The organism is Halomonas halocynthiae DSM 14573, assembly GCF_000425725.1.
Taxonomy (GTDB): Bacteria; Pseudomonadota; Gammaproteobacteria; order Pseudomonadales; family Halomonadaceae; genus Halomonas; species Halomonas halocynthiae.
Genome location: NZ_AUDZ01000014.1, coordinates 1 through 57,671, shown reverse-complemented (window position 1 = coordinate 57,671; position 57,671 = coordinate 1). Strand labels below are relative to the sequence as shown.

The following is a 57,671-nucleotide window of genomic DNA, read 5'->3' as shown; positions in this document are numbered from 1 at the left end:
TAGTTGATGGTGAGTGGCTATTGGTGGCGCAGGGTTGGTATCAGCCATCTAGCGTGTCTGGTCGCTAACGTCGCACGGGTGAGCATGAATTCTGGTGTTGCTTTGTCGATCTGGCTTGCGTTTGTTCGTGTCCTTGTCTACTATCGAGTCGTTCGCATGTTCCGAATGCTTTCCGATTGCAGCATCAACGTGTGTTGCAGTCACTCCAAGTCGTCAGTATGCCCAATACATAAGCTCTTGACCCCAATCTTCGGCTTTTGCCATAGATTACTGAAAAGCACCTGTCTTCCCCATTGCTTTGTTGACATGCCATCGCATGTTGACCTTATAGCAGCATATCGTCAGGTGGCGAGGGGGCGGCATCCGATTCGGGCACTGAACGCATTCTCCTCGCGGCGATACCGCCTCATTATTTGTCTCTCGTGGCGTAGTACTGCCCGGTTTTCATGAGCAACTTCCGAACAAATCGATGAATCTTACCGAACTCAAGAAAAACTCCGTACCCGAGCTTCTCGACATTGCCCGTGAAATGGGTATCGAAAACCTGGCGCGGTCCCGTAAGCAGGACATCATTTTTGCCATTCTTAAAAAGCACGCCCGTAGCGGTGAGGCCATCTATGGCGATGGTGTTTTAGAGATACTTCAGGATGGTTTTGGCTTTCTGCGTAGTGCAGACAGTTCATACCTGGCTGGGCCTGACGATATTTATGTTTCACCCTCTCAGATCCGGCGCTTTAACCTGCGCAAGGGTGACTCGATTTCCGGAAAGATTCGTCCGCCCAAGGACGGAGAGCGCTACTTTGCGCTGCTCAAAGTTAGCCAGATCAACTTTGAAAAACCGGATAATGCCAAGCACAAAATCCTGTTTGAAAATCTCACGCCACTGTTTCCTCAAGAACGTATGCGTATGGAGATTGGTAGTGGCTCCACGGAAGATTTGACCACGCGTATTATTGATCTTGCTGCGCCGATTGGTAAGGGGCAGCGTGGCTTGATTGTTTCACCGCCCAAGGCGGGTAAAACGCTGATGCTGCAAAGTATTGCGACCTCAATTACGCGTAACAATCCCGAGTGCCATTTGATTGTACTGCTAATCGATGAGCGGCCTGAGGAAGTGACAGAGATGTCGCGTACCGTGCGTGGTGAAGTGGTGGCATCGACCTTCGATGAGCCGCCAGCTCGTCATGTGCAAGTGGCTGAAATGGTGATCGAAAAGGCCAAGCGACTGGTTGAGCACAAAAAGGACGTGGTGATCCTGCTTGACTCCATCACGCGTCTGGCGCGCGCTTACAATACCGTGGTGCCGTCGTCTGGTAAGGTGCTGACCGGCGGTGTTGATGCTCATGCACTGGAAAAGCCCAAGCGCTTTTTTGGTGCGGCGCGTAACATTGAAGAAGGCGGCAGCCTGACCATTATCGCCACTGCGCTGGTCGACACGGGTTCGAAGATGGATGAGGTGATCTTTGAAGAGTTTAAGGGCACGGGCAACATGGAAGCGCACCTGGACCGCAAACTGGCCGAGCGCCGAGTGTATCCGGCGATGAATATTCGCCGTTCCGGTACGCGCCGTGAAGACTTGATTGCGTCTGAAGAAGAAATGCAGCGCATGTGGATTCTGCGTAAATTGCTTAATCCTATGGAAGACACGGCGGCCACGGAATTCCTGATTGATCGCTTGAAAGATACCAAGACGAATCTGGAGTTTTTCGAGGCCATGAAGCGGCGCTAAAAAGCAGTGGGTAACCTACTGCGCAGCCACCATGAGGGGCAGCATGCTATGCTGCCCTTTTTGCCTTTCGGGAAATGGGAAATCCAGTGAAATACAAGGATCTGCGTGACTTTATCGCGGCACTTGAAGCGCGGGGAGAACTCGTACGCGTGACGGCTGAGGTCGATCCCTACCTTGAGATTACCGAAATCTGCGATCGCACCTTGCGTGCCGGTGGTCCAGCGCTGTTGTTTGAAAACGTCAAAGGGCATGATATGCCACTGCTGGCTAACCTGTTCGGTACGCCTAAGCGGGTAGCGCTGGGCATGGGGCAGGAGTCGGTTGAATCGCTGCGCGACGTGGGCGAGTTACTGGCGTTTCTCAAAGAGCCAGAACCGCCTAAAGGGTTTCGTGATGCCATGGATAAACTACCAATCTATCGGCAAGTGATGAGCATGAGCCCTAAAGTATTGCGCCGAGCACCGGTGCAGGACGTGGTACTGGAAGGCGATGACGTTGATCTGGATAAGCTGCCGATTCAACACTGCTGGCCGGGTGATGCTGCGCCGCTGGTGACGTGGCCATTAGTGATTACCCGTGGCCCGCATAAGAAGCGTCAAAATCTGGGTATCTACCGTCAGCAAAAGTTGGCTAAGAACCGGCTGATCATGCGCTGGTTGTCGCACCGTGGTGGGGCACTGGACTATCAGGAGTTCCGGCGCTTGAATCCTGGTGAGCCTTACCCCGTTGCGGTGGCTTTAGGCGCAGACCCAGCAACTATTCTTGGAGCCGTGACTCCCGTGCCGGACAGCCTTTCGGAATATGCTTTCGCAGGGCTGTTACGCGGCTCGCGCACTGAATTGGTACGCTGTGGGCATGTAGATCTGGATGTTCCAGCTTCCGCCGAAATTATTCTTGAAGGGTTCATTTACCCCGACGACAGTGCGCCCGAAGGCCCCTATGGGGATCACACGGGTTACTATAACGAAGTTGAAGAGTTTCCGGTGTTTACGGTGACCCGCATGACCATGCGTCGCGATGCGATTTACCACTCGACGTATACCGGCCGCCCCCCCGATGAGCCTGCGGTGCTGGGGCTTGCGCTCAACGAAGTGTTTGTGCCGATTCTGCGCCGCCAGTTTCCTGAAATTGTCGACTTTTATTTGCCGCCGGAGGGATGCTCCTATCGCATGGCGGTGGTAACCATGAAAAAGCAGTATCCTGGTCATGCCAAGCGGGTAATGATGGGGATATGGAGTTTTCTGCGCCAGTTCATGTACACCAAGTTTGTGGTGGTGTGTGACGACGACATCAACGCGCGAGACTGGAAGGATGTTATTTGGGCGATCACGACCCGCATGGATCCTGCTCGGGATACCTTGCTGGTAGAGCATACGCCTATTGATTACTTGGATTTTGCCTCGCCCACCGCGGGACTGGGTTCCAAGATGGGGATGGACGCGACAAACAAGTGGCCCGGTGAAACCGACCGAGAATGGGGTGAGCCCATTGAGATGGATGAAACCGTCAGAACCCAAGTTACCCAGCGCTGGAGTGAGCTGGGTATTGATCTGGGTTCTATTGACCTAGGTTCGGCTGAAGAGGCCGCCGCTGGATCAGCGTTGGTCGAGAATAACAGGAGCAACACATGAGTTCACGCACCCTGACTTGCCGGGTGGCTGAAGTAGAGGACCTGACGCCTGACGTCATGGGCGTGCGCCTGGAAGGGCGCTCAGAGGCTATGGATCATGAAGCAGGCCAGTACCTGCAGCTTAAACTCGATGATGACACCTGGGTGCCTTTCTCGATTGCCAGTGCACCAAATGAGGATGGCGTGCTGGAGCTGCACATCCAACATTGGCCAGAGCGCAGAAATACGGCACGCTTGCGCGAGCACCTGGTAGAAGCACAGCAAGTGACGGTTCACTTGTGCAATGGTGACTGCATGCTTGATCCAGACAGTCATCGGCCCTTATTGCTGGTGGGTGCTGGTACGGGGTTTGCGCAAATGAAAGCACTGGCGGAAGCAGCGCTGCTTGATGATGCCCAGCGACATGTGGAGCTATGGTGGGCTGCGCGCGAGCGGCGTGACCTCTATTTGGAGTCTCTGCCCCGTAAATGGGCGGCGGAGTATCCGAGTGTGCATTTTCACGGTGTCAGCGAGCTTGGGATGCATGACGGCTTTGATGATGACGCCGTTACTGGCCACCATGGACGTATTGACCAGGTTTTGGCCAGCCAGCTTGATGATGTCTCGGGGTACGATGTGTACCTGTGTGGCTCGCCTGGGATGGTATATGCCTGTGTTGATGTGCTGGCGTCTTTAGGCTTGTCTGAAAACCGAGTGTTCTCTGATGTATTTTCTTATGCGCCGCGTGATCCTCTGGTGCCAGTGGTGGGAAGCTTGGTTAAAAACGATAGTGAGACAAAAGGCGAGGGCTGTTGAGGAGGCTGTGGGCTTCCATTAGTCGCAAACAAGGGGCATTATGTGCGCCTGATGTCTGTTTTTTGCTTCCGCTTGAATGATCATTAGGAGAAAGACGATGGCAGAGCACGATGGCTCTCAAGACAGTACTGGAATCATGATGTTCGTACTGTTTCTGCTGGCGCTGGTTTTCTTGGCATGCGCCCCAGCTGTTGCCAAGCTTTATGTGCTGTTCGGCGCCTGATCGCTAGCGAAGAACGTAAGACGAGCGTAAGAAAAGGATAACGTACCGTGAAATTAGAGCGCTGTGTGATGTATCGCATGACTTGCTCTGGCGCAAATAGCCAGGGTGATGCGTCGTACGCCACATGGTTTGGTTACTGGTATCGCACCGGCTTTAGCGCCGGTGTGCCGGTGGCCCTGTCCTAATGTCATACTAGGAACACTGAGGTCAAAAGGCACACCCGCCAGGGTTGCCTCTCCTAGAACCCCCGGACGGCAACCCCGCCCGGGGGTTCTTGTTTTGAATATCACGCTAAGTTTTGAATACCACACTAGGGAGAGTCACCATGGCCGCATCATACTTTGTGTCTGGCAACGATTATGTATCAATGGGCAGCTATTATTGTGGCTGGCGATTTAGCGAAACACGGTCGGTTCACGTTGCCACCTCCGACCGTCATACCCGTGGTGGCATGACACCCCGCCGATGTAATCGCTCACGGAGATAAACCGATGACAGCCTCGCTTGCTATGCCCCACCAAACTCGTGACATAACACACAAAGTACGTCCTGAAAGTACGCCCAGCTCGCCAGAGCGTTTACTTAGTCCTGCCCAATTGCGTCGATGCTTACCGGTGTCCAAGGTGCTTGCTGATCAGCTGACATCTCAGCGTCAGGCAATACGCAACATCCTTTCCGGTCATGATGAGCGATTGTTAGTCGTCGTCGGACCCTGCTCAATCCATGATCCTAACGCCGCGCTTGAATACGCCCAGCGTTTGGCAACGTTGAGCGAGCAGGTTGCTGATTGCATTCTTCCGGTAATGCGGGTGTATGTGGAAAAACCGCGCACTACCGTTGGCTGGAAGGGGCTGGCTTATGATCCAGGGCTAGATGGTAGTGGTGATTTGGCGCGGGGAATTGCGCTCTCACGCGAGTTGATGCGTGATGTTGCCATGCTGGGCTTGCCGGTAGCTACTGAGCTGTTACAGCCAATGCTTGCCCCTTACCTCGATGACTTGCTGGCCTGGGTTGCTATTGGTGCGCGAACGACAGAGTCTCAGCCTCATCGTGAAATGGCCAGTGACTTGTCCGCTGTGGTGGGTTTCAAAAATGCGACTAGCGGTGATATTCAGGTGGCGGTGGATGCGATGCAGGCCGCGGCACATCCTCATCACCACATTGCGCTTGGTGACGAAGGGTTGCCGGAAGTGAAACAAACGACGGGTAATGCGCATACGCATGTGGTGCTGCGTGGTGGGCATGGTGAGCCAAACTATCAGCCATCGCATGTTCAGGCAGCGCGTCAGGTACTTCTGGCCGCAGGGCAGAATACACGGTTGATGGTTGATTGTAGTCATGCTAATGCCCGCAAGGATCACCGACGTCAAAGTGACGTCATGCAGGCTGTTCTGGCTCAGCGCGAAGCAGGTAATACCGACCTCGTTGGGCTGATGCTGGAAAGCCACTTGAATGAGGGCAAGCAGCCATTGGTGTCACCGTCCTTGGTATCACAGCCATTGCGTTATGGCATGTCGGTAACAGATGCCTGCATAGGCTGGGAAACCACAGAGCAGCTGTTGCTAAGCGCGGCGGAGCGTTTGCGCTAATGCGTTACGAGGAGTGTTGATGGATTTTTATTTTGAAGACCATGCACCAGAGCGTTATCGTCGGCTGACGCGGCGAGTGGGCTGGGCCATGGCGGCAATGTTGATTGTTTTCAGCTTAGCTTTTACCCAGCTGCTTAATACGTGGTATAGCGGCGGTGCATGGTTGAATGTGCTGGCTGTTGTGCTGGGAGTGATCGTCACAAGCCTTGTTTTCACCTTATTGCGCCATAAAGCGTGGATGGAGCCAATCCGTTACGGCTGGCGCTTGAAGCAGCGGTTGTCGCGGGTTAGCGGTTATTTACCTGCGTTGCGGCGAGGGCTTGAAGCGCGAGATCCTGGCGCCTTGGCTGTGCTGGGTTTCTATCACCAGGGCATGGCGCAGTTGTCTCGTCTAGACGGTCGCGCTCTGGATGACGATGCGGAACTGCTCGCTGAGCGCCAGCGTGTCAGGCTGGCGCGTCTTGAGCTGGGATTTAGTGAGCGTGTTGATGGCTTGAGTGATTCGGACCTGTCCGACATCAAGCGTGGCTGAGCATTATTTGGCCAGCAGCCGAGCTGCGCGTTTGGCGAAGTAGGTCAGCACACCGTCGGCGCCGGCACGCTTGAAGCATATTAGTGACTCAAGCATCACGCTATCGGCATCAAGCCAGCCATTTTCGAAGGCGGCCATGTGCATGGCGTATTCGCCGCTGACCTGATAAGCGTAGGTCGGTACGTGAAACTCATCTTTCACGCGGCGCACGACATCAAGGTAGGGCATGCCGGGCTTTACCATGACCATATCGGCACCTTCGGCCAGGTCCATGGCGACTTCGTGCAACGCTTCGTCGCCGTTGGCTGGGTCCATCTGGTAGGTGGCTTTATCAGCTTTGCCGAGATTTCCCGCAGAGCCCAGGGCGTCGCGGAAGGGGCCGTAATAGCGAGAGGAGTACTTGGCGCTATAAGCCATGATGCGAGTATTGTGCAGCCCTTCACCTTCAAGTATTCGACGAATGGCGCCGATGCGCCCGTCCATCATGTCGGAGGGGGCCACGATATCGACACCGGCTTCGGCATGAGATAGCGCTTGTTTAATTAATGTTTCGACGGTGCGGTCGTTCTGCACGTAACCGGCCTCATCGAGAATGCCGTCTTGGCCATGGCTCGTGTAAGGGTCGAGCGCCACATCCGTCATGATCCCCAGCTCGGGTACGGCTTCTTTGAGTGCGCGAACGCTACGCTGGATTAACCCGTTGGCGTTGTAGGATTCTTCGGCAAGCTCGCTTTTCAGTGGGGTGTCTACCACAGGGAAGAGTGCGAGTAACGGAATACCTAGGGCGTAAGCTTCACGGGCCTCTTCAATCAACAGATCCAAGGACAAACGCTCAACTCCGGGCATGGACGGTACTGCCTGGCGTGTATTTTCGCCTTCCAGCACAAAGACTGGCCAGATCAGATCATCAGCGGTCAGAGTGTGCTCACGCATTAGTCGGCGCGAAAAATCGTTGCGCCGCATACGCCGCATACGTGTCTCAGGAAATTGGCGGGAGGATATAAAGCTCAAGGTGTTATCTCCAGATGATTCATTGGTCGAAACCGGTGGGCTGCTGGCGTTGCCTATTGGTAGGTGACTGGTGCGCCTAGCGTAAGCCTCAGGGACGTCATTATATCAGCCTTGGCGGTGCGCTGAGCCGTCCACTTGTGAATGGTGTAAGCAATAAAAACGGGGAGCGCCAGTGGCTCCCCCCGTTAGTGGTGTGCTGCATTAATCGTTCAGATTCACTTAGTTCTTTGGCAGCCATTCCTGAACGATGTCTTGGTTCTCATCGACCCACTTTCTGGCCGCTTCGTAGGGGTCGCCACCTGCTTCCTGCATGAGCATGACTTCGCCCATCTGCTCGGTATTCCACTTGAAGTTGCTCAGAATTTCATAGGCTTCTGGCATGTCTTCTTTTAGGCCTTTGCGGGTGAAGGTGTGAATCTGCTCTTCACCGCCATAGATTGCCTTCGGGTCCTCGAGGAATTTTAGGTCCCAGCGGGCGAACATCCAGTGTGGTGTCCAGCCGGTGACGGCAATGTCTTCCTCGTTATTAATGGCAGACTTGAGCGCGGCGGTCATGGTGGCGCCACTGCCGCTGACGAGATTGTAATCTAGCGCATAGTCGTTGATTACATCTTCGGTGAGGCGCATAACGCCAGCACCGGGATCAATACCGGTGATCTTGCCGTCGAAGCTGTCAGCATGTTCATTCATGTCTGCAATTGAGTTGACGTCGCTATAGGCAGGCACCACCATGCCGAGCTTGGCACCTTCTAGGCTGACGCCCGCGTCAACCAAGTCATCTTTCAGTTTATTGTGGTAGTCCTCGTGGGTGACTGGCAGCCAGCCAGCCAATAGGGCGTCGGTATCGCCAGTCGCGACTGATTGCCACATGGCGGCAGCGGACAAGGAGGATGTTTCGACGTCGAAACCGGCTTGTTCAAGCACAGCTTGCATTACCGTAGTGGATGCCACTGTTGATGCCCACTCTACATAGGCGAGGTGGACAGAGCCTTTGTCTTGAGCCTGTACAGTACCCGCGCTAAGCAGGGTTCCGGCGGCCAGTGCAACGCCAGCCAAGTGGATACGGCGATTCAAAAGATGCTTCGTCATCAGATTTCCTTCCTTTTTATTAGCTTCACTCATTTATCCTGCAGGCCCCCCTGGGTTGTTTCAAGGGGAGCCGTCAATTTAGGCGTTGCGTTTTTTGCGTAGTGACTGGGTGATACGATCCAACAGCATGGCCAAAATGACTACGGCAATTCCGGCTTCGAAGCCATCACCTGGGCGTAGGCGTTGAATGGCTCGCCACACTTCGCTACCCAAGCCATCAGCGCCGATCATGGCAGCGATGACCACCATAGAGAGCGCCAGCATGATGGTCTGGTTGATGCCTGCCATTACCGTTGGTAGCGACATGGGCAACTGCACCTTGAACAACTTCTGGCTACGGGTAGCACCGTAGGCGTCAGAGGCTTCAATGAGCTCTACAGGAACCTGGCGAATTCCTAACGTGGTGAAGCGGATAGCTGGTGGCATGGAGAATATGACGGTGGCAAAGATGGCCGAGGTCGAGCCGATACCAAAGAACGGAATGGCGGGGATCAGGTAGACAAAAGCTGGCATGGTTTGCATGAAGTCCAGCATTGGCATAATCAGTTTATAAAGTCGTTCTGATAGGGCGGCCAAAATGCCGACGGGTAAGGCGATAACTACAGCGACAAGAGTGGCAATTACCACTAGCGTCAGCGTTTCAATCATGGGTAGCCACAGGCCCATGTTCCAGATCAGGGCAAGCCCTGCAATCGCGCCGATAGTTAGGCGAATGCCTGAAACAGACCAGCAAATTCCTGCAATAATTGCCAGTAGTGTCCACTCGGGAAGCCAGATCAGCACGTCATTTAGGGCGTCAATGGCGGTAACAGTGATGTTTGCAAAGCCCCGAGTGACACCAGAAAACTCTGTGGTTAGCCAGTCAAGGCCGGTTTCTATCCAATCACCTAGTGGAATGCGTGGAATATCAATAGCCATTAGCTGTTTTCTCCTGCCTGTGCGTGTGCCAGCTCGTCCAGTACAGCGCCTTTAACAACAACGCCGAGCAGTCGCTTCTCGTCATCCACCACTGCAATTGGGAAGCTTTTTTCGGTGAACATGGCGAACAGGTTTTGCAGCGGCTCATCACGTCCGACGGTGCGGAAATCCTGGGTCATGATGTGTTTGATATCGTCCTGACCTTCCTGGGCAGCGAGTTCGAGAGCGTCAATTTCTACTAAACCCAGGAGGTTACGATTGCGCGAAGTGACATAAATGGAATCGATACTGTTTTCGCTCATTTTGCGCAGGGTAGTACGCGGTCCATCGCTATCACGCGCTGTGGCGCGGACTGGGCGCATGGCGTGTTCAGCAGTTAATATTCGTGACATGTCTACGCCTTCCACAAAGCGGCGTACATAGTCATCTGCAGGCTGGGTGAGAATTTCTTCAGGGGTGCCTATCTGCACCACTTCGCCATCCTTGAGCAGCACGATGCGGTCGCCAATATTGATGGCTTCATCGAGGTCATGGGTGATGAACACGGTCGTTTTTTGTGTGCGGTGTTGTAGTTCCTGCAACTCTTGCTGCATGTCGCCACGAATCAGCGGATCTAGGGCCGAGAAGGCTTCATCCATCAATAATACCGACGCATCGTTGGCCAGCGCTCGGGCCAGGCCTACGCGTTGCTGCATACCACCCGAAAGCTGGCTGGGGTAAGCCTCCTCCCAACCGTCCAGCCCTACCTGCTTTAGTGTTTTTAATGCTGTCTCGCGGCGTGTCTGCTTGTCTATGCCGCGAATTTCTAAACCAAATTCGGTGTTCTGTTGCACCGTTCGGTGGGGGAAGAGAGCAAAATTCTGAAAGACCATAGAAAAATGGCGTCGCCGAGCGTCTAACAGTTCTTTATCGCTCAGGCTTGGAATGTTCTCGCCATCAATGACGATTTTACCTTCGGTTGGCTCGATTAGCCGGTTAAGGCAGCGGATCAGGGTAGACTTACCCGAGCCGGATAGCCCCATGATTACCAGGAGCTCGCCTTCATAAACATCGAAGTTTATGTTGGACAAGCCAAGTGTTTGCCCCGTTTTCTCAAGTATTTCCGGGCGCTTTAGGCCTTGGTCGCGAAGTTCTAATGCTTTTTTGGTGTTGCTACCAAACACTTTGCTCAGGTTGCGAACCTGGATTTTTACATGTCGCTGTTTTTCTTCCTTCGGCGTTTCTGTTGGTCGGACTTCTGGTTCGGTAAGTGATCCACTCTGAGCGGAGTGGCTTGACGAGTCGGGAGTCGTTTTCAGGTTAGCCATATAAGACCGTAGGTAGTGGAAAGGCTTTGTACCCTACCTTTCATTGAGCGATCTCTCAAATTCTCTTGTTAAGTTATGTGCTGGGCTAATAGCGTTAAAATAACGAAAACGTCGCTGAAAAACAGTGATCACGCAGATTGATTCTTGTGGCGCTGCTCGCTTCTTGTGTCAGTTAAGCTGGACGATGAGCTACATCAGAATAGCCAACAGGATAGGCAAATAAATCAGTGCCAGCAGCGTGGAGCAGAACACGAGGCTGGCAACGTATTCGGGCTCACATTGTGAACGTTGGGCAAACAGGTAATTGAATACCGCCACTGGCATGCTCATCTGTAGGATCAGAATGGCTTGGGCCATGGCAGGTAATCCTAGCAGGTGGCCGATAGCCCAAGCTACGCAGATAGCAATGGGGGTGCGGATCAGACTGAATACCACGCCTGAGCGTAAGCTCTTTACTTGAATGCTGGCCAGCGATACGCCCAGGGTGATCAGCATTAGTGGCACCGTAAACCCTGAAATCAGGTCCAGCGTATTAATCATCCACAGAGGCAGGGTGGTATTGGTGACCATTAGTACAAGTGAAATGATGACAGCGTAGATGGTGGGTGTCGTGGCCAATGCCCTCAGAGGATTGCCTCGCTGGGCCAGAAGCGTTCCCAGTGTGAACTGAAACAGCGCGACGGTGACCATGACCGTGATACCAACCGCAAATCCTGTGCTACCGAAGGCATAAAGAACAACGGGCAACCCCATATTGCCGGTATTGGGATACATCATTGGTGCTAACAGTACGCGCCAACCATGCCCCAGCAGCCGAGTGACGATCAGCGTAGCCGCCGCCATGGTAACCAGCACCAGTGCTGTGGCCAGCATGATGCGTGCGAAGGTGTCCAGCGCTATGTCGGCGCTGGCAAGTGATGCCAGCACCAGTGACGGGGTGCCGATGTTGAAGACTAAGCGCGTCACGAAGGCAACGGGGTAGTCATGCCCCGTTTTTATCCAGCCAAAACCTAGCCCAGCCCCAGCGAGAACCGGGGCCATGACGGCAAACAACTCTGCCAGCATGTTGCGTCTCCTTGAATTGTGTCTGTGCCGATCAGAGGCGGGAACCACCATTGGGCAAATATAGCGTCTGGAAGTGTACATCTTCGCTGTTTTGCTGATTTTTTGCAGAGATGACGCCAGCAAACATGACATAAAAAGCCCCGAGGCAGGCTCGGGGCAAACAGGCAAAAGGGTGTTGCTGCTAGTTAATCTGCGACAGCTCGAAGATCAGAACTCGTAGCTTGCCGAGAGCCATAGGCGACGACCTTCTTCGCTGTTGGCATAGACGTTGCCGTACTTGTTACCGTCATCGTAAGCGTTATAGTCGACGAAATCTTTGTCCAGCAGGTTGTAGATGGTTGCTGTTATTTTGGCATTTTCAGACACCGCGTAGCTGCCACCTAAGTGGAACAGCGAGTAAGATTTGAAATTGCCCAAGTCAGCGAAGGACGGGGCACCACGCGAGCGTTCACGGTTGCGGTAGCGCTCGCTGCGGTATTCGGCAGATAGCCAAGTACTAAGCTTATCGGTGGTCTGCCAACGTAGCGTCGCATTGGCGGCGTGCTCGGGAGTGTCGGTCAGTGGCTCGCCTTTCTGCTGGCCACTTTTCTGCTCGCTGTCGGTATAGGTGTAATTACCACTCAGTTGCCAGCTGGGTGTCAGATCTATGCTGGCATTTAGCTCAATGCCCTGGGTGACGGCTTTATCAATGTTTTGGCTAGTGCCAAAGGTGTCCGCTAATGGCCAGTCGCCTCGGTCGATACAGCCAGGACGGTTGGGGTTTTCTGCATAGCGGCAGTTGAGCTGATCGGGCCCGCTGGCAATTTTGTCAGAGAAATTGTTATAGAACAGGGTGGCACCTGCACGCAGTCCGTTGCCGCTATCGTAAAGCGCGGCAAGCTCTGAGGATGTGCTTTTTTCTGGGGTTAGGTCGGGATTGCCGTATGTGGGAATGGTGCCTTGGCCGGTGAAGCCGTTTACGCCATCGGCGAGTTGGTCAAGACGAGGCGTCTTATAGCCGCGGCTGATTCCGCCTTTGAGCGTCCACTGGTCGGTAGCGTTCCACACAAGATAACCGCGAGGGCTGAACTGACTGCCGAATGCGTCATGGTGGTCGAAACGGCCTCCAAGAGTGAGTGCTAGGTTATCCAGCAGCCACCATTCATCTTCGGCAAAGAGTGCCCACGTGGTCTGTTCGAATTTATCGGTGGCCACGCCATCTGTCATGCTGGCATCCCACCACTGTCCACCGAGGCTTACCATGTGATCGCCCAGCGGCATGACCAGCTTGGTATCGAACACCATGTTGTCGTTGGTCAACTCACGTTCGCTTTTGGCAACTTTTCCCGGTGTGCCAGGGGGGATCAGGCGACCCAAGGTCTCTGTGCGGTTGTGCATCAGGCTAGAGTCCAGGGTGCCGAGTTCTAAGTTGGCGGTGTGAGAAAGTGTAATTTGGTCGCGTTCGAAGCGCAGGGTTTCAGCGTAGCCACGCGCTCCCAGGGTGCCTAGCTGCCCGTCACTGTTGTCGTAGCGCTGATGGCTGCGGTCTACATCCAGTGTTAATTCATTGATTTCGTCTGGTGTTAATGTCAGCCGTGCCCCCACGTTGTAGTTACGCCCCTCTACCGGGCTTGGCCCGCGCTGACTGACTTCAACCAGCTCTCCATCAGTACCGCGGTAGTCCAGGTGTGATGCTTGGCGGTCGAACAGGCGGCCGCGTACCTGCAAGCCCAAGGTGTCTTTAATCAGCGGGCCAGTGGTATAGATGTTGAGCGCGCGGGAGTCGCCAAACTCCTCATGCTGGTTGATAGTGTTCTCGACTTGCAGGGAGCCGGTCCACTCGTGGCCTACTTTACGGGTAATAATATTAATTACGCCGCCCATAGCATCAGAGCCGTAGAGTGTTGACATGGGGCCGCGAATGACTTCAATACGCTCGATGCTAGAGACAGGAGGGAAGAAGCTGGTTGATGTTTCACCAAACCCATTGGGCGTTACGTTGCCAGCAGCATTCTGGCGGCGGCCATCAATCAATACCAAGGTATATTCACTAGGCATGCCGCGGATGCTGATATTGCGTCCCCCTGTTTTACCCACCTGACCACCCACATCGACGCTTTCTACTCCGCGCAACGCCTCCGCCAGATTAGAGGCTTGCCTTTGCTCCAGCTCTTCACGGGTAATCACCGAAATACTCGCTGGAGCATCACTCATCGCTTGTTCAAAGCCGGCAGCGGTGACCACGATATCATTGAGTACCTGGGTATCCTGGGCGTGGGCATGCTGGGTTTGAGTAGTAAGAACGCAAACAGAAGCTAAGGCAATCGCTGTTGAAAGCTGAGAGCGGCGAGGGAGCGGCATTAGGCAATCCTTAATCAGATGTTTTAATTGAATAGTTATGCTTATCATTTAGATGTTTTTATAGTAGTGGAAATCGTTCGTAATGTGTAGCCTCTGCGCGGGGTTGCATGAGTAAGCCTCGCCGCTTCCATGGGATACAGGCTAGAAGCCGGTTGGTTCTGGCGTTGCGGGTTGTCGGCTGAGAAGGTGGGTAGGCGGGGTGTGTCTTTGAATGGCGTTGTTGTTTGCAGGTTAGGCAGTAAACAACAACGCCCCGAAGGCTGGAGTGGGAATCCAGCTTTCGGGGCGCAGTGATAACACGATGGTAAACTGTTGCTGTGCTAGCCTATGAAAGGCGACAAACGGTCCTACTTCGTTTCAGGCTTAGCCTCAGAAGGTTTGAGAGCCTCTTCGGCCCGCTCTAGAACATTCGCGGTGGCTTCACGAGTGTTATTCCAAGCACTGGAAGCACCTTCTTTGGTCTTTTCCCAGGCGTCTTGGGCGTTCTGCCTCGCATCGTTCCACCAAGTGTCGGTATATGCTGGCTGCTGGGTGATAGCTTCCTCACTGAGGTTGACCACAACCCGGTACTCAAGATCGTCAAGGTTGTCGCTGTTCACTGTATTGACGCTGAAATTGCCTGTTTCGATAACATACTGCTTTTCACCTAGGTCCAGCAGGTTGCCGGTCTCAATAACAATGGCATGAACACGCATATTGTCATCAAGTAAAATGTCTTCTATTTCACCGATCGATTTGGTGCCTTCGGTACTGGTATAGACATCGGCATCAAGTAATTCGTCAGCGGAGTAAAGGCCTTGACGCTCTGAAGGCGTTGTTGTGGCGAAAGCCATGCTGCTGGTCAGCAGAGCGGCGGCCACAATCGAAACCCGTGTTGTACTGAATGCGCTGTTACGAGTATTCAGGTGAGTTAACATAGTAGTTCTCCTATTTGAGGTAATGCATTCCAAGAGGGCTCTTCGCGTCGTCATTGGCGTGTAGTTACCTGACTATCTTGAGTTTCTATGTGCTCTTTTTTCTGAGTGCTAAGATAGTTAAGGGTTCCATGATCTGTGGAAAAAATTTCGTGGCGAAAGTTAACAGTTGCTACAATCTCTTTGGCATTAAAAGATAGAACAATACATTGCGCGAAAATGGAGTAGTGTCATGCAAGCGATTCGATATGCCCTAGCGGCGACTGCTATTGCCGTTGCACCGTTGGCAGCGGCTGACCAGCAGCTTTCTATTGCCACTGGCGGTACTGGCGGCACTTACTACCCCTATGGTGGCGGCCTTGCCGAGCTGATTAACCAACATATGGATGGTTACGATGCGGTGGCTGAAGTAACAGGCGCTTCTGTTGAAAACATGGGGTTGGTGTGGCGTGGAGATTCCGATGTTGCTCTGGCATTGGCTGATACGGTCTATCAAGCCTACAGCGGCACCGAGGACTTTGAAGGACGTCAGCTGGAAAATATTCGAGCGTTAGCATCAATCTACCCGAATGCCTTGCAGCTCGTTACCCTTGATGGTTCTGACATTGAGTCGTTGAGCGACCTAGAGGGCATGAGGGTTTCTGTCGGTGCGCCAGGCAGCGGAACTGAGCTTAATGTGCGTGCCTTGCTTGAAGCCAACGGTATGACGTTTGATGACATTGATGCTCAGCGACTGAACTTCAATGAAACCGCTGATGCACTGCGAGACGGTGACATCATGGCCGGTTTCTGGAGTGTTGGTCCGCCCACAAGTTCTATTCTTAACCTTGCGACAACGCGTGACGTTACCTTGGTTAACCTCAGTGAAGAGGAAATCAATAACGTGCTGGAAGCGGTGCCAGTGTTTGCTGCTTACGAGTTGCGTGCAGGCCTGTATGAAGGCATGGATGAACCCGTGCAGACCATTGGTATTCCCAATGTGCTGGTCGCTAGTAGCGAGATGGATGACGAGGTGGCCTATCAGATTACCAAACTGCTGTTTGAGCACACGGATCAGCTGATTGATATCCACCCTGCAGCCAATGACACGACCGTTGAATTCAGTGTTAACTCTACCCCGGTTCCCTTCCATGCGGGCGCATTGCGTTACTATGAAGAAATGGGTGCTGAAATATCGGAAAGACAGCGCCAGTGATACGGGGAAGTTAATATGACGACGCGCATGAACGTCGTTGTTCGAGGGCGAGCCAATAGGCTCGCCCTCTTGTTGCTAACTGTAATTTTTCTGGGATGGGGCGTGCCAGTGCTCGCCACGGACACACTGTCAAAGCAGGTAAATAGCGGTCCTCGCTGGTGGCTACAGGTCATGGCACCTGATGACAGATTACTGGTGAATATTCCTATGCCAGATGCGGCAGGTTGGTGCTTGGCCTGGAATCATTCAGTGGAAGGCTTCACGGTGCATGATTGCTACCGTAACCAGGCAGGCCAGATGCTGCTTGAACGTAGCCACTTACCCGATTTTGCTGCTGGTTTGGATCATATTCCCGGCCGTGGTCGGCAGATATCTGATGGCCAGGGCGGTTACTGGATTGAGGACATCAACGAGCCGGTGCCGGGCAGTCGCTATCGACTTCGGGTAGGTAGCAATAAAGTGAATCATCGGCTGGTCAGTCATGGTCAGCCGACATTGCGTCAGCTGACTGAGCTGAAGGGTGTCGCGAATGCAGGCTGCCCACTGCTGGTACCTGGTATGACTCTTGCTCAGTCTGAAGTGAGCCCCTCTAACCGCAATACCGCTGCTGTGATCTCATTGAGTGAGTTGGCTGCTGGACGTGGCGTTATTATCCAGCTGGTAGACAATGCCCTCTGTGGAAGAATAAAGAGCAGCGCTTTTTAAAGCACCGTAACAACGAGAACACCATCATGACGGATACGACGGTTTCCCCCATCATTCCAGGCAGCCAGGCGAATCATTCGCGCGCCATGCTTTGGCTGATCAGCCTGGTGGCGATAACGCTGTCATTATTTCAGCTTTACTCAGCAGGTATTCAACCCCTGGGCCTGTTCTATCAGCGCAGTATTCACCTTGCGCTGATTATGATGCTGGCCTTTCTGATGTTTCCGGTATTCGGGCCGGGACACAAGCGTGGCCTGGGTGGCGGCACTATTGACCTGATATTTTTTGCAGGTGCGATGTTAACCGGTGGCTATCTGGTGCTGAATTTGGACGCCATTTTTCAGCGCGCAGGGTTCTGGAGTCAAACGGATATTGTGGTCGGCTGTATTGCGACACTGACGGTACTTGAGGCGAGCCGTCGAGCCGTAGGGCTGGGTATGACGATTATCGGTATTATCGCCATTTTGTACGCCTTTGCTGGCCCGAGGGGGGAATTGCCTTGGTTGGGTCAGTTTTTACCGGGAATTCTTGAACATCGTGGTTACAACATCGACCGAGTAGTGGGACAACTGTATCTCGGTCAGGAAGGTATTTTTGGTCTGCCGATGGGCGTAGCCGCGACCTATATTTTCATTTTTGTTCTATTTGGCGCTTTTCTTGAAATTACCGGAGCGGGTAAGTTTTTCATTGACCTCGCTTATGCGGCCACTGGTCGTCAGCGGGGTGGTCCAGCCAAAGCCGCGGTGATTGCCTCGGCTGGCATGGGATCGATTTCAGGCAGTGCTATCGCGAATGTGGTGACGACGGGGGCCTTTACTATTCCGCTGATGAAGCGCCTGGGCTATAAGCCTGAGCAGGCAGGGGGGATTGAGGCGGCGGCATCAACGGGTGGGCAAATCATGCCACCGCTGATGGGAGCAGGGGCATTTCTGATTGCTGAGTACACTCGGATACCGTATCTCGATGTGGTCAAGGTCAGTATTTTTCCGGCCATCATGTATTTCGGCACGGTTTATCTGTTTGTTCATATTATTGCCTTGAAGCAAGGCATGCAGGGCATGACCCGAGATGAGCTGCCCAAAGTAGGTGATGTGATGGCCTCGGGCTGGCATTTTTTGCTGCCCCTGGCGGTTCTCGTGTGGCTGCTGGTGATGAGCATGTCGCCGATGCGGGTAGGTTATTACGCGATTATTACCATGCTGGCCGTGGCGGTGTTGCGTTTTTCGGTATGGTTCTTCTTTGTTGGGCCCAAACGTGGCGAGCCGGTAACAGCACCACGTTTATGGCAAGCGATTAGAACGGGCTTCATTAAGTTGTTGCAGGGGTTGGAGCTTGGCGCACGTAACGCGGTATCGGTTTCCATGGCTTGTGCGGTGGCGGGTATTATCGTTGGCGTGGTGGGGCTGACCGGGTTGGGCCTCAAGTTTTCAGCGATGATGATGGCTTTCTCTGGCGGAAATCTGTTGTTGGCACTGGTGATGATACTGCTGGCGAGCTTAGTGCTTGGTATGGGACTACCGGTGACGGCCAGCTATATTGTGTTAATCGTGCTGGTTGGGCCAGCCTTGGCCAATGAGTTTGGTGTGCCGCTACTGGTTGCTCACCTGGTGGTGTTTTGGTATTCGCAAGACTCTAATGTTACCCCGCCAATCGCTCTTGCTGGCTTTGCTGGAGCGGCAATTGCCGGAGCAAAGCCGATGCCGACAAGCTTTCAGGCCTGGAAGTTTGCCAAGGGCCTGTACCTAATTCCGCTGTTTATGGTCTATAACCCGGAAATTATTGTGGGAGGCCCGATTCTGCTGGTGATTTGGAGCGGCTTGAGTGCATTGTTGGCACTGGGGGCTTTTGCGGCGGCACTTGAAGGCTTCCTGTTTACGCGACTGTCGACGATATCGCGTGTTGTGCTGCTGCCTGCCATTATCGGCGTGTTTTACCCGAGCTTAGTGGCTGAAATGGCGGGAGTGGCCGTCATGCTACTGGTTTTTGTAGGTAACTGGTTAGCGAGTCGTCGTGGGCAGCCCGCCGTTGTTTAAAGAGGGTGGGCTAACACGGTAAGCTAATCTCATGAAACGATCGGCCCCGCTCGCAATACGCTGCGAGCGGGGCCGTTGCTATTTGGGGCGCGTTGTTAAGAGGGCCTAGTCAAGACACTAAGCGTTCGCGCCTCTATCAATTACGCGTATCAGGCGACGACTCAAGTCGCATCTACGGCTTCGCTGTCGGCAGCGGGTTGATCGGCGGAGTGTTGATCAGATGTTTCTTCTGGCGCAGCGCTGGGTTCCTGAATGTTTTCTGCCTGACTATCCAGTGCCTCTAGGTTGCCGTCGTCTTGGGTTAGCTGGCCGCTGGCTGGCTTGAGCATAGACTTTTGTGTGTCCTGCATACTGCCGATGGCATCCGCAGCGCGAACCGGCTCAAGCGTTAGCGTTACGGGGGCGTGGTTAGTGCGCTTGCCAGCATCAACATTATGGCGACTGGCACTGACCCATAGCAGCTCGCCGGCAGCATTGCGCAATTCGCCATGTAGCGCATGCGAATGGTTGGGGGTAATGTCGCTGGTATCGTATTCGAGCTGAAAGCTGACAGGCCCCTGGTTGCCAGGTGTTAGCGTGGTTTTGGCAATAAGCACTGACGGGGCATCTGCCAATGCAACATCTCTCAAGCTAATGGTCAGCTTGGCGTCATCAGGAACGGGAATATCCGTGGCCGAAAAAACAACGTTGCCTTCCAGGCGAAGTGTTTGTGAGGGCGTCTCAGACTGATCGGTAGTGTCGCTGACCTGGTCAGTTTTTGCGGTGTCAGTCTCGCTTTGGCCTTGCTGAACAGGCTGTTGGCTCTCGCCCTCGTCGGCATCCTTACTGCTGTCACAGGCGGTCAATATAAGGGACGCGCTTAGTGTGGCAATGAGCAGGACGTGTCCTTTTTTCATGGTTGGGTTCCTGAGTTAATTTCTTGGGTTTCGCCCCTCCATAGTGACGGATACTCAGAGGTTTGGTTCCCTGCTATTTAGCATTTGTGTGACATTTAAGCATGCAGGGCTCAACCAAGAAAGAACATCAATGCCATGCGCATCCCTCGCGGTCGCTCTGCTAGAATACGGAACTTTCTTTTTTCAGCTCTCGGTATGTGGTCTCTGTGCCACCCGAGTGGCATTGTATTTTCAAGGAGTTTCGGATGCCCGAGAAGGACCAAGCACCGCAGGTTGGCGTGATTATGGGATCAAAATCAGATTGGCCGGTTATGGAACATGCGGTCACCATGCTGGAAAAGCTGGGTGTGCCCTATGAAACTCGGGTCGTGTCAGCCCACCGAACGCCAGACTTGCTATTTGACTATGCCAAAGGTGCCAGAGCCCGTGGCATTCAGGTCATTATTGCGGGGGCAGGGGGCGCGGCTCACCTGCCGGGCATGGTGGCTTCTCAAACAGCGTTGCCGGTGCTTGGTGTCCCCGTGGAGTCCAAAGCATTGAAAGGGCTTGATTCACTGCTGTCTATTGCTCAGATGCCTGGTGGCGTGGCGGTAGGCACGCTGGCTATTGGCAAGGCAGGTGCAATCAACGCTGGGCTGTTGGCGGGACAAATTATTGGTTTGCAGGATACGACGATCAGTGCCGCCGTTGAGACGTTTCGCGCTGAACAGACTCAAATGGTGCTTGAGAATCCTGATCCCCGCTCAGCGTATTGATAAACAGCTCTGACTGACGGTGCTCAACGAGCGTTTTGATCAAAAGCAATCTGTGAGGAAATTATCATGAATATCGGCGTACTAGGGGCGGGTCAATTGGGCCGTATGCTAGCGCTGGCAGGTTATCCACTGGCCAACCGCTTCACCTTTCTTGATACCACTGGCCACCCCAGTGCTGATATTGGTGAGGTCATTATCGACACCGACCAGAGCCACCTAGAAGCCTTTCTCGATAAGGTGGACCTGGTGACCTATGAGTTCGAGCATTTGCCCGTGACGCTGGTTCAGGCTATCGAGAAGCGCAAGCCGGTATATCCTTCAAGCGAAGCCATTCGTGTTTGTCAGAATCGTGCTGAAGAAAAGGCGTTGTTTGACCGGCTGGCTATTCCCACGCCAGCGTATCGGCTGGTAGATAGCGCCGAGGCGCTTGAAGCCGCAGTCAATGAGCTGGGCGCGCCGGTTGTTGCCAAGTCGGTCACCGAAGGCTACGACGGTAAAGGTCAAGCCGTCATTCGTGACCCCGCTCAGGCCGTTGACGCTTGGCGTAGCATCAACCATTCACAGCTGATTGTTGAGTCTTTTGTGGACTTTGTGCGTGAAGTGTCGATTATTGCAGTGCGTGGCCGTGATGGTGAGGTCGTGTTCTATCCGATGGCTGAAAACCAGCATGTCGATGGCATTCTACGTTACTCGCTCGCGCCGGTGCCTGACCTGGAGGATAGTGTCCAACACACCGCAGATGGCTATATCCGCTCACTACTTGATGAGCTGGACTATGTTGGCGTACTGACACTAGAGCTGTTTCAGTGTGCTGATGGCAGTTTGCTGGCCAATGAGATGGCGCCACGGGTGCATAACTCGGGACACTGGACGCAGGATGGTGCGGTAACCAGTCAGTTTGAAAATCATCTGCGCGCTATTCAAGGCTTGCCCCTTGGCGATACCCGTGCACGCCAGCCTACGGTTATGGTTAATGTGATTGGTCAGGAAGCGGATAACAGCGCCGTGCTGGCGATGGCTGATGCTCATCTTCACCGCTACGGTAAGAGTGAGCGTCCCGGACGCAAGTTGGCGCACATCAATCTAGTGGCAGATACCTTTGATGAGTTGCTCAACAAAGTGCGGGTTTGTGCGGCCCTAGTGCCAGACGCGCCAGAATCGCACTTCAGCTTTGAACCCCGCGCCGGTAGCAGCTTCGATACAACCTCTCGCTAACGGCAAAGGATAGCCAGTTCAGCCCATCAGCAGAGTACTGGCTATCCATCCTCCGCCCATTAGCAGGATGAACAGGATCAGAGCCAGAATAAAGGGGCGCAGTCCCAACGCGCGCAGGGTGGAAAGCCGGGTATTAAAGCCCAGTGCCGCCATGGCCATGGCTAGCGCCAGTTGACCTGTTAGCACTAAGCCTTGATGTAGGGGCGCCGGCAGGTGGATGACGCTGTTGAACACCACCATAGCCATGAAGCCGAAAGCGAACCACGGAATAGTTAAGCGAGCGCCACCGCTGGTACCGTCAGTGTTGGCTGGTTGGCTGCGTAGCCAAAGACGGCCAATGATCAACAAGAAAGGCACCAGCATCATTACTCTGACTAACTTGACGATGACGGCATTGGTCAGCGCTTCTGGGCCGACGGCTTCGCCAGCGGCAATGACCTGGGCCACTTCGTGAATAGTGGCACCGATATACACGCCAAACAGACCTTCTTGCATGGCCATCAGTGGATATAACAGCGGGTACAGCAACATGGCTAAGGTGCCAAATACGACGACGGTAGCGACGGCCATTGATGTGGCGGCAGCGCGTGAGCGAATGATGGACTCAGTGGCGAGTACCGCAGCGGCACCGCAGATGGCGCTGCCAGCACTGGTTAGCAGAGTGGTCTCAGGATCCATTCCTAGCACTCGAGTACCGATAACGTAGCCAGCGATCAGTACGCAAGTAATCACCAGAACATCCAACACCAATACCATGGGCCCTAGCGCAGTAATTTGCTGAACGGTGAGGGATAGGCCGAACAAGATAATGCCGCTGCGTAGCAAGCGACTAGTGGCAAACTTCAGGCCAGGGTCAGCGTGGCGCAGTTTATCCACTAGTGGGGTATTGCCAACAAGGATGCCCAATAACAGGGCGACCACCAGGGGGCTGATGCCGTTGTTTGCTAAAACCGGCAGCTGGGCCAAGCTAAAACCTGCGATAGTCAGTAGCGCGCATAAGACAAGCCCCTGGATCATGACGTCTCCTTTCTGATGCGTTGGTTGAGGCGAGGTAGCTTGGGCTGAGATATTTCCCAATGAGCTAGATATATGCCGATGAAGAGAGTCTAGGGCTTGCTAGCTGATATAGTTATCAACCAATAACGAAGTCGCTTTTCGGAAAAACCGATATGGGTCCTGCTGTCAGTTTTCGCCAGCTTCAGGTGTTTGTTGCGGTCGCACGGTTAGGCACTGTCAGTGCTGCCGCGCTAGCGCTGTATTTGTCGCAATCGGCCACCAGCCAAGCGCTATCAGACTTGGAGCGCCAGTTGGGTGTCACATTGTTTGAGCGGCCTGGTCGACGTCTGCGGCTTAATGCGCTGGGCCATGAGCTACTGCCTCGGGCTGAGGCCCTCCTTGAGGGAATGGCTGACTTTGTTGCCGCGGCCAGTGACCCCTCTGGTACGTTGCGCGGCACGTTAAACATTTCAGCCAGTGCCACGGTAGGCACTTACTTGCTGCCTGCTTTGGTAGGGCATTTCATGGAACTGTATCCGTCAGCTGACCTGCGTTTGCGGCTGCGTAACAGCCATGAAGTGGCCAATGATGTGCTGGGCATGGAGGCGGATATCGGGCTGATCGAAGGCGAATGCCGCGACAACGTGTTGGTGAGCGAGCCTTGGTGCCAGGACAGCCTGGTTGTTGTTGTGTCGCCAGAGCAGGCGCGAGAAAAATCGAGTGGAAGTGAAGGTCAGAGTCAGCCGCTTAGCAATAGCGAGCTTGCGAGTATGGCCTGGGTTTTGCGTGAGCCAGGGTCAGGTACGCGCAGCGTTTTCGAGCAGGCCATGCGGGGGCGTCGGCTAACTCCGCGGGTGCGTATGGCGCTGGACCAAACTGAGGCCGTTAAACAGGCGGTAGTGGCAGGGCTAGGGGCAAGTTGCCTGTCTCGGCTCAGCGTGGCCGGGGAGCTGGCGCGTGGAGAGCTGGTGGCGCTGGACACACCACTTTCTTTGCGGCGGCGTTTTTCGTTGGTATGGCACCCTGAGCGTTATCGCAGCCCTCTATGGCAAGCATTCAAAGTATTTCTGACGGATGCCGAGCGCAGTGGTGTGCTGGACGACCTGAGTCGTTTACATACGACTGATGATAAACAACCACAGCGCAATGGCGGCGAAATGCCCAGGGTACCAACTTAGCCATAGGCGTCGAGGCATCGGAATAACGACTGTGGGTATATGGCGATGGAGGCCCGCTGTCAGCAGTAATACGACGGCACAGGTGCCTAGAGTGAATGATTTGGCCATCAGTGAGGTATTCATGAGCCCGCTGATGATCAGCACTGGCACGCAGCTGAGAGCGGCAATCGTTATGCGACTGCGTGACATATCGCTGCCGTGCAGGTGCTGCATGGCCACCATATAGGAGGGAATCAGTAGCAGTCCCAGGTGCCCATACTCCGTTAGGCTACCAGCCAGCCACCAGACGATGACAGCCGCCGTCACTTCTGCGCCGAGCCGCCAAATGCGGGCGCGCTTCTGTCTGAGCCGTTGCCCCAGCTTTGAGAGCCAGACACCTCCCACTAATCCTAGTGAAAGTGTGAAGCAAATATTGATAATCAGCGCATCGCTTGAGCGTGGCATCAGCATATACGGCAACTGTGCGACCAAGCCGATAACTAGAATACGTCGAGCATAGCGTAGCGGGTCACGGGTGTTGAAACAGGCATGCCAGGCGACCATGCCGGCAAACAACGGAAAGGCGATACGCCCCACCGAGCTGCCGAGCCAGCTTACCTGCCAGGCCTCGGGCGCTACATAGCGGGCCAAATGATCCAGTGTCATGGTAATGAGTGCCAGCCATTGGCCCCAGCCGGCCCAGTTTGAGCACGGGCGAGTTAAGGGTAGAGGGCGCGCGAACGTTTGTAAGGGCGCGGGGGACGACATGGCAAACTCCAAAAACGGCTAGTGTCATGGGGACACTGAAGCGGGAAAAGGGTTCGCCACAACTACGTTCGGCCTACTGCCACTCAAACAGTGATTGATCGATGCTCATGTCACAGGATAGGGCACACATCAGTCGCAGCCGTGCTTTTTTCGCGTTCAAATGTTGCGCTTTGAGTGCGCCCAAGTTGACCATTTCAGCCAAGCAGCCTGGGTATTCATATACCTCAGCTAAATTACCTGAAAGCGTCGAGGTTGCGATGGCTACCGGTACGCCGCGTTTCATTACTGCGCTAAGTGGCTCGACCCAGTCTGGTGGTACCTGACCGCGGCCGATTGCATCGATAACCAGCCCTTTTGCGCCACTAGCGACTGCTGCCTCAACCAGCGCAGGTGAGGCAATGACTGCCACTGGTAGGACGTCGACTCTTGGCAACTGTGCCCCAGGTGTAAGGGCGCTTAGTCGTTGTGACTGTTTGAACAGCCTGACTTCGTCGCCATCCACAAAGCCGATGGGGCCAACGACGGGTGAGCCGAAGCCATTGAGTTGATAGCTGCTGACTTTGCGTACCGTGCTGGCGGCATGGATTTGCTCATTGAATATAACCAGCGTACCCGCTCCGCGAGCCTGGGGTGAGCCAGCCACGTTGATCGCGTCGCGCAAGTTGGGGCCAGCGTCTGAGCCGGGGGCATAGGGTACTCGCTGGGCACCGGTAACGACTAATCCTGTGTTAGTTAAGCTTAGACTGGTATCAAGGAAGTAGGCGATATCTTCCAAGGTGTCGGTGCCTTGTGATACCACCACGCCAGCGACATCGTCTCGTTGGGACAGCGTTAGGCACAAGTCTCTGAGCTGCAACAGGTCAGCTCCAGTCAGGGCGTTGCTGGGCTTCTGGCAAAGAGTGATGACGTCTACTGTGCTGTCGCTCTGGATCTGCAGCTTATCCATCAACTCCTTGCCAGAAAGGGCGCCGGCAACCGCTCGTCCAGAGCTGTCGGGGATACTGGCGATAGTGCCGCCTAGAGAAATCAGTACAACGGTATTTTTCATTCCATGAGGCCTTTATGGGGTGTATTTACGGGCTGATGCTGAGTCCGCTGACTCTCATTACGCGACGTTTAACGGCATCACTGAGTTGCCCGCGTCCAGGCTCAACCAGCGTCAGCCAATGACGAGCGCGGGTAATCCCGGTGTAAACCAGTTCACGGGTCAGTATTGGGCTGGGCGCATCGGGTAGCACGAGGGCCGTGTGGTCGAATTCAGAACCTTGAGATTTATGGACCGTCATGGCGAATACGGTGTCTACAGATTTTAGGCGCGATGGTAATACCCATTTGATATGTCCTGTGCCATCACTGGCAGGGAAGGCCACACGCAATGCCTGTTGTGTGGTGTCTTCTGGGTGAGGGGTGCTCAGGGTGATGCCGATATCGCCATTCATAAGCCCTAACCCATAGTCGTTGCCGGTTACCAGTACTGGCCGGCCGGCATACCATTGGTGCAGGCCATTAGCGGTACTGATCAGCTGCTCTTTCTCCAGTGCCGTGCGCACGCTGTCGTTCAGGCCTTCTACTCCCCAAGGGCCACGGCGTAGAGCACACAGCAGTTGAAAGCGCCCATGGGCTGCTAATACGTCAGAGGCCCAGTCATCAAAACGTTCGGACGCTGCGTTTTGAGCGGGACGCTGGCTGTGCATCACCTCAAGATAGTGGCGATAGCCCACTGGCGGGAGTGCTTGGCTGGCCGCGGGATGAGCTGCTTGGCGGGGAAACCCCTCGGGATAGCCACTGATGGTCAGCTCAGCAAGTCGTGAGCGATTATCGCTTTTTATGCGCAGGTGCGAGAGGTCGGCATAACCCGTTGCCCATATATGATCCAGCGCGATGAGGTTACCGGCGTTCACTGCTTCGGCCAGCTGACCGATACCGCTGTCGGCGGTAAAACGATGGCTCAGGCGCAGCATGCTGATGGCCTGATCTAGAGGTTGGCCGGTGTCATCACACATGTTACTAGGTAGGGACTGACCGCTGGCGGTGCTCAGCCATTCAGCTGTCGCAGGCGTGTAGTGGCCTGCTTCAGCACGGGCGCATAGGTCACCCAGTACGGAGCCGGCCTCCACCGAGGCCAGCTGGTCTTTATCGCCTAACAGGATAAGTCGTGCGTGAGGCGGGAGGGCATCGAGCATGGCGGCCATCAGGCTGACGTCGATCATCGAGGCTTCGTCTACCACCAGCACATCTAATGGCAGGGGGCGGTGGCGATGATAGTGCAGTCGGCGTGTTCCTGGGCGTGCACCGAGTAGTCGATGTAAGGTGCTGACGTTAGTAGGAATCGCATGTTTTAGCTGGGTGGTGATGCTTGTCACGGTGGCGTCTTGATCTGCCTGCGGGTGCTGACCGATATGTCTGGCCAGGCCATCCAGTGGCAGTCGATCCACTTGCCCAGCGATGGACTCGTTGAGCCGTGCAGCGGCCTTGCCGGTGGGAGCCGCTAGGCGAATACGCAGGGCTGGCAGACCAAGCCCCAACTGACGCGCTTGTAGTAGCGCCAGAAGGCGCACCACCGTAGTGGTCTTTCCGGTGCCGGGTCCTCCGGTAATGACGGCAAAGCGGCTACGGCTAGCAAGTGCGCAGGCGGCTTTCTGCCAGTCGATCTCGCCAGGCAGCTGAGCAGGGTGTGTAAACAGTGTGTCGAGCAGTGGGCGGAGTCGATCGGGACTGGTGGAGGCCTCTAAGCCATCATCGGGCGTGTTCAACCTTGTGTCGAGTTGCTGGTGGATCTGTTGTTCGTAGTGCCAATAGCGTCGCAGATATAGCCGTGGCCGCTGGTGTTCACCAGCCAGAACCAGTGGTGTATTGCCTGGTCCATTGCTAACCAGCGTGGGGTGAGCTAGCGCTGCCTGCCACTTGGCAAGCGTAAGCCCTGCCATTACCTGGCTGGGTAGTGGCGGCGGGTCGTTGGGCGTGTCGCCATCAGGAGGCAACGATAGCGCCAAATCTGGTGCTAGCAGTGTCTGTGACAGGTCCAGGCAGACATGGCCGCGTCCCAGTTGGTGACTGGCCAGGGCTGCTGCCAGTAATAACAAGGGGTGAGTGTCGTTAACCTCACGTAGTAAAAAGGCGGCAAAGGCGCGATCCAGAGCGCGCAGCCAGCCGCGTGCTACCCACTGATTGAGTAGCTCAAATAAGGCTTCAGGAGTGTGGCGTGCGGCCGTAGTATCGTTGTGTACTGGCGGCAGTGAGTTTGGTAATGGCGTCATAGCTCAGTCTCCTCGCTGCTGAATAGCGTGTCGAGCGCTTCGATTAATTGAGGTGGCACGCTTTCGGCGTGCACACCGCGAGAAGGAGCTTCGGTACCTCGTAGAAAGACATACACGGCGCCGCCCAGATGCCGGTCTATAGCGTAGTCCGGCAATTTTGCACGTAGCAGACGGTGAAGAGCCAGCAGATACAGGCAGTACTGCAGGTCATAGCGTTTTTCGAGAACCGCCTCGCGCATGGCATCAGGGGTGTAGGCGCTGTCGTCACGACCCAAGTAATTGGACTTCCAGTCCACCACGTAATAGCGACCTTCGTGCTCCACGACTAGGTCGATAAAGCCTTTGAGTACGCCGTTGAGCTTTTCCGGCAATAGGGCTGGGCGCGGTGCTCCATGTAGGGTGTGTTGGCTGATCAGGGTATCAAGCTTGGTACTGTTGACCTGATGAGCGGCAAACCAGAATTCCAGTTCGACCTGGAAGTGCTTAAGCTCGGCCAGTTTCAGCGGAGTTTTGCTGCCTGGAAATGGCAGTGGTGCATTGAGCAGCGCTGGCAACCAGTGGCTCAAGGCTGGTATCTGTGTGCTCCAGCCACGACGGTTGGCGCGTCGTGCCAGGCCATCATTGCGACGCTCGGTGTTGTTGGCCAAGTGTGAAAAGCCTTCACTGGCCGCCCACTCCAATACACCATGCAGGAAAGTCCCTGGCGATGGACCACGAGGAAACTGGTGCAGTGAGCCGCTGCTGACGGTACTGGTGAGTGAGTCGCGTTCGTTAGGCTCGTCACTAACCTCAAGTGCGCTGGCTTCATCGGCAGTGGAGGGTTCATGGCGGTCTTCGGAGAGAAGGTTAGCCGGTTGAGGGCCATATTTCAGAGCCGAGTAGCTGGCGATCCACCAGTGTTCACGAATGCGTCGGCTAGGTGTTCGAGGTGCAGCCAGTAGCGCGTGCTTGTCGTCGTTGTACGCGATGTTTCGCACGGGAGTTGGGTCGGGGGTTGGCGCTACTGTAACGTGAATGGAAGGCGCATTATTTGCCAGCACTTCTAACTGCGGGCCCAGTGTGTCGGGCGTGATTGGTTCGCCACCGTTGATTAGCTGGCCGATCGCGCTAAGTTGCATGTCTTTTAGTGGCGCAATGCCTAGCCAGGTGGCATGGCTGGAGCGCGTGAGTGCCACGTAAAGCTTACGCAGGTCTTCACTGAGCCGCTCTTGGTCAGCGTATTGCTGGGCATTGGAATCTTCGCGCAAGGAAAGGCACAAGTTGCCGTGGTTGTCGTGCCAGCGCAGCGGCAGGTCGGTGGTTTTTGCTGGCCGGAAGGCGGTGATAAAGGGCAGAAATACCAGTGGATATTCAAGCCCTTTGGATTTGTGAATGGTGATAACTTGCACTAACTCTGCATCGCTTTCCAAGCGCAGCCGGTGAGCGTCGATCTGTTGCTCAGGGCGGGCGATGGCTTCGTCTAGCCAGCGCAGCAAGGCATGTTCTCCGTCCAGCTCCTGGCTGGCTTGTTGCAGTAATTCGCCCAAATGCAGCAAGTCGGTCAGGTGCCGTTCGCCTTCGCCAGCAACCTGCTGATGGCCTGCTGATACTCCTAGGAGCCGCGTTGCTACACCAAAGTCTGCCAGTAGGTGGTGCAGCATCGGCAGCACGCCACGACGCAGCCATAACTGATGGTAGCCGTAAAACTGCATGACCCGGGCTTCCCAGATCAATTCACTTTGGCGGCTATTGCCGTTGGCGTCGTTTAGTCCATCGAGCTGAGCAAGGCTAAGACCGAGGCTTGGTGTGGCCATGGCAGCGCGTAGTGCGCGCTCATTGTCTGGGGCGGCACAGGCCGCTAACCATAGGCGTATTTCGCTGGCGGCAGCTGTTTCAAATACCCCGTCTTTGTCTGACAGGTAAACGCTGCGTATGCCTCGTGCCATCAGGGCACGACGAATGGCACGGGCTTCGCCGCCATTATTGACCAAGACGGCCAGGTCAGACGGCTGTACGGCACGAAACGCTGTGTTACCACTGTGGCTTGCGTCTTGCTGTGTCTGAAAGCCAGCCTGGCCAGCTTGGCCTTCTTGTAGCAGCTGTGCCATTTCGCTGGCGCAGCGCTCGGCCAGTTCATGCTTATAGGCGTCTTTCGAAAGCTCTTGATCAGCGGCCAAGTGCCACAATGTGAGTGCCGGTTGGGTTATGGGCGAGTGCCCCGCGGTGTTATTGCGTACGAAGCAATCTTTGCGCCCTTTGGCATTAACCTGCTGGAAGGGCACGGGGTTGTTTTCACCTTCCTTAAACAGGAAGGCACCACGCTTGTGCTCGGCATGTTCGGCATAGCTAAACAGCTGGTTGACGGCAGCCACCATCTCTTGGGTTGAGCGGTAGTTGGTGCCTAGTGTTGAGTGGCGGCCTGCGGTATCGCGGCGTGCTTGCAGGTAGGTGTAAATATCCGCGCCACGAAATGCATAGATGGCCTGTTTAGGATCGCCGATTAACAGCAGTCCACAGTCATTACGCTGGCTGGCTCCTGCGGAGAGGTAAACACGCTTGAACAGCCGGTACTGCACAGGGTCGGTGTCTTGGAACTCATCCACCAGGGCCACGGGAAACTGGCGACGAATACGTTCGGCCAGCACGTCGCCGGAGGGGCCGTTGAAGGCAGCGTCTAGGTGCTTGAGTAGATCGTCTGGCCCGAGTTCGGCACGTCGTTGCTGTTGCTCAATTAGGCGTTGTTGAGTCCAGTGAACCGCGTGGGCCAGCAGTTGGCTTTTAGGGTCGGGTAAGGCAGCCAGCTGGGCGGGCAGCTCAACTAGCGCATCCAGTGCGGCATGCTGTGGTGGTGCTTCATTGTCTTTCCATATTTCGGCCAAGCCGTCGGTAGTGAGACGCTTGCTGGCGGCTTCGCTGAGCTTCGGCTTGAACAGGTCGGGATCTTGCGCCCAATCGCGCAGTCGTTGAACCCACGCTACGCGGTTTTTGGCATTGAGTTTGCGTGCATCGAATACTTTGCGCTTGGCAGCATCAGCAAGCAGGGCGTCGAGCTCGTCGGCCCAAACGCCCCACGGCGCTTTCAGCTCGGCAAGGTGAGCTTTGTAATCCGCAAGGATTTGTGACGGGGTGGTGGTTGCGGGTAGAGCGGTGGCGTACTGGCGCAGCCGGGCCAGGTCTTCTCCTAGTGCGTCGGGGCTGGCCCAGTGACGGGCAATGATCTCTAGTTCGGTGCTTTCCAATGGGTAATAAAAGGTGCGCCAGTAGTCGCGGGTGACTTCAGTTTGCAGTGGACGCTGGTCAATCTCCATATTGAGTGCAAATAGGCTGCCACTGTCGAAGGCATGTTCGCGTAGCATGCGGTGGCACCAAGAGTGAATGGTGGATACCGCTGCTTCATCCATCCATTCCGCGGCTAATCGCAAACGGCGTGCGCAGCTGGGCCAGTGCTTCTTTGGGTAGCTGTTGCGTAGTTCGGCCAAGGCTGGGTCGATTTTTGCGTTGTCGGGTGGCGCGAGGGAAAGGACGGGTTCGGCGAACAGGTCGCCAGTTATTGGCGTGTGTGACGTTACGGTTGGTGAATGCACGGACGCCTGTAAAGACGGCTGCGAAGAAAAGGCCGCCGCCGCCTCCACTAGCCGCTTGCGAACTCGGTCGCGCAGCTCTCGGGTGGCTGCGTTGGTGAAGGTCATTACCAGAATTTCCGGCGGCATTAGCGGGCGAGGAAAGCTGTCGGTGTCTTTTGAATCGCGTGGGCCCAGCACTAAACGCAAGTACAACAAAGCAATAGTAAATGTTTTGCCGGTGCCGGCACTGGCTTCGATCAAGTGGCTGCCGCTGAGTGGCAGTGCCATGGGGTTCAGTGGTGTCATGACTTGTCTCCCTTGGCAGGTGTTGCTTTCACTGTGTCATGCAGTGGGGCGTACAGCACTTCGGCCAGTTCGCTGAAACGGCGCTCGCCAGCGCGCGCTAGAGCTATACGTTCAAAGTTGGGCCACTGATGTGCTAGATAAGGGTCTTGATCACGCTCACCAGCGTTATAATCATCGCCCTCGTAGCGTTTCTGCGCGGCATTCCATGCCTTGATGGCTACTTCCCCGTCTGCGCTGCTTTCGCCGTCCTCTGCATCTAAGCAGCGCTGCATCAGGGCGGTACTGCCGCCTTGCTTTAGCCACATAAAGGCGCTGTTTAGCGGTAGCGGCAGGGGGGCATTCATGCCGGACTGCCACGCGTGGAAGATAGCATTCAAGCGGTGGCGCGCATCGTCTTCAGCCATGGGTGTCAAGGTGTGATTGCCAGCGCGAGAAATGAGTCGCGTAGACATGGGGCCCACGGCTAGCTGGCCAGCCAGGTGGGCGACCCATGCCGTTACCCAGTTGCGCCACTGATATTCGCCTTTGCGGACTAGGCTTGAGGTCATCAATACCAGCCGGCAGTATTCTCCGTTATCGTTTTCTCGCAACCCGTCGAGCCAGTCCTCCAAACGGTAGTCTGAGCCAGCGCCTGGTTCATGGTGGCCCAGTGACAGGTTGACAGAGGCGGGTTGGACTATCGGGTGGGGCCAGTGAGTTAGTGCTTCAGCGTAGTGCGTGAACATGTCATTCAAGGGTTCGGTTAGCATGACGCGCATGCGCTCGGCGAAGCCACCCATGGCTAGGCGGCCTTCGCGCTCAAGACCTTGAAGACGTGCTTCAACGGCAGGTAAGTAGTGTCCTCCTTGGTCTGTCGCGATTCGTCCGGCATCGACTAACGCTTCCTGAAGTTGCCACATGCTCAGGCCATTGAGGTCAAAAGGTTCATGCTCCAAGGTGTCAGTGTCGTCTGTCTCCAGATACACCCCTAGCCGAGTGTTAAAAAATGCCTTAGCTGGTGATTTGAGAAAGTTACCTAGCTGACTCAGTGTTAATGGCTGTTCCTGCTGCCAAGCTGGCAAGTGGGTAGCTTCAGTGTGGGGGAGCTGCCCCGATGCATCGGTATAAATGGCGTGCCACTCTTTGGCGTAACTGAATAGCTGCTTGTTGGTGCTGAGCTTGGTGGTGGGCGAAATGGCTTGGAAATACGCGCGGCTAAAGGGTTGCAAAGGGTGCTCCACCGTTAGTGCGGCCAGTAGCATTTTGCCGCGATGCGCTGGGCTTTGGTTTTGATCCGTGCCCGCTAGCCGCCAGCTAGCTGCAATGTGGTCACGCAGCTGGCCGAGTAACACAGAGGGCGGCTGAGGTTCATTGTCGTGAATGCTACGTCCGACCCAGCTGATCAGCAGTCGCTCCCGTGCGGACAGTAGCGCCTCTAGAAATAAGTAGCGGTCGTCGTCGCGGCGAGAACGATCGCCGGGGCGGTAGTCTTGGCCCATTAAGTCGATATCCAGAGGGCGTTGTATGCGCGGGTAGTCTTCGTCGTTCATCCCTAGTAGGCAGACATGGCGGAAGGGAATGGCGCGCATAGGCATCAGCGTGGCAACGTTAACTGCGCCAGCAAGAAAGCGTTGGGAAAGATGTGCTTGGTCGACCTCGGCTAACCAGTGTTCGCGTACCACAGACAGCGGCAGCACATCGGTCAACCCTGCGTCTTCAGTAGCTTCTTGCCATTGCTCTAGCCCTTCTTCTAAGCGGGCTAGCGTGGCTAGGTCGGCTTCTTCGCTGGGGGCAAAGCAGTCGGCCAGCAGTTCACGAAGGCGCTGGCACCAGTCATCAACCGTGGCGGACTGGCTGAGTTGTTGCCAGTGGCGGTGTAGCGTATCCAGCAGGTCGGATAGGGGGCCGATCAGTGTCGCCTCTAGCCCGCCGATATCACCGTAGGGCTCAATGTTATGCCACGGTTCGGAGGCATGTGAGCTGTCAAGGGGCGATGCGGCGGTGTCGCCAACGGCATATCCCAGCAGCAGGCGACGTAAACCAAAAGCCCAGGTGTTAGCGCTAAGGTCGTTGGGTAGGTCCAGGTTGGCACGTTGCTGAGCGTTAAGCCCCCAGCGAATGCCTGCTTCTTCGATCCAGCGGCGCAGCGTCGGTAAATCATCGATATCTAGGCTAAAACGCTGGCGTAGTGCGGGCACTTCTACTAGGTCTAGCAGGTCGCTGACGGTGAGGCGAGATTCGGGCAGATGTAGCAGGCTTTCCAGTGCAATGAGTAACGGCTGGCGATGACGGCTGGCCTGGTCTGACAGCGTAAAGGGAATATGGCGCGGGTCTGTGATGGGTAAGCGTCCAAATACGGCTTGTACGGCTGCGGCGTAGGCGTCGATATCCGGCACCATGACGAGGATGTCGCGCGGCCGCAGACTGGGGTCGGCATCGAAGGCGGCCAGCAACTGGTCGTGGAGAATCTCCACTTCGCGCAACGCACTGTGGGCAACGTGAAAGCGTAAGCTGTGATCTTGCTGTGGGTCTACGGCTGGCCAAGTAACCCGAGTTTCATGCGGTGGGCGTAGCTCAAGGATATCGTCTTGCAATTGCTGCAACAGGCCCGTAGATGCGTGTTCTGTTTCCTGTGGTGAATTGAATAGGTCAATGCGCATCGACTGGGCATCAAACATCGCTTTATAGCTGTGTGGGTTGTCGAATTCGTCGAGTAAGCGCAAGTAATCGCGGCCTTGCTTACCCCAGGCGGCGAGCAATGGTTGGGCATGCAGGTGTAGCTCGGTGTCGTCGAGGTGTTGTGGCATGCCTGGGCGTTGACGCTGGCGGCGACGTTCGGCACGTAGCAGATCCTTGTGCTCGATGATATCGGCCCAGAAGTGTCGGCAGGGGTTGTGTACACAGAGTAGCACTTGGCTAACGCGAGACATGGCCGCTAGCGCCTCTAGTGTTTGACGCGGCAGCGAGGAAATACCGAAGACGATCACCCGACGTGGCAACCCGGCAGGGCGTTGCCCTGGCTGTAGCGTGCGGCAGGTATTCAAGAAGCGCTGATGAATCAGTGCTCGGCTGGTATTGAGTCCTTCGTTTCCGATATCGTCGCGCAGTCGTCGCCACAGTTCGGGCTGCCAACACTGGTCAGCCTCCAAAGGACGGGTTTGCCCGCGAGCGTCAATGATTTCGTCACGCCCCTCAGCCCAGGCCGCAAGCCAGTCGGCGCGATATACCTGATATTGATCAAACAAGTCTGCTAAGCGTTCGGCCAACTGAAAGCGCTTGCGTAGGTCGTTATCGTCGGCGAGAAAATTGTCTAATGGCTTGAACGCTGGGTCATTCAGCAGCTCTGGCAATAGGCGCATCAGTCGCCAGTTCAGTCGCGGCTTGTCCAGTGGCGACGCCTCAGGCACGGCATCTTCGCCTTCGCTGTGGGTAAGCACGGCACGATACGCTTGCCATAGAAAGCGAGCAGGCAGTGTGATATCCAGCGCCGCGGCAATTCCCGAGCCGTTTGGCGCATCGGCTGCTAACGCCAGTTTCAACCATTGGCTGATGCCGTTGCTCTGCACCAGAATCACTTCGTTTTCTAGTGGCGCCAACGGTTCGCGGCGCATCCAGCTCACCGCCAGGTCACGCAGCGACTCAAGTTGATTGCCGTGTACCACCAGAAAGCCGGGCGCTAGGGCGTCAGAAGCAGAAGAAGCGGAGGGCATGGGATATCCTTGAGTAGCGAAAGGGCAGTGGCTCAGCGCCTACCCTATGGTGCCGGAAATGGGCGGGGTTATGAATGGGGAGCAGGGTTAGAGCGGCCAGATGCTTTTGGCTATCTTACTATGCGGGTGCAGGGCATTTCTGGCGGTTTGCAGGAACCGTATGGGCTTGCTGTGCTGTCTATGAACTGTCATCGTCGAATCATGTTGTTCCATGAAAACCGAGGGTTTGCCGTCATGTATATCGCCATGAACCGTTTCAAAGTGAACCCAGAGCGGGTGACTGAGTTCGAACAGATATGGCTGGAGCGTGAGACCCACCTGCAAGGGTTGCCTGGTTTTGTCGTGTTCCAGATGTTGCGCGGACCAGAACGGGAAGATCACGTGCTCTATGCCTCACATACGGTGTGGCGCTCCCAGCAGGATTTTGACGCCTGGACGCATTCCGAGGCATTTCGAAAGGCCCATGCCAATGCGGGGAGGAGCAAACGCGAAGGGCTTTACTTGGGCCCGCCAAGCTTCGAAGGTTTTACGGTAATTCAAACCGTCAACAACGAGGAGAATGACGCATGAGCCAACGTGATGTTTATGAGCAGAAGCTACGCGCTAAGCTAGAGGAGTGGCAGGCTGAGATTGACTTGCTGCGTGCGAAAGCACGTAGTGCCGCTGCTGAGAGTGAGTTAGAGAAAGAACAGGAAAAAGAAGCTGAGCGTCTTGAAAAGCAGCGCGATGAGATGCGCGAGCGACTCAATAAAATGCGCGATGCCAGTGACGATGCGTGGGATGACCTGAAAGAGGGTGCTGAGCGTGCCTGGGGCTCGATTAGCGACTCCTTTGAGAAAGCGCGGTCGCGCTTTAAATAGTCAGCGCAAATCGATGCGACGCCTGTCATTACCAAGATTCTGGCAGGCGTTTTGGTAAGTAGTGAACAATTCTTATCCGTCTGCATCGGCTGTATTTTGTGAAGTAATATCAGTTTCCTGACAAGACACAAGGGGTGTCTTGAAAGCACAGGAATGTGTCATGAAAAACTCACAAAAATATGCGGCTGAGCTGATCGGTACTTTCTGGTTAACTTTTGGAGGCTGCGGCGCAGCTGTGCTAGCGGCAGGCTTTCCAGAGCTTGGGATTGGTTTTCTTGGGGTAGCGTTGGCATTTGGTCTAACGGTGTTGACCATGGCCTATGCCATTGGCCATGTATCAGGGTGTCATTTAAACCCAGCAGTGACGATTGGACTTACCGCTGGTGGGCGTTTTCCAGGCTCACAGGTTGTTCCTTATATCGTCGCTCAGGTGACTGGTGGCATTCTGGGGGCGTTGGTGCTGTATACCATTGCAAACGGCGTTGAAGGATTTGATGCATCAGCCTCAGGCTTTGCAGCCAATGGGTATGGTGAACATAGCCCTGGCGGCTACTCGTTAGCTGCTGCGCTGGTGACTGAAATTGTGCTGACGATGATGTTTTTGTTCATCATTATGGGCGCGACTCATGGTCGCGCTCCGGTTGGCTTTGCGCCAATTGCTATTGGTTTGGGTCTAACACTTATCCACCTTATCAGTATTCCCGTAACGAATACTTCGGTTAACCCGGCGCGTAGTACTGGCCCCGCACTTTTTGTGGGTGGCTGGGCTATCAGCCAGCTGTGGCTGTTCTGGGTGGCCCCGTTAATTGGTGGTGCCCTGGGTGGCTGGCTTTACAACTGGATTAGTCCGACGCCTTCTGAGCCCGTAGTTGGTGGAATCGAAAGCAAAGGTTAAAGAGCAAAAAATTGAGAGCAGACGCTAAAACGCCCGGACGTGTTCCGGGCGTTTTGCTGATAGTTTGTCTGTTTCCAGCTTGCTTTATTGTGCGACGTCCGCTTTCAGCGCCGCAATGCGTTCAGAAGCTCAATGGAGTGTAGTCGGTCTTGGCGGTCGTAGACGTCGGTGACCACCATTAACTCATTGGCCCCAGTTTGCTGCAAAAAACGCTCCAGGTCGTTTCGTACCGTTTCAGCGCTGCCGATGATGGCAGCTCCGAGGTTCTGTGCAACAGCGGCGCGCTCTCTGGATGTCCAGTCGATACTTTCCACCGGCGGTAGCGCCTTAGTGCTTTTACCACGGTGCAAGTTGAGAAACTTTTGCTGAGCGGTGGTGGAAAGGTAGTGCGCGTGGGCATCACTGTCGGCCACGATGACTGGGAGGCCGACCATGGCGTAAGGTGCATCCAGCACCTTAGAGGGCCGGAACTGGCTGCGATACAGAGACAGTGCATCAAGTAAGTAGGCAGGTGCGAATTGGGCGGCGAAGGCAAATGGCAGCCCCAGTTGTGCCGCTAACTGAGCGCTATAGCCGCTGGAACCGAGCAGCCAAATGGGAACGTGGGTATCTTGCCCCGGCACGGCGCGAATACGTTGCTCGGGGGCGGCTGCGCCCAAGTAGCCGCGTAGTTCTTCAAGCCGTTGCGGGAAGTCATCAGCGCCAGCGAAAGAGTCCCGACGCAGGGCGCGCATCGTGGCGCCATCGGCACCTGGCGCGCGGCCCAGTCCTAGGTCAACTCGTTCAGGGTAAAGGGTTGCCAAGGTGCCGAACTGCTCAGCAATCACCAGTGGCGCATGGTTGGGCAGCATGATACCGCCGCTGCCTACGCGGATGCGTTGCGTTTGGCCTGCGATATGGCCGATCAGTACCGACGTGGCAGCGCTGGCGATGCCGTCGATATTGTGGTGCTCGGCCAGCCAGTAGCGGTTATAGCCAAGCTCGTCGGCTTTGCGCGCCAGAGCAGCACTGTCGTCGAACGCGTCGCGTATGCTGCCACCTTGGCGAATGGGGGCTAGGTCTAACACGGAAAGGGGCGTTTTGCTGAGTAAGGTCATGTCTTCCTCGCTAACCATCAGAGGGCGAAAATGTCAGTCCAGTTCGAAGGGCATTTCGTCAGCTTCGAAAGAGAGTAACCATTGTTTGCGATCGATACCGCCGGCATAGCCGGTAAGTTTACCGTTGCTGCCGATAACGCGATGGCAGGGAATGATGACGGAAATGGGGTTTTTTCCGTTGGCTGCTCCCACAGCACGTTGCCCCCCTTTACTGCCAACCCGGCCGGCCAGCTCGCCGTAGCTGCAGGTTTCACCGAAAGAGATCTCAGTCAGAGCCTGCCACACACGTCGCTGAAAGTCGGTTCCTGCGGGTGCCAGGGGTAGGTCGAAGTGCTGTCTTTGGCCGGAGAAGTACTCTGCCAGCTGGTGGCTGGCGCTTTGGGTTAATGTATTGGGCTGCGGCGCATGGTGCGCCGCGGCTTCGTTGATGAAGTCGACTCTTGTCAGAGCACTCTGGTTGGCGCGGATCAGAATCAACCCTCGAACCGTGCCGGGCGGTGGGCAAAAATAGTCGAATGCGTCGGTAGTCATGAGTCGAGACCCGCCATGAGTGCATGAAGAGGAGCGCGTAAAATCGCGCTAAGTGCTACACCATATCACGGTGCTCGCGTTTTACTTCACGAGGGTCGCGGAGCACTGCTCGGCAGGTCACGACCCATATGGCCAGTGTCAGGGCAGGCCAAATCAGTCCATAAAAATCCAATAACCACTCCATGATAAAGCCCTCTTTGCTGGCTTGTCTTCGGCTAAGCAAGGCGGGCTGATGTGAGAGGGGGAGAGCTGGACACGACGTTGTTCAGCGCGACGTTGTTCAGCGTTGAGTTTGGGTGGTGATGTCGGTTTTTGGCTTGTGCGACGTGTGTGATTTTTTGCGCCCACATCGAGTCAACTTAATTTAAAATCAAAGTTGACTAAGGGTGAGTGTCACCGCTACAGTCTTGTCAACTTATTAATAAGCAAAGAGTTGACGCAATGACCGCGGCTGCCGCTTTACGAAACGACTGGACCCTTGACGAAATCAATGCATTATTTGCGCTGCCATTTAATGACTTGCTGTTTCGCGCACAACAGGTGCATCGCCAGCATTTCGATCCCAATGCGGTTCAGGTATCTACGCTGTTATCGATTAAAACCGGCGCTTGTCCTGAGGATTGTAAGTATTGCCCGCAGTCAGGCCACTACAATACTCAGCTGGAAAAACAGAAGCTGATGGCGGTGGAGCAAGTTGTTGTTCAGGCTCGTGCCGCTAAGGCAGCAGGTGCTAGCCGATTCTGTATGGGAGCCGCGTGGAAACGTCCGCAGGAAAAAGACCTACGGGTGGTTGAAGAAATGGTGCGTCGTGTCAAAGAACTGGGGCTGGAAACGTGCATGACCTTGGGGCGGGTTGATGGTGACCAAGCCAGTCGGTTAGCTGACGCTGGGCTGGATTACTACAATCACAACTTGGATACCTCGCCAGACTACTATGCGGAAATCATCACCACGCGCAGCTACGCGGAACGCTTGGAAACTCTCAGCCATGTGCGTGATGCGGGGATGAAAGTGTGTTCTGGTGGCATCTTGGGCATGGGGGAAGGTGCCAATGATCGTAGTGCGCTACTTCAACAGCTGGCGAGCTTGTCACCGCATCCTGAATCTGTCCCTATCAATATGTTGGTTAAGGTGCCGGGAACGCCGTTAGAAAACGTTGAAGATCTGGACCCGTTGGTGTTTGTTCGCGCTATTGCCGTAGCGCGTATTTTGATGCCTCGCAGCCATGTGCGGTTGTCAGCGGGGCGAGAGCAGATGACGGAATCGACCCAAGCGCTTGCATTCATAGCGGGGGCGAATTCGATTTTTTATGGCGATAAACTGCTGACCACCGATAACCCCCAAGCCCAGCGTGATCGCGCGCTTTTTACCAAACTGGGCTTACACTCCGAAACCCGCAATACCTGTGAAAGCGACGACACGCAAAGCGCGCGCTTGGCTCAGCGAGCCCGTGTCGCTCAAGTTGATGCGCTTGCGGTGGATGCCAGTGTTTGAATCGGCAGGTTGTTCGTGGGGCAAGCGTTTGAGCGCTGCACGAGCCGAGTATGAACGCTCTCAACGCTGGCGAGTACGCCAAGTTAACCAAGGTAATAGTCTTGATTTTGCGAGTAACGACTATCTGGGCTTGGCGCTTGATCCGCGTGTTTGCGAAGCACAAGCGAAAGGTGCACGTCGCTTTGGGGCGGGGGCTGGCGCTTCCCATTTGGTGAACGGTCACTTGTCTGTCCATGAAGCGCTTGAAGTTGCGCTTGCTGAGTGGTTAGGCCGTGAGCGAGCGCTGCTTTTTTCTACAGGGTATATGGCCAACCTGGGGGTGCTTCAGGCGCTTGCTGACCCGCATACTGCGATCTTTCAAGATCGGCTTAATCATGCCTCACTGATCGACGGAGCCACGCTTTCCGGCGCTCCCTCAAGACGTTTTCACCACTGCGATATGGCAGATTTGCAGCGCTTGCTTGCCCGTAATGAAAGGGAGCACCGGCTAGTGGTTAGTGACGGTGTCTTCAGTATGGATGGGGATGTGGCGGATATTGCTGGGCTATCCGCCATTAGCCGCAAGCATCGAGCGTGGCTGATGATCGACGACGCTCATGGGGTTGGCGTGCTGGGCGAGCGAGCTGCTGGCTGCACGGAAGGCTTTACAAGCGCTGAGGTGCCGATACTGATAGGTACCTTGGGTAAGGCGCTGGGTACCGCCGGGGCTTTTGTGGCTGGTGATACGGCACTGGTTGAACATGTGCTGCAGTTTTCGCGCAGCTATACTTATACCACCGCTCAGCCGCCTGGGGTGGCCAGTGCGACGCTAACATCGCTTGAGATCTTGCAGGCAGAGCCTGAGCGTCGTCATCGGCTGCGAGAGAACATTGGACAATTTCGTTGTGGAGCGCAGAGCCTTGGCTTGCCATTGGCTCAGTCCGAGACACCGATTCAGCCATTACTGCTTGGTGATGAGGCGCGGACCCTTCGCTGGGCCGATGAACTTAAGTGCCAGAATATCGCCGTAGGTGCCATTCGGCCGCCTAGCGTGCCGCGAGGACAGTCCCGACTTCGCGTTACCTTGAGAGCCTGCCACAGGCGTAAGGATATCGACCGTCTGCTAGAGACGCTTGGGCAGTGCCTGCGCAAGGAGGCGCTGTGACCGCACCGCTTTGCTTAACGCTGCTTTCAGGCTGGGGCGTTGATGCACGTATTTGGCAATCGCTGGCACCTTTTTGGCCAGAGAACGTGAATGTCAGGGCAGTGGACTGGCCGGGCTACTGCCATACTCCCCCTTTATCTAGTCATACGCTTGCAGACTTGGCATGCGCTATGGCCGAGCCGCTGCAAACACAGAGTGTATGGGTAGGCTGGTCATTGGGCGGGTTGTTGGCCACTGCGTTGACTGCTTATTTGCCTGAACCGCAGGGAATTATTCTGCTGGGTGCCGGTGAGCGATTCTGTGCAGATGATGGTGTCACTGATAATGAGCTAAAGGCTTTTATTCGAGCCTTTGAACGTAAGCCCTACTCGACTTGGCGGCACTTTTTGCGCTGGCAAACCCAAGGTGAACCGGATCCACGTTTAGCCTATCGCATGTTGAGTGACCTGCTAGTCAAGCCAGCGGCGGATACTGCCACTCTGAGTGCAGGGTTAAATTGGCTTGCCAAAATTGATAATCGCAAACGTCTTGCTAGTCTCTCTTGCCCAGTAATCCAGCTTGTTGGTGATGCCGACCCCTTGGTCGGTACACCGCAGCGGCTGAAGAGCCAAGTTCTTGCTGACGCAGGGCATTGCCCAATGCTTTCACAGCCCGCGCTTCTAGCTGCCGCGCTTATTCAGCAGGCAGCAGCATGTCAGCAGACAGTAACATGGTTGTTTAGTCAGAGGAGGGGGTATGGCTATTACGGTTAATGCCCCTCATACGCAGTGCTCAGCGTTGATGACCGGCTCAGATCCTTCTGCCGATAGGCAGGCACGTATAGCGCGGGCATTTTCGCGTGCGGCACCGCGTTACGATGCACTTGCTGGGGCGCAGCAACATATCGGTCGCCGGCTCTGGGAGAGTCTGCCCCTGAGCGCTCACAGCATTGTAGATGTGGGCTGTGGCACGGGGTATTGGACGCAGCGTCTTGCGGAGCGTTATGCCGATGCAGCGGTGATTGGTATTGATATTGCGCAGGGTATGCTGGCTCAAGCAAAACAACGCTCTAGCCGGATTGATTGGCGTCAGGGCGATGCGGTCGCGTTGCCTGTTGAACGCGCCAGTGTTGAACTGATTTTTTCTAATTTGGCCGTGCAGTGGTGTTCCGACGTTGGCGCTGTGATGTCAGAGTTTGCCCGAGTACTGGTTCCTGGCGGCCGGGTTGTATTGACCACACTGTTGCCAGGCACGTTAAACGAAGTGGCTTTTGCTTGGCAGCGGCCTGATGCATTTCTTGACTACCTCAGTGGCGAGAGTTACTACCAAATTGCAACAGCAGCGGGGCTGAGGCCTGTGCGCACCGATGAGTATAGCGAGCGCTTTTTTTACCCTGATATGTCTGCGGTGATGGCATCTATTAAAGGTGTTGGGGCTCAAGTCGCTCGGCCTGGTGCAACGTTGACTCGCCGTGATCTAGCCGCTGCCAGAACACGCTTTGAAACCTTGCGGGCTCCTCAAGGGCTGCCGGTCAGTTATCGCTGCTTAGCGCTTGTTCTTGTGGCTGATTCAACCTCATCTTCAGCGTTTGAGTAACCACGATGACGACGTTATTTATGACAGGCACTGACACTGATGCTGGCAAAACGCTCGCGGCGAGCGGGCTATTATATGCCGCTCGACAGCAAGGGCTTACGACCCTAGGACTAAAGCCCGTCGCTTCCGGCAGCGAGGCCTCGGGCGATGGACTTCGTAACGCCGATGCGCTGGTCCTTCAAAGGCAAAGTGACCCTGCGGTTGAGTACGATACCGTTAACTGCTTTACCTTTGCTCCAGCGATTGCCCCGCACTTGGCTGCTGAGGAAGCGGGGTGTGACCTTGACGCTATCGCTATCATTGCCGCGCTCAAGCAGACACTTGCAAAAACACCGCGAGATTTTTGTGTGATAGAGGGGGCTGGTGGTTGGCGAGTGCCACTTAACACACGCCAAGACTTTTCTGACCTCGCGGCTGGGCTTAACGTGCCGGTGATTCTCGTGGTAGGGCTCAAGCTTGGTTGTTTGAATCATGCGCGATTAAGTGCCGAGGCAATTGCCGCTGATGGTCTGCACCTCATCGGCTGGGTGGGTAGCGAAGTGGCATCCGAGTTTGCCGCAGATAAAACACGCTTTTCGGCTAATGTGGCGTTTCTCAGCGAAACACTGCTAGCACCTTGCTTAGGCGTTATTCCACATTTAGAGCGGCCTAGCGCCGAAGCCGCCTCTGAATATCTATCCCTTGACAGGCTCTTACTTGAAGCGCCTTCCTTTTAATCGTCTTCCCATAGTGTGTTACAGGAGTCGTGATGACCTCTCATGTTTGGCATCCTTATGCGCATGTGAAAACTCAAGCGCCCGCACCTACCGTTGTGGCTGGCCAGGGTGCGCACTTTGAGCTTGAAGGCGGCGAACGGCTGCTGGATGCTACGTGCTCTTGGTGGTGCATGATCCATGGTTATCGCCACCCGCGGTTGGTGGAGGCGATTGTCGAGCAGGCACATACTTTGTGCCATGTCATGCTGGGTGGACTGACCCATGAGCCGGCTCAACGTTTGGCAAAAGAGCTGGTGCGTATTACGCCCGCTAGCCTCAATCACGTGTTCTATTCTGATAGTGGTTCTGTCGGCATGGAAGTGGCAATGAAAATGGCGCTGCAGTATCACGTCTTGACCGGCAACCCTGGCAAAGCACGAATGCTCTCCCTCATGAAGGCTTACCATGGCGATACCACAGGTTGTATGGCGGTGTGTGATCCTGAGGAGGGTATGCACAGTCTGTTTTCTGGGCTGTTGCCAACCCATTACTTTGCACCAGCACCAACGGCGTCATTCCATGCTGGGCCTGAGCAGGTTGAGTACGATTTGCGCGCGTTGCGTGGTGTACTTGAGCGACACCATCAAGACGTTGCTGCGTTATTGATGGAGCCGTTGTTACAAGCAGCCGGTGGGTTAAACATGACCTCTCCTGAGTATCTTAAAGGGGCTCGGGCTCTGTGTGATGAATTCAATGTTTTATTAATTGCTGACGAAGTGGCCACTGGGTTTGGCCGTACTGGGAAGATGTTTGCGGTTGATCACGCCGATATAACGCCCGATATCATGGTGCTTTCTAAAGGCTTAACTGGTGGCTACCTGGGGCATGCAGCAACCTTGGCTACGGATCGTGTTCACGATGCCTTCATTGGTGACAGTGAGCAGCATGCCTTTATGCACGGACCCACCTTTATGGGTAATCCGTTGGCCTGCCGTGTCGCTCTGGAAAGTCTTAGCGTGTTTGAAGACGATGATTATCTGGGAAAAATTGAACGCTTGAGTGCCATTCTGAACCGTGAGTTGGTTGGCGATGCGGCGCTAAGCTCTCATCCGCTGGTGGCCGATGTACGAGTGTTGGGGGCTACGGCAGTCATTGAAGCCATTAGCGCTGAAGCGCTTGACGGCGTAGGCGACTTTGCGCGCTCTAACGGCGTATGGCTGCGCCCGATTGGTCGTTGGCTCTATACCATGCCTGCTTATATTACCAGTGACCGTGAGATGGTCGAAATTACAGACGTAATGAAAGCGTGGTTTTTGGCTGACGCAGGGGCGGAGCGAAAATCACCGACGCGTCAGCCTTAAACATAAACGGTTCAGCGCAAGAGTCGCATCAGCCACGTTAGCAGGCGGTCGGTGCGGTTGGTATAGGGCGGCATTAGCAGCCTGAGGCTGTCGATGGGCCCCTGCTGGTAGATGGGGCGTAGCTTAGAGAAGGTATTGAAGCCTTCGTGGCCGTGGTAGTGGCCCATTCCACTGGCGCCGACGCCGCCGAAGGGTAGGTCGCTCTGGCCCACGTGCAGTAGCGCTTGATTGACGGAAACGCCGCCGGATAGCAGCTGATGGATATAGCGGTCGCGCAGGGCTTTGTTGTGGGTAAAGGGGTAGATTGCCAGGGGGCGTGGTCGTGCTGCGACAAAGTCGATCACTTCTTGTGGGTCGTCGTAGGCAAGAATCGGTAGCAGTGGGCCAAAAATTTCTTGTTGCATCACCTGCATGTCGTTGTTGACGTTGAGCAGTAAGTGTGGGGCCAGTTTGCGTTGAGCGGTATTGTCAGGATGCTTTTCATTGCTGTGGCTGGCCAGGTTAATTAACTGAGCGCCATGGTTGAGGGCATCATCAAGCAGGTTGTGTAGCCGTTGCCAAGCGCGCTCATCGATGATGGCGGTGTAGTCGTTGCTGAGCACGTTTGGTTTTTCGAGATAGCGACGCGCGACATGTTGACGTGCGAGGGCGATGAAGTCTTCGACCTGTTCGCGTGGCACAAAGACATAGTCCACACTGGTACAAATTTGCCCAGCATTGATCAGCTTGGCATGCATGATGCGCTCAACGGCGCGCTGTAATGGAAAATCAGCCGACACGATGGCGGGTGACTTACCGCCGAGCTCTAACGTGACTGGGGTCAGGTTATTAGCGGCATTGCGCATGACAGCGCGGCCGGTAGTCGTACTGCCGGTGAATAGTAAGTGATCAAAGGGCAGCGCTGAAAAAATCGGCCCCAGTGCGCTGTTGGCCGAGGGGCTGTCGGCAATGAAACTAAGTGTATCTTCGGCCAGATACTGTGGGCTGATGTTGGTTAGCAGCTCGGCTAGGTGTGGCGAGCGTTCGCTCATTTTAACCATGGCTCGGTTACCGGCGGCCAGAATACCGACTAACGGCCCTAGGCTGAGGGTAATGGGAAAGTTCCACGGCACAATAACGCCGATGACGCCTAGTGGCTGTGGCAGCACGGTATTGCGTGAACTGGCGTATAAGAGCGGGTTAACGCGACGGTGCTGGCGGCGCATCCAGGACTTGAGGTGGCGGCGAGCATGGCGCAGTTCGTCAAATACCACCGTGAACTCATAGAGTAAGGTTTCATGGCGCGAACGCTGACCGTAATCGGCGCAAATCGCTTGAATGATTGCCTCGCGGTTGTCATCAAGTAGCCGAGAGAGTGCCTTGAGATCGGCCATGCGACTGGCGAGGTTAGGCATAGGGGCCTCTCGAAAGGCTGTTTGTTGGCGTGAAAGCAACGCCTGCAACCGCGCTTTGGCTGAGTGTTCTGATGCGTGAGTGTCAGGAGGCATGTTTTTTCTCCAAGTAGCCGCTAGCAGTTCGCTGTATCGTCAGTATCAGTTAGGCTGAAGCGATTACCAACAGGAGTCATCATGTTACCGCCACTTTCTCATCGTTACGCTGATCTTCCTGAGCACATGCGCGCCGAGGTATACCCAACGCCGGTGCCTAAGCCGCGCTTGGTCGCCCTTAACCGGCCTTTGGCCGAAGACCTGGGAATGGAGCTGGCATGTTTTGATGAAGCGCGCGCCGCTGAGCTGTTTTCTGGTAACGCGCTGCCCGAAGAGCTTAAACCGACAGCCGCCGCTTACGCTGGCCATCAGTTTGGTAACTTTGTTCCGCAGTTGGGCGACGGGCGCGCGCTGTTGCTGGGCGAGGCAAGAAATCGCGCTGGGCAGCTGCGTGATATTCAGCTTAAAGGTAGTGGTCGTACGCCATTCTCCCGTGGTGGCGATGGCCGAGCACCGCTAGGGCCGGTGCTGCGTGAGTATTTGGTTAGCGAGGCCATGCATGCGCTGGGGGTGCCAACCACTCGGGCGCTGGCAGCAACAACGACGGGTGAGCGGGTTTACCGGCGTATGCCTGAGCCTGGCGCGGTGCTGACCCGGGTGGCGTCAAGTCATCTGCGCGTGGGCACCTTCCAGTACTTTGCTGTTAGAGGTGATGAAGCGGCGCTGCGCGTGCTGGTTGATGAGGCCATTGTTCGCCACTACCCTGAGTTGGCGGAACTAGCCGCTGATGCACAGCCGATGGCACTGCTGGAAGCCGTAATAGAGCGGCAGGCGAAGCTAATCGCTAAATGGATGAGTGTAGGGTTCATTCATGGGGTGATGAACACGGATAACTGCGCGATTGGCGGCGAAACCATCGACTACGGCCCCTGTGCCTTTATGGACCGCTATGACCCGATGACCGTGTTTAGCTCGATTGATGGGCGGGGGCGCTATGCCTACGCCAATCAACCGTCGATGGCGCAATGGAACCTTGCGCGTTTCGCCGAAGCGATTCTGCCGTTAATGGGCCATGACAGCAAACAGGCAATTGCCGAAGCCACAGAGGTGTTGGAAACGTTCAATGAGCGCTACCAGCGGCATTGGCTGAGTGCGATGCGTCACAAGCTGGGGCTAAGCACAGCGCAAGATGCTGATGCCGTGCTTGCTGCTGATTTGCTGGAAGTTATGCACCAAGGCAGCGCTGATTTCACACTGACATTTCACTATTTAGCGGGGGCGGTGACACCTGAAGGGGCCGAGCAGTTAGTTGCGGTGTTCGATCAGCCTAAGGATATCGAGGCTTGGCTTGTGCGTTGGCGCCAGCGGCTTGGTGACGAACAGGCGTCAGCCAAGGAAGTCTTTGAGCGAATGTGCGCAGTTAACCCAGCAGTGATTCCGCGGAATCATCGGGTCGAGCAGGTCATTGAAGCCGCCAGTGAGCGCGACGACTTCGCACCGTTCAACGCGTTGCTGGCGGCTGTGACGCACCCGTTTGATGCTTCAAATGAGTGTGTCGACTTCAGGCAGCCGCCTCTGGATGGAGAGCAGGTGCTTCGCACGTTTTGTGGTACTTAGCCGTGGCCGTATTTCTCACCTGCTGTGTTGCCGCTGCCCGGCTTACTCGTCGACCTTTGTACTGGCCGTCTTAGTGTTAGCCGTTTTCATGCAGTCTGTTGAGAAGGTGTGATAACAGCGCGCTGGGATTTTCCACGGAAGGCACATGCCCGACACCAGCAAGAATGCTTAGCGGGGCGCCATCCAGAGCGGTCGCTAAGGCGTCAAGCGTCGCCGGTGTGGTGGCCAGGTCGTCGCTGCCTCCCAGTAGGTAGACATCTAGGTGGGGATGATGTGAGCGGATGCCATTCAGGTGGGCGCTGAAGTCACATGTGCCAAGCATTTCACAAAGCAGGGCGTAGCTTTCGTCATCGCTGCGCCCCATTTGGGTCATCCAGCCAGCCTTAAGGGCTGGGTTGGCCTCCAGATAGGGTTCTGCAAACCAGCGCGGAACAATGTCGTGACTCATTGCTGCTAAGCCTTCCTCGCGGACTCGTGCCGCACGGGCGGACCACAGCTCGTTAGTGCCGATCACTGCACCGGTATTGGTCAACGTCACAGAGCTGAGTCGCTCAGCCTGCTCCACCAGTAGCTGCTGGCCAATGACGCCGCCAATCGATGTGCCGATGAAGTGAAAATGCGTGCTGTTGGCATGATTTGCCAGCGCTATCGCTTCAGTGGCCAGGTCTTTAGGCGTAATACATTCTCCTTGCCAGGCCTCGCTGGCACCGTGGCCTGGTAAATCCCATGTTAGCACCCGCACATGTGGCAGTAGGCTTGGCAGCAGGCTATCCCAGACAGCTTGGCTCATGCCAAGCGGGTGAGCCAACAGTAACAACGGCTTTTCAGAGTTGCCCAACAGACGGTAGGCAACACTGCGCCCATGAATTGTCAGAAAGTCCATGAGATTTCCTTGGTTGCGTTGAATCAGTTGCGTGTAATCAGGCGCGTTCTATTAAGGTCGCAATACCTTGGCCCACGCCAACGCACATCGTACACAGTGCGTACCGCTTGCCGGTTTTATGCAGCTCGTGAGCGGCTGTTTGCAATAAGCGTGCGCCAGACATGCCGAGCGGGTGGCCAAGAGCAATTGCTCCCCCGTTGGGATTGACGCGCGGGTCATCATCTTTGAGCCCAAGGTCTCGCATGCAGGCGAGTGCTTGGGCGGCAAACGCCTCATTGAGTTCGATGACATCGACCTCATCAAGCGAAATTCCCGTGCGTTTGAGCAGTTTGTTAACAGCAGGTACTGGGCCATAGCCCATGATACGAGGCTCGACGCCAGCGGTGGCCATACCAATGATTTTTGCCACTGGTGTGAGTTGGTGCGCTTCAACAGCGGCTGCACTGGCAACCAGCATGGCTGCCGCGCCATCGTTTACGCCTGACGCGTTACCAGCCGTGATACAGCCACCGTCACGAAAGGGAGTGGGGAGGCTCGCGAGAGTGTCCAGGCTGGATTCGCGTAAGTGTTCATCCTGCTCGAAAACTAACGCTGCCTGTTTGCGGCGCGGGATTTCGATAGGCGTGATTTCTTCGGCAAAGCGCCCCGCCTGCTGTGCAGCTGCCGCTTTTTGTTGAGAGCGAAAGGCAAACAGATCTTGGTCTTGGCGAGAAATGTTGAACTGCTCAGCAACATTCTCGGCCGTCTCGGGCATGGAATCTACACCGTAGGCCGCTTTCATTCTGGGGTTGATGAAGCGCCAACCAATCGTGGTGTCTTCCATTTTCTGATTGCGCGAGAAAGCCCCGTCGGCTTTGCCCATGACGTAAGGTGCGCGTGACATTGATTCCACGCCGCCCGCTAATGCCAGGTCAAGGTCGCCGGCTTTGATCGCGCGAAATGCCGTACCGACAGCGTCCATACCAGACCCGCATAGGCGGTTCATGGTGGTGCCGGGTATTGATGTCGGTAGGCCAGCCAGCAGCAGAGACATGCGAGCCACACTCCGGTTGTCTTCGCCGGCTTGGTTAGCGCAGCCCATGAACACATCGTCGATGGCCGCTGGATCGAGTTGCGGTGCGTCAGCCAGAACCGCCTTAAATATGCTAGCGGCGAGGTCATCGGGCCGTACACTAGAGAGGGTGCCAGCAAAGCGGCCTATTGCACTGCGTCGAGGGTGGCAGAGATAAACATCGGTCATAGCGGTTTCCTATTCGGCCTGCTGCGCGGCGTGGGCTTGCTCGGTACGGGCCTTGAGTTGGCGCAGTATATCGAGCTCTTTTTCGCTGGGCTCAGGGGTGCTTTCGAGGGTGTCAGAAAAACGGATATCCCAACCGGTTGCTGCACTGATATCTGCTTGGCTGACGCCTGGATGTAATGACACGACGACAAGCTCTTTTGTCTCAGGGTCAGGCGTCATAACGCAGAGGTCGGTGATGACTCTGGTAGGTCCTTTGCCGATGTTAGGAATGCCGTCACGAGCTTTTCCGTCGCGACCAAAGCCCAGGGTGGTAATAAAGTCGACGTCTTTAACAAACGCACGCTTAGAGTGTTTTAGTGTGATAAAAACTTCGCCAGCGTTAGTCGCAATTTCTGGGGCACCGCCGCCGCCAGGCAGCCGCACTTTTGGCGCCTGGTAGTCGCCAATTAATGTGGTGTTTAGGTTGGCGTAACGGTCAATTTGTGCGGTTCCTAGAAACCCGACATTGACTTTTCCGCCTTGTAACCAATAGCGGAACATCTCTGGTACAGCGACGGTTGTTAGTGCTGACTCGCATAACTCACCATCACCAATAGAAAGAGGCAGCACGTCTGGTTTGGTCTGAAGGGTGCCAGACTCATAAATCAGTACTATGTCTGGTGCGTGGGACAGGCGCGCTAGATTAGCGGCTTCGCTGGGTAGCCCAATGCCAACAAAACAAGTCATGCCGTTCTCCAGCGCACGAGCAGCAGTGACGGTCATCATTTCTGACGCAGAGTAATCGAGGCGGCTCATTATACGGCTCCTTTAGTGCGGTAGACGTTTTGCTCAAGCCACTGGGTGAAGGCGTCCCTGTCGCGTGCGATAACATCCCATTCTTTGTAAAAGTGATTGTTACGGGGGTAGTAGCCATGGGTGTAAGAAGGTAGGGCTCCCTTCTCGGCGACTGCGATTGCATCAATCGCCCAGCCAGGAATGATGCAGGCATTGGGGTGATAATCAGGCTCTGTGGTCAGGTCCTCGACAACTTCTTCTACCGTGATAATGCTTTGTTTCGCCGCCAGTACAGCTTCTTTCTGCACGCCAACGATGCCTTCAATGAGGACGTTGCCAGAGCGGTCAGCTTTTTGAGCGTGAATGATCGACACATCAGGACGGATCGATGGCACTGCGGCTAAACGCTCATGGGTGAAAGGGCATTGTATGAACGTAATCTGATGGTTAACACTAGGCAGCTCGCTTCCCACATAACCGCGCAGCACGGCCATTGGCAAGCCGGCAGCGCCGGCCTCAAAAGCACAGGCCATAGCGGCATGGCTATGTTCGAGAATCTCTATTTTATGCGGCCAGCCCTTTTCTACGGCGTCGCGTAGGCGATGCAAAGAACCCACGCCAGGGTTTCCTCCCCATGAAAAAATGAGCTTTTTGGCGCAACCTGCGCCGATCAGTTGGTCATAGATGATATCTGGTGTCATGCGGATCAGCGTTAGATCGCGCTTTTTTTGCCGGATGACCTCGTGGGCTGCAGCGAAGGGTATCAAGTGGGTGAAGCCTTCCATGGCCACGGTAGCGCCGTCTTCAACATGGCGAGCTACTGCATCATGTAGGCTCAGGAAATTGGCCATCGTGTCCGCCTCTATTCGTCATAAGTGCGCGTTATAGGCACTGGTTATTGCGTTCGCCAACGTAAGCTAGCGGCTCATTTGTCGAACATAAGTTTGTTCTGCGAACAATTTAGGCGGGCTTTGTCGGTGAGTCAAGCTTGGTATGCTCAGGTGAAAGGGACAGAGTAAGCTGTTGCTGCGTGGTTTGGCGTGCTGAAAGTGAGTGGCTTTTCAATTGGTAAGCAGCATTTTTGCTGAGCTGATGGCATGTCCGAGTAGTGACCATGTTAGAGTAGGGGTTTAAGTGGTTGCCTATATATGGAGGCACGGTAAGACATGGCTTCGCAGCCCCAAGAAGACACTTTGACACCAGAAGACCGTGATTTCGTTGCTGCTTTGGCTAGCGGGCTTGAGGTCATTCTGGCTTTTGATGATGCCCATCCACGAATGACGCTGAGCGAAGTTGCCGCGCGTACCGGCATGAACCGGGCTAAAGCGCGGCGTTTTTTGCTGACGCTGCACTCGCTGGGTTATGTGCGAAAGCAGGGTCGCAGCTTTGAGCTGGCCTCTCGGGTACTGCAGCTTGGTTATGCTTTTTTGTCCGCTAACAATTATCGAGGGGTGGTTCAGCAATACCTTGAGGAAATCACGGCTGAGAGCGGTGAGTCATCTTCATTAGGTGTGCTGGATGGTGACGAGGTGAGCTATGTGGCTCGCTCGGCAGCCCCGCATCGGTTGATGGCGATTACGTTTTCGGTAGGGACCCGGTTGCCAGCGGCATATACGTCGATGGGCCGAGTATTGTTGGCTCAACTTTCCAATGTACAGCTTGATGCTTATCTGGAGCGCGTCGATTTAACACCGCATACGGATCTGAGCGTGACTGACAAAGCACTACTTAAGGAAAAGATTAAAGAAGCTCAGCGACAAGGGTATGCCATTGTTGATCAGGAGTTAGAACACGGGCTGCGCTCATTGGCTGTGCCAGCTTTTGATGCGGATGGTAAGTTGATCGGGGCGATCAATGTCAGTACCAATGCTGCTCGGGTTAGTGAGCAGGTGCTTTCTTGCCAGATGCTTCCTTTATTGCAGGAAAAAGCGCGACGTATTTGTGATGCCGCGCATCGTTGAGGGAGTCGTTGGCGATGTTGTGTCGCCTGCTATGTCAGTGGGTGTGTCTCTTGAGTGTTTCAGAGGGTTGCTCCCCGAAGCGCACCTGATATTCTTTGGAAAAACGTCCTAACTGCATAAAGCCGCAGTCCATAGCTATGCTGGAAACGCTTTCATTGCAACTCGCATTTATCATCCGTTGATGCGCTTCTTCATAGCGCATTTGGCGGAAGTAAGCGACAGGTGTCGTGCCAAAAAAAGTATGAAAGTCAAGATATAAGCGTTCGCGTGAGACATGGGAAGCTTTTTCCATGTCTTCTAGTGTCAGCGTCTGGCCAAGCTTGAGTGTGTTGGCCATTAATGACTCCAGGTGAGCAAGATAGCTAGGACGCTGCTGCTGGCGGTCGTGCAGCTCAACGGAATAGTTGTGGGGCTGGGCGAATAATAAACTAGTGACCAAGCCGCTTTCGAAGTTACCCCAAACCTCTGGTAGATCACACATCGAATGTTCTGCACTCAGCAGCTCTTGCAAATGTGTCACTGTTTTCCACCAGTCTTTCAGTGCGCCATTCAGTTGCATTCGTGGGTCAAAAACAATGGGCGCCGTGACGCGTCGCCCTAACAGTTGCTCCAGGCGTTGCTTTACCGCTTCACGAGACAACCTGACGAGGTGTTTTTGGCAGTCTTCCGTCATGGTCAGTCGTAATGGTTGGTGAGGCGAGATAATGGCTGCTGTTGCACAATCGGAAATGAATTCATCCTGTTGGTGCTCAATAGACTGAGAGCCACCTAATGGCAGGCTGATGCTATAGCTGTGCGCGAGATCCTGTACTTGAATGTGTACGTTGGTGGCGTATTCGAGGATGCCAATGCTGAGGTTGCCTAGCGTAGTCCCTTCATGACGAAAAGACAGATCTCTAGGACGAGGTACGTCCAGTGCGTGGGGGCCATTAATGCTGCGCATCCAGCGCCAGGCATCATCCGGAGTATGAGCCAACATTGCGATTTGCTGGCGGGCTGGGGTGTTGATTGACAAAGCCATGATGTCTCCTCACCTCTATAGTGCTAGCCACTCGGGTTGTTATTGTCAGAAAGAATACGCTGAAGAGGCTGTTGTTCGTTTTAAGAATTATTGTGCGTACAACGAACTTGAAGAGGGAAATATACCATCTTTATAGCATCTGGCCATCCATCAGGCGCGTGAATGGCGTTGGTGTAAGACTAAAGATTAACCTTTGGGAGCGGCTATACAGGGCTTGTTTTCGGGGTGAGATAAAAAGTGCATAGCATTGGCGCAAGAAGTGCATAGCACTGCTGGGTGTACCGCCCTAGGTTAAGCCTCATAACGATAAAGCAACGAGGCAGACACTACTAATGACGGCACATCGATCTTTACCTGACTGGCAAGAGTTTGTTGAGAACTGTATTGATTTTCGCCCCGATGACGGCGTTTATCGTGTGTCTCGAGAAATGTTTACCGACCACGAATTGTTTGATCTTGAAATGGAGCTGATTTTCGAGAAGCAATGGATCTTTGCCTGCCACGAGAGCCAGATTCCTAATAACAATGACTTCATGACCATGCAGGCAGGTCGTCAGCCGATGATTATTACCCGCGATGCCAAAGGAGAGTTACGGGCGTTGGGGAATACTTGTCAGCATCGTGGTGCGACTCTGACTCGGGTGCGCCAAGGGAATCAGTCAACATTTACCTGCCCCTTCCATGCCTGGTGCTACAAGTCTGATGGTCGTTTAGTCAAGGTCAAAGCGCCCAATGAGTACCCGCAGGATTTCGACAAAGCATCTCGCGGTCTTAATCAAGCGCGCATTGCTAGCTATAAAGGCTTTGTTTTCATTAGCCTGGATACTGAGTCTACGCAGAGCCTTGAGGAATTTCTTGGCGATACCAAAATATTCTTTGACATGATGGTTGAGCAGTCTGACGTCGGAGAGCTTGAGGTGCTGCCCGGTGAGTCACGCTATACCTTCAATGGTAACTGGAAGCTGCAGAACGAGAATGGACTGGATGGCTACCACGTTAGCACTGTTCACTATAACTATGTGTCTACTGTACAGCATCGTCGTGAGCTGGATGCACGGACGGCAGAAGGCGGAGACTCCCTTGATTACAGCAAGCTAGGCGCCGGCGACAAGGATACGGACGACGGCTGGTTTACCTTCTCAAATGGTCATAGTTTGTTGTTTAGCGACATGCCTAACCCCAAGGTGCGCCCAGGCTACGCCGCTGTGATGCCGCGCTTGCTTGAGCAGCACCCTCAAGAGCGTGCTGAATGGACGATGCACCGTCTGCGTAACTTGAATATCTATCCAAGCCTGTTCTTTATGGATCAGATCAGCTCGCAGTTGCGTATCGTGCGGCCGCTGGCCTGGAATAAGACGGAAGTTATCAGCCTGTGTCTTGGTGTTAAAGATGAGGCCGCCGCAGATCGCGAAAACCGTATCCGCCAGTTTGAAGACTTCTTCAATGTTTCCGGCATGGGAACGCCTGATGATTTAGTGGAGTTCCGTGAGCAGCAGCGAGGCTTTGAGGCGCGAGCGACTCACTGGAATGATATTTCCCGTGGGTGCCAGAGCTGGGAGTACGGTGAGACCCATAATAGCCAAGTGCTGGGCATTCATCCGGTGATTACTGGCACTGAGTTCACTCAGGAAGGGCTTTTCGTCAACCAGCATGGCAACTGGCAGCGGATGCTGCTTGACGGTCTCGAGAAGAAAGCACTCAAGCTTCAGGAGGTGTAAGTCATGACCCATCAGCAATCCATTGAACAGTTTCTCTATCGAGTCGCCGAATATTGCGATACCCAGGATTGGGATGCGTACCTTGACCAATTCACTCCAGACTGTGAGTTTCATATTCCGCAGTGGAAGAGCGAGCATGAAATTACCAGTGACCCCAAGCGTGAAATGTCGTTGATTTATTATGCTGATCGCTCGGGGATTGAAGATCGAGTGTTTCGCCTGCGCACAGGCAAGTCGGCGGCATCAACACCGATGCCCCGCACACTGCATTTGATTAATAACGTGCGTTATCAGCAGCAGGAGGATGGCTCCTTTCAGGTCAAGGTGAACTGGGTGACGCACTTTTTCCGCTTTGGTGAGTGCGGGCTGTTTTTCGGCACGGCTGACTACACCCTGCGTGAAGAAGACCAACACTGGAAAATCAGTCGTAAGCATACGGTGTTGCTCAGCGACAGGATCGATTCCGTCCTGGATTTCTACCACGTCTGATTACGCCGGAGGGTGAGCCATGCATAACACTGCTGCCATTGTCTTTAGGGACGGTATTACGCGATTCGTCAAAGTAGGTGCTAATGAGTTGTTGATGGACGCAGCGCAGCGCCATGGCGTTAACCTGCCTGTGGACTGTAGAGAAGGCGTTTGCGGAACCTGTCGCTGCGTGCGCGAGTCAGGTGATGTCGATGTTGAGTATATCGATGATGAAACCTTGACGGAGGAGGAGGTTGCAGACGGCCATGTGTTGGCTTGCCAAACGCGTTTGCTATCGACCCAAGCCTCTTTCTACTTTGATGTGGACTCTAGCGTTTGCAGTGTGGCGACCGAGGTACATAACGGCAAAGTCAGTGAGGTTAAGCAGGTCTCTGACGCGGCTGCCATATTAGAAATCACGTTGGATGACCCCCTTCAGGCATTGCAGTACCTGCCTGGTCAGTATGCGCGTATTGAAGTGCCTGGGACTAGCGCATGGCGAGCTTATTCCTTCGCTACAGCGACGGTGAAAGATGGCAAGTTACGTTTTCTGATCCGCTTGTTACCGAGCGGAGTGATGAGTGATTATCTTCGAAAGAGCGCGGTTGTTGGTGATGCCATCTCTCTGGAGGCACCGCTAGGCGCTTTCTATTTGCGCGAAGTGCAGCGTCCATTATTGATGGTTGCCGGTGGTACCGGGTTATCGGCTTTTCTGGGTATGTTGGATCAGCTCGAAAACCAGGGGGGTATGGAGCAACCGATACGGCTCTGCTATGGCGTGACTCAGGAAACAGACCTCAGCGAGCTTGACCGGCTAGAGGCGTTCACTCACTCACTGTCAGACTTTGCTTACGAGACTATCGTGATGAACCCTGGGGACGGTTGGCAGGGTAGAAAAGGCGTTGTCTGTGACCTTTTTAGTCCTGATTTTCTAGCTCAACCGTTTGATGCCTATTTGTGTGGGCCGCCGCCGATGATTGAGGCATCAAAACAGTGGCTTGAAACGTCGGACGTTGGCGAGTATCGATTATTCTTTGAAAAATTCATCTCGAGTTGATGGTTGTAATGCATTGCCATTGATTATTTGTATTTTTTGAACGGTGCCGTGAGGCAACCGTCGTTGGAGTCTCTGATGCACGAAGTTTTGGTCACTGAAGTTGAGACGTTGCTGGTCGACCTCCCGACTATCCGCCCTCACAAGTTGTCGGTAGCCACCATGGCCTGCCAGACCATGGTGATCGTGCGTATGCGCCA

Annotated in this window: 49 protein-coding genes (1 of these 49 running past the window's edge); 27 read left to right on the top strand and 22 right to left on the bottom strand. The window is 54.8% G+C overall.

Annotated features, from left to right (window positions below; translation table 11 throughout):
- From tilS to H616_RS0102170, 7 genes are all read left to right on the top strand, one after another.
- A protein-coding gene (gene tilS, locus H616_RS0102200; protein ID WP_027965886.1) for a tRNA lysidine(34) synthetase TilS crosses the window boundary here: on the top strand, positions 1 to 68 show its final stretch. Its footprint begins 1,243 nt before the window's first position; only the last 68 of its 1,311 coding nucleotides appear in the window; its start codon lies beyond the left edge, outside the window; it ends in the stop codon at positions 66 to 68.
- Between the two features lie 401 nt (positions 69 to 469).
- The gene (gene rho, locus H616_RS0102195) at positions 470 to 1,729 is read left to right on the top strand and encodes a transcription termination factor Rho (protein ID WP_027965885.1); all 1,260 of its coding nucleotides are present in this window, start codon (positions 470 to 472) and stop codon (positions 1,727 to 1,729) included.
- An 86-nt stretch (positions 1,730 to 1,815) separates the two neighbouring features.
- Positions 1,816 to 3,360 carry a 4-hydroxy-3-polyprenylbenzoate decarboxylase gene (ubiD, locus tag H616_RS14050; RefSeq protein ID WP_084155666.1) on the top strand — a complete coding sequence of 515 codons (1,545 nt, stop codon included), beginning with the start codon at positions 1,816 to 1,818 and terminating at the stop codon, positions 3,358 to 3,360.
- On the top strand, positions 3,357 to 4,154 hold the full coding sequence (locus tag H616_RS0102185; protein ID WP_027965884.1) for an NAD(P)H-flavin reductase: 798 nt from the start codon (positions 3,357 to 3,359) through the stop codon (positions 4,152 to 4,154). Before ubiD ends, H616_RS0102185 begins: the two co-directional genes overlap by 4 nt.
- Positions 4,155 to 4,251: 97 nt before the next feature.
- The gene (locus H616_RS15740; protein WP_276195144.1) at positions 4,252 to 4,377 is read left to right on the top strand and encodes a hypothetical protein; all 126 of its coding nucleotides are present in this window, start codon (positions 4,252 to 4,254) and stop codon (positions 4,375 to 4,377) included.
- A gap of 491 nt (positions 4,378 to 4,868) precedes the next feature.
- Positions 4,869 to 5,966: a 3-deoxy-7-phosphoheptulonate synthase gene (locus H616_RS0102175; RefSeq protein ID WP_027965883.1), complete on the top strand. Its 1,098-nt coding sequence runs from the start codon at positions 4,869 to 4,871 to the stop codon at positions 5,964 to 5,966.
- Between the two features lie 19 nt (positions 5,967 to 5,985).
- Positions 5,986 to 6,498 carry a DUF3087 family protein gene (locus H616_RS0102170; RefSeq protein ID WP_027965882.1) on the top strand — a complete coding sequence of 171 codons (513 nt, stop codon included), beginning with the start codon at positions 5,986 to 5,988 and terminating at the stop codon, positions 6,496 to 6,498.
- A 3-nt stretch (positions 6,499 to 6,501) separates the two neighbouring features.
- Here the strand turns inward: H616_RS0102170 and hemB are convergent, their stop codons facing one another.
- The 7 genes from hemB to H616_RS0102135 form a co-directional block, all read right to left on the bottom strand.
- Entirely contained in the window at positions 6,502 to 7,509 is a 1,008-nt protein-coding gene (gene hemB / locus H616_RS0102165; RefSeq protein WP_027965881.1) for a porphobilinogen synthase, read from the bottom strand.
- 219 nt (positions 7,510 to 7,728) lie between these two features.
- Positions 7,729 to 8,598 carry a glycine betaine ABC transporter substrate-binding protein gene (locus H616_RS0102160; protein ID WP_027965880.1) on the bottom strand — a complete coding sequence of 290 codons (870 nt, stop codon included), beginning with the start codon at positions 8,596 to 8,598 and terminating at the stop codon, positions 7,729 to 7,731.
- Between the two features lie 78 nt (positions 8,599 to 8,676).
- On the bottom strand, positions 8,677 to 9,510 hold the full coding sequence (locus tag H616_RS0102155) for an ABC transporter permease (RefSeq protein ID WP_027965879.1): 834 nt from the start codon (positions 9,508 to 9,510) through the stop codon (positions 8,677 to 8,679).
- A gap of 5 nt (positions 9,511 to 9,515) precedes the next feature.
- Positions 9,516 to 10,823: a quaternary amine ABC transporter ATP-binding protein gene (locus H616_RS0102150; protein ID WP_084155664.1), complete on the bottom strand. Its 1,308-nt coding sequence runs from the start codon at positions 10,821 to 10,823 to the stop codon at positions 9,516 to 9,518.
- A gap of 189 nt (positions 10,824 to 11,012) precedes the next feature.
- Complete coding sequence (locus H616_RS0102145) at positions 11,013 to 11,888, bottom strand: AEC family transporter (RefSeq protein ID WP_027965877.1); 876 nt, start codon at positions 11,886 to 11,888, stop codon at positions 11,013 to 11,015.
- A 207-nt stretch (positions 11,889 to 12,095) separates the two neighbouring features.
- The gene (locus tag H616_RS0102140) at positions 12,096 to 14,228 is read right to left on the bottom strand and encodes a TonB-dependent receptor domain-containing protein (RefSeq protein ID WP_027965876.1); all 2,133 of its coding nucleotides are present in this window, start codon (positions 14,226 to 14,228) and stop codon (positions 12,096 to 12,098) included.
- Between the two features lie 347 nt (positions 14,229 to 14,575).
- Positions 14,576 to 15,145: a PRC-barrel domain-containing protein gene (locus tag H616_RS0102135; protein ID WP_084155662.1), complete on the bottom strand. Its 570-nt coding sequence runs from the start codon at positions 15,143 to 15,145 to the stop codon at positions 14,576 to 14,578.
- 229 nt (positions 15,146 to 15,374) lie between these two features.
- Here H616_RS0102135 and H616_RS0102130 point away from each other — a divergent pair, with 229 nt between their 5' ends.
- Genes H616_RS0102130 through H616_RS0102120 form a run of 3 tightly spaced genes read left to right on the top strand, consistent with a single transcriptional unit; the run spans position 15,375 to position 19,075 of the window.
- The gene (locus tag H616_RS0102130; RefSeq protein WP_027965874.1) at positions 15,375 to 16,337 is read left to right on the top strand and encodes a TAXI family TRAP transporter solute-binding subunit; all 963 of its coding nucleotides are present in this window, start codon (positions 15,375 to 15,377) and stop codon (positions 16,335 to 16,337) included.
- Between the two features lie 15 nt (positions 16,338 to 16,352).
- A complete protein-coding gene (locus H616_RS14045) occupies positions 16,353 to 17,042 on the top strand; it encodes a DUF1850 domain-containing protein (protein ID WP_084155660.1) in 690 nt (229 codons plus the stop codon).
- A 26-nt stretch (positions 17,043 to 17,068) separates the two neighbouring features.
- Positions 17,069 to 19,075 (top strand): TRAP transporter permease, encoded by a 2,007-nt coding sequence (locus H616_RS0102120; protein WP_027965873.1) that lies wholly within the window; start codon positions 17,069 to 17,071, stop codon positions 19,073 to 19,075.
- A 161-nt stretch (positions 19,076 to 19,236) separates the two neighbouring features.
- Here the strand turns inward: H616_RS0102120 and H616_RS15180 are convergent, their stop codons facing one another.
- Entirely contained in the window at positions 19,237 to 19,971 is a 735-nt protein-coding gene (locus tag H616_RS15180) for a YbaY family lipoprotein (protein WP_051233914.1), read from the bottom strand.
- Between the two features lie 245 nt (positions 19,972 to 20,216).
- On the opposite strand from H616_RS15180, the gene purE reads away from it, so the two are divergent.
- Positions 20,217 to 20,726: a 5-(carboxyamino)imidazole ribonucleotide mutase gene (purE, locus tag H616_RS0102110; RefSeq protein WP_027965872.1), complete on the top strand. Its 510-nt coding sequence runs from the start codon at positions 20,217 to 20,219 to the stop codon at positions 20,724 to 20,726.
- A gap of 66 nt (positions 20,727 to 20,792) precedes the next feature.
- Positions 20,793 to 21,941 (top strand): 5-(carboxyamino)imidazole ribonucleotide synthase, encoded by a 1,149-nt coding sequence (locus H616_RS0102105; RefSeq protein ID WP_027965871.1) that lies wholly within the window; start codon positions 20,793 to 20,795, stop codon positions 21,939 to 21,941.
- A gap of 18 nt (positions 21,942 to 21,959) precedes the next feature.
- Here the strand turns inward: H616_RS0102105 and H616_RS0102100 are convergent, their stop codons facing one another.
- The gene (locus H616_RS0102100) at positions 21,960 to 22,958 is read right to left on the bottom strand and encodes a YeiH family protein (RefSeq protein ID WP_027965870.1); all 999 of its coding nucleotides are present in this window, start codon (positions 22,956 to 22,958) and stop codon (positions 21,960 to 21,962) included.
- Positions 22,959 to 23,110: 152 nt separating this feature from the next.
- Here H616_RS0102100 and H616_RS14035 point away from each other — a divergent pair, with 152 nt between their 5' ends.
- Entirely contained in the window at positions 23,111 to 24,115 is a 1,005-nt protein-coding gene (locus tag H616_RS14035) for a LysR family transcriptional regulator (protein WP_084155658.1), read from the top strand.
- Here the strand turns inward: H616_RS14035 and H616_RS0102090 are convergent.
- The 5 genes from H616_RS0102090 to recC form a co-directional block, all read right to left on the bottom strand.
- Complete coding sequence (locus H616_RS0102090) at positions 24,050 to 24,862, bottom strand: TraX family protein (RefSeq protein ID WP_027965869.1); 813 nt, start codon at positions 24,860 to 24,862, stop codon at positions 24,050 to 24,052. The genes H616_RS14035 and H616_RS0102090 overlap by 66 nt on opposite strands.
- A 73-nt stretch (positions 24,863 to 24,935) precedes the next feature.
- Positions 24,936 to 25,910, bottom strand: coding sequence for an asparaginase (locus H616_RS0102085; RefSeq protein WP_027965868.1), 975 nt, complete (start codon positions 25,908 to 25,910; stop codon positions 24,936 to 24,938).
- A gap of 25 nt (positions 25,911 to 25,935) precedes the next feature.
- Positions 25,936 to 28,119 (bottom strand): exodeoxyribonuclease V subunit alpha, encoded by a 2,184-nt coding sequence (gene recD, locus H616_RS14030; protein WP_084155656.1) that lies wholly within the window; start codon positions 28,117 to 28,119, stop codon positions 25,936 to 25,938.
- On the bottom strand, positions 28,116 to 31,967 hold the full coding sequence (recB, locus tag H616_RS0102075; RefSeq protein ID WP_035572388.1) for an exodeoxyribonuclease V subunit beta: 3,852 nt from the start codon (positions 31,965 to 31,967) through the stop codon (positions 28,116 to 28,118). Before recB ends, recD begins: the two co-directional genes overlap by 4 nt.
- Entirely contained in the window at positions 31,964 to 35,656 is a 3,693-nt protein-coding gene (recC, locus tag H616_RS0102070; RefSeq protein WP_027965866.1) for an exodeoxyribonuclease V subunit gamma, read from the bottom strand. Before recC ends, recB begins: the two co-directional genes overlap by 4 nt.
- A 234-nt stretch (positions 35,657 to 35,890) precedes the next feature.
- On the opposite strand from recC, the gene hmuQ reads away from it, so the two are divergent.
- The 3 genes from hmuQ to aqpZ all read left to right on the top strand — a co-directional run bounded on the left by hmuQ (position 35,891) and on the right by aqpZ (position 37,411).
- Positions 35,891 to 36,226, top strand: a complete 336-nt coding sequence (hmuQ, locus tag H616_RS0102065) for a heme-degrading protein HmuQ (RefSeq protein WP_027965865.1) — start codon at positions 35,891 to 35,893, stop codon at positions 36,224 to 36,226.
- Positions 36,223 to 36,516, top strand: a complete 294-nt coding sequence (locus H616_RS0102060) for a sll1863 family stress response protein (RefSeq protein WP_027965864.1) — start codon at positions 36,223 to 36,225, stop codon at positions 36,514 to 36,516. The genes hmuQ and H616_RS0102060 overlap by 4 nt, the downstream gene beginning before the upstream one ends.
- Positions 36,517 to 36,676: 160 nt before the next feature.
- Positions 36,677 to 37,411 carry an aquaporin Z gene (aqpZ, locus tag H616_RS0102055; RefSeq protein ID WP_035572386.1) on the top strand — a complete coding sequence of 245 codons (735 nt, stop codon included), beginning with the start codon at positions 36,677 to 36,679 and terminating at the stop codon, positions 37,409 to 37,411.
- Positions 37,412 to 37,515: 104 nt separating this feature from the next.
- On the opposite strand, the gene H616_RS0102050 is transcribed toward aqpZ, so the two are convergent.
- Positions 37,516 to 38,508: an LLM class flavin-dependent oxidoreductase gene (locus tag H616_RS0102050; protein WP_027965862.1), complete on the bottom strand. Its 993-nt coding sequence runs from the start codon at positions 38,506 to 38,508 to the stop codon at positions 37,516 to 37,518.
- A 33-nt stretch (positions 38,509 to 38,541) separates the two neighbouring features.
- Positions 38,542 to 39,039, bottom strand: coding sequence for a methylated-DNA--[protein]-cysteine S-methyltransferase (locus H616_RS0102045; RefSeq protein WP_027965861.1), 498 nt, complete (start codon positions 39,037 to 39,039; stop codon positions 38,542 to 38,544).
- 441 nt (positions 39,040 to 39,480) lie between these two features.
- On the opposite strand from H616_RS0102045, the gene bioB reads away from it, so the two are divergent.
- Genes bioB through bioA form a run of 6 tightly spaced genes read left to right on the top strand, consistent with a single transcriptional unit; the run spans position 39,481 to position 45,308 of the window.
- Positions 39,481 to 40,533 (top strand): biotin synthase BioB, encoded by a 1,053-nt coding sequence (gene bioB, locus H616_RS0102035; protein WP_027965860.1) that lies wholly within the window; start codon positions 39,481 to 39,483, stop codon positions 40,531 to 40,533.
- Entirely contained in the window at positions 40,520 to 41,677 is a 1,158-nt protein-coding gene (bioF, locus tag H616_RS0102030; RefSeq protein ID WP_027965859.1) for an 8-amino-7-oxononanoate synthase, read from the top strand. Before bioB ends, bioF begins: the two co-directional genes overlap by 14 nt.
- Positions 41,674 to 42,429, top strand: coding sequence for an alpha/beta fold hydrolase (locus H616_RS14025; protein ID WP_051233912.1), 756 nt, complete (start codon positions 41,674 to 41,676; stop codon positions 42,427 to 42,429). Before bioF ends, H616_RS14025 begins: the two co-directional genes overlap by 4 nt.
- A complete protein-coding gene (locus H616_RS0102020; protein WP_240470516.1) occupies positions 42,413 to 43,252 on the top strand; it encodes a methyltransferase domain-containing protein in 840 nt (279 codons plus the stop codon). The genes H616_RS14025 and H616_RS0102020 overlap by 17 nt, the downstream gene beginning before the upstream one ends.
- Positions 43,253 to 43,257: 5 nt before the next feature.
- Entirely contained in the window at positions 43,258 to 43,968 is a 711-nt protein-coding gene (gene bioD, locus H616_RS0102015; RefSeq protein WP_027965857.1) for a dethiobiotin synthase, read from the top strand.
- Positions 43,969 to 44,000: 32 nt separating this feature from the next.
- Entirely contained in the window at positions 44,001 to 45,308 is a 1,308-nt protein-coding gene (gene bioA / locus H616_RS0102010) for an adenosylmethionine--8-amino-7-oxononanoate transaminase (RefSeq protein ID WP_027965856.1), read from the top strand.
- Positions 45,309 to 45,319: 11 nt separating this feature from the next.
- Here bioA and H616_RS0102005 read toward each other — a convergent pair whose 3' ends face one another.
- The gene (locus tag H616_RS0102005; protein WP_027965855.1) at positions 45,320 to 46,795 is read right to left on the bottom strand and encodes a coniferyl aldehyde dehydrogenase; all 1,476 of its coding nucleotides are present in this window, start codon (positions 46,793 to 46,795) and stop codon (positions 45,320 to 45,322) included.
- Positions 46,796 to 46,876: 81 nt separating this feature from the next.
- On the opposite strand from H616_RS0102005, the gene H616_RS0102000 reads away from it, so the two are divergent.
- Positions 46,877 to 48,352 (top strand): protein adenylyltransferase SelO, encoded by a 1,476-nt coding sequence (locus H616_RS0102000; protein WP_027965854.1) that lies wholly within the window; start codon positions 46,877 to 46,879, stop codon positions 48,350 to 48,352.
- A gap of 76 nt (positions 48,353 to 48,428) precedes the next feature.
- Here H616_RS0102000 and H616_RS0101995 read toward each other — a convergent pair whose 3' ends face one another.
- The 4 genes from H616_RS0101995 to H616_RS0101980 are packed head-to-tail and all read right to left on the bottom strand — an operon-like array spanning position 48,429 to position 52,100.
- Positions 48,429 to 49,235 carry an alpha/beta fold hydrolase gene (locus H616_RS0101995; protein WP_027965853.1) on the bottom strand — a complete coding sequence of 269 codons (807 nt, stop codon included), beginning with the start codon at positions 49,233 to 49,235 and terminating at the stop codon, positions 48,429 to 48,431.
- 37 nt (positions 49,236 to 49,272) lie between these two features.
- Positions 49,273 to 50,475 carry a 3-oxoadipyl-CoA thiolase gene (gene pcaF / locus H616_RS0101990; RefSeq protein WP_027965852.1) on the bottom strand — a complete coding sequence of 401 codons (1,203 nt, stop codon included), beginning with the start codon at positions 50,473 to 50,475 and terminating at the stop codon, positions 49,273 to 49,275.
- A 9-nt stretch (positions 50,476 to 50,484) separates the two neighbouring features.
- The gene (locus tag H616_RS0101985) at positions 50,485 to 51,270 is read right to left on the bottom strand and encodes a CoA-transferase subunit beta (RefSeq protein WP_035572384.1); all 786 of its coding nucleotides are present in this window, start codon (positions 51,268 to 51,270) and stop codon (positions 50,485 to 50,487) included.
- A complete protein-coding gene (locus H616_RS0101980) occupies positions 51,270 to 52,100 on the bottom strand; it encodes a CoA transferase subunit A (RefSeq protein WP_027965850.1) in 831 nt (276 codons plus the stop codon). Before H616_RS0101980 ends, H616_RS0101985 begins: the two co-directional genes overlap by 1 nt.
- 315 nt (positions 52,101 to 52,415) lie before the next feature.
- Here H616_RS0101980 and H616_RS0101975 point away from each other — a divergent pair, with 315 nt between their 5' ends.
- Positions 52,416 to 53,210 (top strand): IclR family transcriptional regulator domain-containing protein, encoded by a 795-nt coding sequence (locus tag H616_RS0101975; RefSeq protein WP_027965849.1) that lies wholly within the window; start codon positions 52,416 to 52,418, stop codon positions 53,208 to 53,210.
- A 34-nt stretch (positions 53,211 to 53,244) separates the two neighbouring features.
- Here the strand turns inward: H616_RS0101975 and H616_RS0101970 are convergent, their stop codons facing one another.
- Positions 53,245 to 54,231, bottom strand: a complete 987-nt coding sequence (locus tag H616_RS0101970; RefSeq protein ID WP_035572381.1) for an AraC family transcriptional regulator — start codon at positions 54,229 to 54,231, stop codon at positions 53,245 to 53,247.
- Positions 54,232 to 54,563: 332 nt separating this feature from the next.
- Between H616_RS0101970 and antA the strand changes: the two genes are divergently transcribed.
- The 3 genes from antA to antC are packed head-to-tail and all read left to right on the top strand — an operon-like array spanning position 54,564 to position 57,474.
- Entirely contained in the window at positions 54,564 to 55,949 is a 1,386-nt protein-coding gene (gene antA, locus H616_RS0101965) for an anthranilate 1,2-dioxygenase large subunit (protein ID WP_027965847.1), read from the top strand.
- Positions 55,950 to 55,952: 3 nt separating this feature from the next.
- On the top strand, positions 55,953 to 56,438 hold the full coding sequence (gene antB, locus H616_RS0101960) for an anthranilate 1,2-dioxygenase small subunit (RefSeq protein WP_027965846.1): 486 nt from the start codon (positions 55,953 to 55,955) through the stop codon (positions 56,436 to 56,438).
- Positions 56,439 to 56,457: 19 nt separating this feature from the next.
- The gene (gene antC, locus H616_RS0101955) at positions 56,458 to 57,474 is read left to right on the top strand and encodes an anthranilate 1,2-dioxygenase electron transfer component AntC (RefSeq protein WP_027965845.1); all 1,017 of its coding nucleotides are present in this window, start codon (positions 56,458 to 56,460) and stop codon (positions 57,472 to 57,474) included.
- Positions 57,475 to 57,671 lie beyond the last annotated feature (197 nt).

Coding starts and splice junctions, on each gene's coding strand:
- rho (WP_027965885.1), top strand. CDS start 470: ATGAATCTTACCGAACTCAAGAAAAACTCCGTACCCGAGCTTCTCGAC.
- H616_RS0102185 (WP_027965884.1), top strand. CDS start 3,357: ATGAGTTCACGCACCCTGACTTGCCGGGTGGCTGAAGTAGAGGACCTG.
- H616_RS15740 (WP_276195144.1), top strand. CDS start 4,252: ATGGCAGAGCACGATGGCTCTCAAGACAGTACTGGAATCATGATGTTC.
- H616_RS0102175 (WP_027965883.1), top strand. CDS start 4,869: ATGACAGCCTCGCTTGCTATGCCCCACCAAACTCGTGACATAACACAC.
- H616_RS0102170 (WP_027965882.1), top strand. CDS start 5,986: ATGGATTTTTATTTTGAAGACCATGCACCAGAGCGTTATCGTCGGCTG.
- H616_RS0102160 (WP_027965880.1), bottom strand. CDS start 8,598: ATGACGAAGCATCTTTTGAATCGCCGTATCCACTTGGCTGGCGTTGCA.
- H616_RS0102150 (WP_084155664.1), bottom strand. CDS start 10,823: ATGGCTAACCTGAAAACGACTCCCGACTCGTCAAGCCACTCCGCTCAG.
- H616_RS0102145 (WP_027965877.1), bottom strand. CDS start 11,888: ATGCTGGCAGAGTTGTTTGCCGTCATGGCCCCGGTTCTCGCTGGGGCT.
- H616_RS0102140 (WP_027965876.1), bottom strand. CDS start 14,228: ATGCCGCTCCCTCGCCGCTCTCAGCTTTCAACAGCGATTGCCTTAGCT.
- H616_RS0102135 (WP_084155662.1), bottom strand. CDS start 15,145: ATGTTAACTCACCTGAATACTCGTAACAGCGCATTCAGTACAACACGG.
- H616_RS0102130 (WP_027965874.1), top strand. CDS start 15,375: ATGCAAGCGATTCGATATGCCCTAGCGGCGACTGCTATTGCCGTTGCA.
- H616_RS14045 (WP_084155660.1), top strand. CDS start 16,353: ATGACGACGCGCATGAACGTCGTTGTTCGAGGGCGAGCCAATAGGCTC.
- H616_RS0102120 (WP_027965873.1), top strand. CDS start 17,069: ATGACGGATACGACGGTTTCCCCCATCATTCCAGGCAGCCAGGCGAAT.
- H616_RS15180 (WP_051233914.1), bottom strand. CDS start 19,971: ATGAAAAAAGGACACGTCCTGCTCATTGCCACACTAAGCGCGTCCCTT.
- purE (WP_027965872.1), top strand. CDS start 20,217: ATGCCCGAGAAGGACCAAGCACCGCAGGTTGGCGTGATTATGGGATCA.
- H616_RS0102105 (WP_027965871.1), top strand. CDS start 20,793: ATGAATATCGGCGTACTAGGGGCGGGTCAATTGGGCCGTATGCTAGCG.
- H616_RS0102100 (WP_027965870.1), bottom strand. CDS start 22,958: ATGATCCAGGGGCTTGTCTTATGCGCGCTACTGACTATCGCAGGTTTT.
- H616_RS14035 (WP_084155658.1), top strand. CDS start 23,111: ATGGGTCCTGCTGTCAGTTTTCGCCAGCTTCAGGTGTTTGTTGCGGTC.
- H616_RS0102090 (WP_027965869.1), bottom strand. CDS start 24,862: ATGTCGTCCCCCGCGCCCTTACAAACGTTCGCGCGCCCTCTACCCTTA.
- H616_RS0102085 (WP_027965868.1), bottom strand. CDS start 25,910: ATGAAAAATACCGTTGTACTGATTTCTCTAGGCGGCACTATCGCCAGT.
- recD (WP_084155656.1), bottom strand. CDS start 28,119: ATGACGCCATTACCAAACTCACTGCCGCCAGTACACAACGATACTACG.
- recB (WP_035572388.1), bottom strand. CDS start 31,967: ATGACACCACTGAACCCCATGGCACTGCCACTCAGCGGCAGCCACTTG.
- recC (WP_027965866.1), bottom strand. CDS start 35,656: ATGCCCTCCGCTTCTTCTGCTTCTGACGCCCTAGCGCCCGGCTTTCTG.
- hmuQ (WP_027965865.1), top strand. CDS start 35,891: ATGTATATCGCCATGAACCGTTTCAAAGTGAACCCAGAGCGGGTGACT.
- H616_RS0102060 (WP_027965864.1), top strand. CDS start 36,223: ATGAGCCAACGTGATGTTTATGAGCAGAAGCTACGCGCTAAGCTAGAG.
- aqpZ (WP_035572386.1), top strand. CDS start 36,677: ATGAAAAACTCACAAAAATATGCGGCTGAGCTGATCGGTACTTTCTGG.
- H616_RS0102050 (WP_027965862.1), bottom strand. CDS start 38,508: ATGACCTTACTCAGCAAAACGCCCCTTTCCGTGTTAGACCTAGCCCCC.
- H616_RS0102045 (WP_027965861.1), bottom strand. CDS start 39,039: ATGACTACCGACGCATTCGACTATTTTTGCCCACCGCCCGGCACGGTT.
- bioB (WP_027965860.1), top strand. CDS start 39,481: ATGACCGCGGCTGCCGCTTTACGAAACGACTGGACCCTTGACGAAATC.
- bioF (WP_027965859.1), top strand. CDS start 40,520: ATGCCAGTGTTTGAATCGGCAGGTTGTTCGTGGGGCAAGCGTTTGAGC.
- H616_RS0102020 (WP_240470516.1), top strand. CDS start 42,413: ATGGCTATTACGGTTAATGCCCCTCATACGCAGTGCTCAGCGTTGATG.
- bioD (WP_027965857.1), top strand. CDS start 43,258: ATGACGACGTTATTTATGACAGGCACTGACACTGATGCTGGCAAAACG.
- bioA (WP_027965856.1), top strand. CDS start 44,001: ATGACCTCTCATGTTTGGCATCCTTATGCGCATGTGAAAACTCAAGCG.
- H616_RS0102005 (WP_027965855.1), bottom strand. CDS start 46,795: ATGCCTCCTGACACTCACGCATCAGAACACTCAGCCAAAGCGCGGTTG.
- H616_RS0102000 (WP_027965854.1), top strand. CDS start 46,877: ATGTTACCGCCACTTTCTCATCGTTACGCTGATCTTCCTGAGCACATG.
- H616_RS0101995 (WP_027965853.1), bottom strand. CDS start 49,235: ATGGACTTTCTGACAATTCATGGGCGCAGTGTTGCCTACCGTCTGTTG.
- pcaF (WP_027965852.1), bottom strand. CDS start 50,475: ATGACCGATGTTTATCTCTGCCACCCTCGACGCAGTGCAATAGGCCGC.
- H616_RS0101985 (WP_035572384.1), bottom strand. CDS start 51,270: ATGAGCCGCCTCGATTACTCTGCGTCAGAAATGATGACCGTCACTGCT.
- H616_RS0101980 (WP_027965850.1), bottom strand. CDS start 52,100: ATGGCCAATTTCCTGAGCCTACATGATGCAGTAGCTCGCCATGTTGAA.
- H616_RS0101975 (WP_027965849.1), top strand. CDS start 52,416: ATGGCTTCGCAGCCCCAAGAAGACACTTTGACACCAGAAGACCGTGAT.
- H616_RS0101970 (WP_035572381.1), bottom strand. CDS start 54,231: ATGGCTTTGTCAATCAACACCCCAGCCCGCCAGCAAATCGCAATGTTG.
- antA (WP_027965847.1), top strand. CDS start 54,564: ATGACGGCACATCGATCTTTACCTGACTGGCAAGAGTTTGTTGAGAAC.
- antB (WP_027965846.1), top strand. CDS start 55,953: ATGACCCATCAGCAATCCATTGAACAGTTTCTCTATCGAGTCGCCGAA.
- antC (WP_027965845.1), top strand. CDS start 56,458: ATGCATAACACTGCTGCCATTGTCTTTAGGGACGGTATTACGCGATTC.